The organism is Drancourtella massiliensis (genome assembly GCF_016900655.1).
Lineage (GTDB): Bacteria > Bacillota > Clostridia > Lachnospirales > Lachnospiraceae > Sellimonas > Sellimonas catena.
Window position 1 is genome coordinate 1 of record NZ_JACJKH010000019.1, and the last position, 56,211, is coordinate 56,211.

Annotated in this window: 63 protein-coding genes and 1 pseudogene (1 of these 64 only partly in view); 17 read left to right on the forward strand and 47 right to left on the reverse strand. The window is 45.8% G+C overall.

Annotation, left to right across the window (positions count from 1 at the left end; all coding sequences use genetic code 11):
- The first annotated feature begins 212 nt into the window (after positions 1-212).
- Genes dltA through dltD form a run of 4 tightly spaced genes read left to right on the forward strand, consistent with a single transcriptional unit; the run spans position 213 to position 4,326 of the window.
- Positions 213-1,742, forward strand: coding sequence for a D-alanine--poly(phosphoribitol) ligase subunit DltA (dltA, locus tag H6A32_RS10710; protein ID WP_243424904.1), 1,530 nt, complete (start codon positions 213-215; stop codon positions 1,740-1,742).
- On the forward strand, positions 1,739-2,899 hold the full coding sequence (gene dltB, locus H6A32_RS10715; RefSeq protein WP_204864331.1) for a D-alanyl-lipoteichoic acid biosynthesis protein DltB: 1,161 nt from the start codon (positions 1,739-1,741) through the stop codon (positions 2,897-2,899). Before dltA ends, dltB begins: the two co-directional genes overlap by 4 nt.
- An 18-nt stretch (positions 2,900-2,917) precedes the next feature.
- Positions 2,918-3,154 carry a D-alanine--poly(phosphoribitol) ligase subunit DltC gene (gene dltC, locus H6A32_RS10720; RefSeq protein WP_204864332.1) on the forward strand — a complete coding sequence of 79 codons (237 nt, stop codon included), beginning with the start codon at positions 2,918-2,920 and terminating at the stop codon, positions 3,152-3,154.
- Positions 3,151-4,326: a D-alanyl-lipoteichoic acid biosynthesis protein DltD gene (gene dltD / locus H6A32_RS10725; RefSeq protein ID WP_087166591.1), complete on the forward strand. Its 1,176-nt coding sequence runs from the start codon at positions 3,151-3,153 to the stop codon at positions 4,324-4,326. Before dltC ends, dltD begins: the two co-directional genes overlap by 4 nt.
- Positions 4,327-4,519: 193 nt before the next feature.
- Here dltD and pcp read toward each other — a convergent pair whose 3' ends face one another.
- From pcp to H6A32_RS10810, 17 genes are all read right to left on the reverse strand, one after another.
- The gene (gene pcp / locus H6A32_RS10730; protein WP_087166590.1) at positions 4,520-5,164 is read right to left on the reverse strand and encodes a pyroglutamyl-peptidase I; all 645 of its coding nucleotides are present in this window, start codon (positions 5,162-5,164) and stop codon (positions 4,520-4,522) included.
- 20 nt (positions 5,165-5,184) lie between these two features.
- The gene (locus tag H6A32_RS10735; protein WP_191433417.1) at positions 5,185-6,171 is read right to left on the reverse strand and encodes an aminopeptidase; all 987 of its coding nucleotides are present in this window, start codon (positions 6,169-6,171) and stop codon (positions 5,185-5,187) included.
- A gap of 24 nt (positions 6,172-6,195) precedes the next feature.
- On the reverse strand, positions 6,196-7,143 hold the full coding sequence (locus tag H6A32_RS10740; RefSeq protein ID WP_204864333.1) for a DUF979 domain-containing protein: 948 nt from the start codon (positions 7,141-7,143) through the stop codon (positions 6,196-6,198).
- Between the two features lie 18 nt (positions 7,144-7,161).
- A complete protein-coding gene (locus H6A32_RS10745) occupies positions 7,162-7,860 on the reverse strand; it encodes a DUF969 domain-containing protein (protein ID WP_118637143.1) in 699 nt (232 codons plus the stop codon).
- A 30-nt stretch (positions 7,861-7,890) separates the two neighbouring features.
- Positions 7,891-11,148: a M14 family metallopeptidase gene (locus H6A32_RS10750; protein ID WP_346342276.1), complete on the reverse strand. Its 3,258-nt coding sequence runs from the start codon at positions 11,146-11,148 to the stop codon at positions 7,891-7,893.
- A 222-nt stretch (positions 11,149-11,370) separates the two neighbouring features.
- Positions 11,371-12,666 carry an MATE family efflux transporter gene (locus tag H6A32_RS10755; protein WP_243424905.1) on the reverse strand — a complete coding sequence of 432 codons (1,296 nt, stop codon included), beginning with the start codon at positions 12,664-12,666 and terminating at the stop codon, positions 11,371-11,373.
- 47 nt (positions 12,667-12,713) lie between these two features.
- Positions 12,714-13,133 (reverse strand): ATP synthase F1 subunit epsilon, encoded by a 420-nt coding sequence (atpC, locus tag H6A32_RS10760; protein WP_087166585.1) that lies wholly within the window; start codon positions 13,131-13,133, stop codon positions 12,714-12,716.
- 12 nt (positions 13,134-13,145) lie between these two features.
- Positions 13,146-14,546, reverse strand: coding sequence for a F0F1 ATP synthase subunit beta (gene atpD, locus H6A32_RS10765; protein WP_087166584.1), 1,401 nt, complete (start codon positions 14,544-14,546; stop codon positions 13,146-13,148).
- A 5-nt stretch (positions 14,547-14,551) separates the two neighbouring features.
- Positions 14,552-15,436, reverse strand: coding sequence for an ATP synthase F1 subunit gamma (gene atpG / locus H6A32_RS10770; RefSeq protein WP_087166583.1), 885 nt, complete (start codon positions 15,434-15,436; stop codon positions 14,552-14,554).
- 1 nt (position 15,437) lies between these two features.
- Positions 15,438-16,949: a F0F1 ATP synthase subunit alpha gene (gene atpA, locus H6A32_RS10775; RefSeq protein ID WP_087166582.1), complete on the reverse strand. Its 1,512-nt coding sequence runs from the start codon at positions 16,947-16,949 to the stop codon at positions 15,438-15,440.
- A gap of 17 nt (positions 16,950-16,966) precedes the next feature.
- Entirely contained in the window at positions 16,967-17,467 is a 501-nt protein-coding gene (atpH, locus tag H6A32_RS10780; protein ID WP_118637147.1) for an ATP synthase F1 subunit delta, read from the reverse strand.
- On the reverse strand, positions 17,451-17,951 hold the full coding sequence (atpF, locus tag H6A32_RS10785) for a F0F1 ATP synthase subunit B (RefSeq protein ID WP_087166580.1): 501 nt from the start codon (positions 17,949-17,951) through the stop codon (positions 17,451-17,453). Before atpF ends, atpH begins: the two co-directional genes overlap by 17 nt.
- 21 nt (positions 17,952-17,972) lie before the next feature.
- Positions 17,973-18,197 carry an ATP synthase F0 subunit C gene (atpE, locus tag H6A32_RS10790; protein WP_087166579.1) on the reverse strand — a complete coding sequence of 75 codons (225 nt, stop codon included), beginning with the start codon at positions 18,195-18,197 and terminating at the stop codon, positions 17,973-17,975.
- A 44-nt stretch (positions 18,198-18,241) separates the two neighbouring features.
- On the reverse strand, positions 18,242-18,904 hold the full coding sequence (locus tag H6A32_RS10795) for a F0F1 ATP synthase subunit A (protein WP_087166578.1): 663 nt from the start codon (positions 18,902-18,904) through the stop codon (positions 18,242-18,244).
- Positions 18,905-19,341: 437 nt separating this feature from the next.
- Positions 19,342-20,688, reverse strand: a complete 1,347-nt coding sequence (locus tag H6A32_RS10800) for a glucose-6-phosphate isomerase (protein ID WP_191426634.1) — start codon at positions 20,686-20,688, stop codon at positions 19,342-19,344.
- A gap of 76 nt (positions 20,689-20,764) precedes the next feature.
- On the reverse strand, positions 20,765-21,604 hold the full coding sequence (locus H6A32_RS10805; RefSeq protein WP_087166576.1) for a hypothetical protein: 840 nt from the start codon (positions 21,602-21,604) through the stop codon (positions 20,765-20,767).
- A gap of 133 nt (positions 21,605-21,737) precedes the next feature.
- Positions 21,738-22,436: a 5'-methylthioadenosine/adenosylhomocysteine nucleosidase gene (locus H6A32_RS10810; protein WP_204864334.1), complete on the reverse strand. Its 699-nt coding sequence runs from the start codon at positions 22,434-22,436 to the stop codon at positions 21,738-21,740.
- A 116-nt stretch (positions 22,437-22,552) separates the two neighbouring features.
- Here H6A32_RS10810 and H6A32_RS10815 point away from each other — a divergent pair, with 116 nt between their 5' ends.
- Positions 22,553-22,801: a TIGR03905 family TSCPD domain-containing protein gene (locus H6A32_RS10815; protein WP_087166574.1), complete on the forward strand. Its 249-nt coding sequence runs from the start codon at positions 22,553-22,555 to the stop codon at positions 22,799-22,801.
- Between the two features lie 392 nt (positions 22,802-23,193).
- On the opposite strand, the gene H6A32_RS10820 is transcribed toward H6A32_RS10815, so the two are convergent.
- Both H6A32_RS10820 and H6A32_RS10825 read right to left on the reverse strand, forming a co-directional pair.
- Positions 23,194-23,634, reverse strand: coding sequence for a DUF6147 family protein (locus H6A32_RS10820; protein ID WP_204864335.1), 441 nt, complete (start codon positions 23,632-23,634; stop codon positions 23,194-23,196).
- Positions 23,635-23,689: 55 nt separating this feature from the next.
- Positions 23,690-24,664, reverse strand: a complete 975-nt coding sequence (locus tag H6A32_RS10825) for a DUF4367 domain-containing protein (RefSeq protein ID WP_204864336.1) — start codon at positions 24,662-24,664, stop codon at positions 23,690-23,692.
- A gap of 98 nt (positions 24,665-24,762) precedes the next feature.
- Here H6A32_RS10825 and H6A32_RS10830 point away from each other — a divergent pair, with 98 nt between their 5' ends.
- A complete protein-coding gene (locus tag H6A32_RS10830; RefSeq protein WP_087166572.1) occupies positions 24,763-25,830 on the forward strand; it encodes an undecaprenyldiphospho-muramoylpentapeptide beta-N-acetylglucosaminyltransferase in 1,068 nt (355 codons plus the stop codon).
- Positions 25,831-25,889: 59 nt separating this feature from the next.
- On the opposite strand, the gene H6A32_RS10835 is transcribed toward H6A32_RS10830, so the two are convergent.
- Both H6A32_RS10835 and H6A32_RS10840 read right to left on the reverse strand, forming a co-directional pair.
- Positions 25,890-26,426 carry an RNA polymerase sigma factor gene (locus H6A32_RS10835; RefSeq protein WP_087166571.1) on the reverse strand — a complete coding sequence of 179 codons (537 nt, stop codon included), beginning with the start codon at positions 26,424-26,426 and terminating at the stop codon, positions 25,890-25,892.
- A 39-nt stretch (positions 26,427-26,465) separates the two neighbouring features.
- A complete protein-coding gene (locus tag H6A32_RS10840) occupies positions 26,466-26,879 on the reverse strand; it encodes an HIT family protein (RefSeq protein WP_087251872.1) in 414 nt (137 codons plus the stop codon).
- A 92-nt stretch (positions 26,880-26,971) separates the two neighbouring features.
- On the opposite strand from H6A32_RS10840, the gene H6A32_RS10845 reads away from it, so the two are divergent.
- Positions 26,972-27,724: a sensor histidine kinase gene (locus tag H6A32_RS10845; protein ID WP_204864337.1), complete on the forward strand. Its 753-nt coding sequence runs from the start codon at positions 26,972-26,974 to the stop codon at positions 27,722-27,724.
- Positions 27,725-27,851: 127 nt separating this feature from the next.
- On the opposite strand, the gene H6A32_RS16400 is transcribed toward H6A32_RS10845, so the two are convergent.
- The 11 genes from H6A32_RS16400 to H6A32_RS10890 all read right to left on the reverse strand — a co-directional run bounded on the left by H6A32_RS16400 (position 27,852) and on the right by H6A32_RS10890 (position 36,677).
- Complete coding sequence (locus H6A32_RS16400; protein WP_242958855.1) at positions 27,852-28,754, reverse strand: DUF6382 domain-containing protein; 903 nt, start codon at positions 28,752-28,754, stop codon at positions 27,852-27,854.
- Positions 28,643-29,059: a TadE family protein gene (locus H6A32_RS10850; protein WP_087251874.1), complete on the reverse strand. Its 417-nt coding sequence runs from the start codon at positions 29,057-29,059 to the stop codon at positions 28,643-28,645. The genes H6A32_RS16400 and H6A32_RS10850 overlap by 112 nt, the downstream gene beginning before the upstream one ends.
- Positions 29,053-29,481, reverse strand: coding sequence for a prepilin peptidase (locus H6A32_RS10855; protein WP_204864338.1), 429 nt, complete (start codon positions 29,479-29,481; stop codon positions 29,053-29,055). The genes H6A32_RS10850 and H6A32_RS10855 overlap by 7 nt, the downstream gene beginning before the upstream one ends.
- On the reverse strand, positions 29,469-30,194 hold the full coding sequence (locus H6A32_RS10860; RefSeq protein WP_087166565.1) for a hypothetical protein: 726 nt from the start codon (positions 30,192-30,194) through the stop codon (positions 29,469-29,471). The genes H6A32_RS10855 and H6A32_RS10860 overlap by 13 nt, the downstream gene beginning before the upstream one ends.
- A 258-nt stretch (positions 30,195-30,452) precedes the next feature.
- Entirely contained in the window at positions 30,453-31,853 is a 1,401-nt protein-coding gene (locus H6A32_RS10865; RefSeq protein WP_204864339.1) for a DUF5702 domain-containing protein, read from the reverse strand.
- A gap of 4 nt (positions 31,854-31,857) precedes the next feature.
- On the reverse strand, positions 31,858-32,058 hold the full coding sequence (locus tag H6A32_RS10870; RefSeq protein ID WP_330616860.1) for a Flp1 family type IVb pilin: 201 nt from the start codon (positions 32,056-32,058) through the stop codon (positions 31,858-31,860).
- Between the two features lie 36 nt (positions 32,059-32,094).
- Entirely contained in the window at positions 32,095-33,420 is a 1,326-nt protein-coding gene (locus tag H6A32_RS10875; protein ID WP_204864340.1) for a type II secretion system F family protein, read from the reverse strand.
- 4 nt (positions 33,421-33,424) lie between these two features.
- Complete coding sequence (locus H6A32_RS10880; RefSeq protein WP_204864341.1) at positions 33,425-34,195, reverse strand: type II secretion system F family protein; 771 nt, start codon at positions 34,193-34,195, stop codon at positions 33,425-33,427.
- Entirely contained in the window at positions 34,140-35,282 is a 1,143-nt protein-coding gene (locus tag H6A32_RS10885; protein ID WP_242960062.1) for a CpaF family protein, read from the reverse strand. The genes H6A32_RS10880 and H6A32_RS10885 overlap by 56 nt, the downstream gene beginning before the upstream one ends.
- Positions 35,185-36,291, reverse strand: a complete 1,107-nt coding sequence (locus tag H6A32_RS16405; RefSeq protein WP_242958839.1) for a hypothetical protein — start codon at positions 36,289-36,291, stop codon at positions 35,185-35,187. Before H6A32_RS16405 ends, H6A32_RS10885 begins: the two co-directional genes overlap by 98 nt.
- 176 nt (positions 36,292-36,467) lie before the next feature.
- Positions 36,468-36,677: a pro-sigmaK processing inhibitor BofA family protein gene (locus H6A32_RS10890; RefSeq protein WP_087166560.1), complete on the reverse strand. Its 210-nt coding sequence runs from the start codon at positions 36,675-36,677 to the stop codon at positions 36,468-36,470.
- Between the two features lie 104 nt (positions 36,678-36,781).
- Between H6A32_RS10890 and H6A32_RS10895 the strand changes: the two genes are divergently transcribed.
- Complete coding sequence (locus H6A32_RS10895; protein ID WP_087166559.1) at positions 36,782-37,015, forward strand: YaaL family protein; 234 nt, start codon at positions 36,782-36,784, stop codon at positions 37,013-37,015.
- Between the two features lie 67 nt (positions 37,016-37,082).
- Here H6A32_RS10895 and H6A32_RS10900 read toward each other — a convergent pair whose 3' ends face one another.
- Positions 37,083-37,775, reverse strand: coding sequence for a DUF6198 family protein (locus tag H6A32_RS10900; RefSeq protein ID WP_138373676.1), 693 nt, complete (start codon positions 37,773-37,775; stop codon positions 37,083-37,085).
- Between the two features lie 230 nt (positions 37,776-38,005).
- Here H6A32_RS10900 and H6A32_RS16905 point away from each other — a divergent pair.
- Both H6A32_RS16905 and H6A32_RS10905 read left to right on the forward strand, forming a co-directional pair.
- A pseudogene (locus H6A32_RS16905) lies at positions 38,006-38,101 on the forward strand (LysR family transcriptional regulator); the annotation flags it as partial.
- A 60-nt stretch (positions 38,102-38,161) separates the two neighbouring features.
- Positions 38,162-38,827 carry a LysR substrate-binding domain-containing protein gene (locus H6A32_RS10905; protein WP_346342277.1) on the forward strand — a complete coding sequence of 222 codons (666 nt, stop codon included), beginning with the start codon at positions 38,162-38,164 and terminating at the stop codon, positions 38,825-38,827.
- 112 nt (positions 38,828-38,939) lie between these two features.
- Here H6A32_RS10905 and H6A32_RS10910 read toward each other — a convergent pair whose 3' ends face one another.
- The 6 genes from H6A32_RS10910 to H6A32_RS10935 form a co-directional block, all read right to left on the reverse strand.
- Positions 38,940-39,428 (reverse strand): deoxycytidylate deaminase, encoded by a 489-nt coding sequence (locus tag H6A32_RS10910; RefSeq protein WP_087166557.1) that lies wholly within the window; start codon positions 39,426-39,428, stop codon positions 38,940-38,942.
- 15 nt (positions 39,429-39,443) lie between these two features.
- Positions 39,444-40,073, reverse strand: a complete 630-nt coding sequence (gene upp, locus H6A32_RS10915) for a uracil phosphoribosyltransferase (protein ID WP_087166556.1) — start codon at positions 40,071-40,073, stop codon at positions 39,444-39,446.
- Entirely contained in the window at positions 40,055-41,614 is a 1,560-nt protein-coding gene (locus H6A32_RS10920; RefSeq protein WP_087166910.1) for an L-threonylcarbamoyladenylate synthase, read from the reverse strand. Before H6A32_RS10920 ends, upp begins: the two co-directional genes overlap by 19 nt.
- A gap of 40 nt (positions 41,615-41,654) precedes the next feature.
- Complete coding sequence (locus H6A32_RS10925) at positions 41,655-42,332, reverse strand: N-acetylmuramoyl-L-alanine amidase family protein (RefSeq protein WP_204864342.1); 678 nt, start codon at positions 42,330-42,332, stop codon at positions 41,655-41,657.
- Positions 42,333-42,633: 301 nt separating this feature from the next.
- On the reverse strand, positions 42,634-44,454 hold the full coding sequence (locus tag H6A32_RS10930; RefSeq protein WP_242960048.1) for a glycosyl hydrolase family 18 protein: 1,821 nt from the start codon (positions 44,452-44,454) through the stop codon (positions 42,634-42,636).
- Between the two features lie 119 nt (positions 44,455-44,573).
- Positions 44,574-44,804, reverse strand: a complete 231-nt coding sequence (locus tag H6A32_RS10935; protein WP_087166553.1) for a hypothetical protein — start codon at positions 44,802-44,804, stop codon at positions 44,574-44,576.
- Positions 44,805-45,338: 534 nt separating this feature from the next.
- On the opposite strand from H6A32_RS10935, the gene H6A32_RS10940 reads away from it, so the two are divergent.
- On the forward strand, positions 45,339-46,064 hold the full coding sequence (locus H6A32_RS10940; protein WP_118636222.1) for an adaptor protein MecA: 726 nt from the start codon (positions 45,339-45,341) through the stop codon (positions 46,062-46,064).
- A 63-nt stretch (positions 46,065-46,127) separates the two neighbouring features.
- Here the strand turns inward: H6A32_RS10940 and H6A32_RS10945 are convergent, their stop codons facing one another.
- Complete coding sequence (locus H6A32_RS10945; RefSeq protein ID WP_024733889.1) at positions 46,128-46,337, reverse strand: DUF1858 domain-containing protein; 210 nt, start codon at positions 46,335-46,337, stop codon at positions 46,128-46,130.
- A 424-nt stretch (positions 46,338-46,761) separates the two neighbouring features.
- Positions 46,762-47,688 carry a C40 family peptidase gene (locus H6A32_RS10950; RefSeq protein WP_204864343.1) on the reverse strand — a complete coding sequence of 309 codons (927 nt, stop codon included), beginning with the start codon at positions 47,686-47,688 and terminating at the stop codon, positions 46,762-46,764.
- Positions 47,689-47,911: 223 nt separating this feature from the next.
- On the opposite strand from H6A32_RS10950, the gene H6A32_RS10955 reads away from it, so the two are divergent.
- From H6A32_RS10955 to rbr, 3 genes are all read left to right on the forward strand, one after another.
- Entirely contained in the window at positions 47,912-48,319 is a 408-nt protein-coding gene (locus tag H6A32_RS10955; protein WP_118636220.1) for a Fur family transcriptional regulator, read from the forward strand.
- Positions 48,320-48,445: 126 nt separating this feature from the next.
- A complete protein-coding gene (locus tag H6A32_RS10960) occupies positions 48,446-48,988 on the forward strand; it encodes an NADH peroxidase (protein WP_087166548.1) in 543 nt (180 codons plus the stop codon).
- A 157-nt stretch (positions 48,989-49,145) separates the two neighbouring features.
- Positions 49,146-49,682: a rubrerythrin gene (gene rbr, locus H6A32_RS10965; RefSeq protein WP_087166547.1), complete on the forward strand. Its 537-nt coding sequence runs from the start codon at positions 49,146-49,148 to the stop codon at positions 49,680-49,682.
- A gap of 74 nt (positions 49,683-49,756) precedes the next feature.
- Here the strand turns inward: rbr and H6A32_RS10970 are convergent, their stop codons facing one another.
- Together H6A32_RS10970 and H6A32_RS10975 are read right to left on the reverse strand one after the other, a co-directional pair.
- Positions 49,757-50,314: an ECF transporter S component gene (locus tag H6A32_RS10970; protein ID WP_204864344.1), complete on the reverse strand. Its 558-nt coding sequence runs from the start codon at positions 50,312-50,314 to the stop codon at positions 49,757-49,759.
- 3 nt (positions 50,315-50,317) lie between these two features.
- Positions 50,318-50,929, reverse strand: a complete 612-nt coding sequence (locus H6A32_RS10975; RefSeq protein ID WP_191437275.1) for an ECF transporter S component — start codon at positions 50,927-50,929, stop codon at positions 50,318-50,320.
- Positions 50,930-51,178: 249 nt separating this feature from the next.
- Between H6A32_RS10975 and trhA the strand changes: the two genes are divergently transcribed.
- On the forward strand, positions 51,179-51,838 hold the full coding sequence (gene trhA / locus H6A32_RS10980) for a PAQR family membrane homeostasis protein TrhA (RefSeq protein ID WP_087166544.1): 660 nt from the start codon (positions 51,179-51,181) through the stop codon (positions 51,836-51,838).
- Positions 51,839-51,918: 80 nt separating this feature from the next.
- Here the strand turns inward: trhA and H6A32_RS10985 are convergent, their stop codons facing one another.
- The 3 genes from H6A32_RS10985 to H6A32_RS10995 all read right to left on the reverse strand — a co-directional run bounded on the left by H6A32_RS10985 (position 51,919) and on the right by H6A32_RS10995 (position 54,536).
- Positions 51,919-52,203 carry a GIY-YIG nuclease family protein gene (locus tag H6A32_RS10985; RefSeq protein ID WP_087166543.1) on the reverse strand — a complete coding sequence of 95 codons (285 nt, stop codon included), beginning with the start codon at positions 52,201-52,203 and terminating at the stop codon, positions 51,919-51,921.
- Between the two features lie 8 nt (positions 52,204-52,211).
- Complete coding sequence (locus tag H6A32_RS10990; RefSeq protein ID WP_087251892.1) at positions 52,212-53,561, reverse strand: MATE family efflux transporter; 1,350 nt, start codon at positions 53,559-53,561, stop codon at positions 52,212-52,214.
- A 195-nt stretch (positions 53,562-53,756) separates the two neighbouring features.
- Positions 53,757-54,536 carry a class I SAM-dependent methyltransferase gene (locus H6A32_RS10995; RefSeq protein WP_204864345.1) on the reverse strand — a complete coding sequence of 260 codons (780 nt, stop codon included), beginning with the start codon at positions 54,534-54,536 and terminating at the stop codon, positions 53,757-53,759.
- Positions 54,537-54,743: 207 nt separating this feature from the next.
- Here H6A32_RS10995 and H6A32_RS11000 point away from each other — a divergent pair, with 207 nt between their 5' ends.
- Together H6A32_RS11000 and H6A32_RS11005 are read left to right on the forward strand one after the other, a co-directional pair.
- On the forward strand, positions 54,744-54,986 hold the full coding sequence (locus tag H6A32_RS11000; protein WP_087166540.1) for a type II toxin-antitoxin system Phd/YefM family antitoxin: 243 nt from the start codon (positions 54,744-54,746) through the stop codon (positions 54,984-54,986).
- Positions 54,983-55,288, forward strand: coding sequence for a type II toxin-antitoxin system death-on-curing family toxin (locus H6A32_RS11005; RefSeq protein ID WP_346342278.1), 306 nt, complete (start codon positions 54,983-54,985; stop codon positions 55,286-55,288). The genes H6A32_RS11000 and H6A32_RS11005 overlap by 4 nt, the downstream gene beginning before the upstream one ends.
- 186 nt (positions 55,289-55,474) lie before the next feature.
- Here the strand turns inward: H6A32_RS11005 and H6A32_RS11010 are convergent, their stop codons facing one another.
- Positions 55,475-56,211, reverse strand: partial view of a murein hydrolase activator EnvC family protein gene (locus tag H6A32_RS11010; protein ID WP_243424906.1) — the 3' portion only. The gene runs 142 nt beyond the window's last position; 737 of the gene's 879 nt are visible here — the last part of the coding sequence; the start codon falls outside the window, past its right edge; its stop codon occupies positions 55,475-55,477.

A 56,211-nucleotide genomic window follows, 5' to 3' on the forward strand; every position in this document is an offset into this window, starting at 1 on the left:
TCTAATTCAATTCAATCGAAATGTCGGAAACCCGCGTTTTTTCTAGGAAAATCCAGATTATCCGCTTAATTCCGGCATTCCCGTCAGAAAGCGAAAAAATAAATGAGGATTATTAAGATTTGTTGAATGTTTTCTTACTGTTCGCGAAATCATATTGACTTTTCAGAGCGGTTCTTTATGATACTGGTAAAGCACTACAGGAGGGAAAAGTTATGAACATTTTATACGAAATCAATCAGACAGCCGTCCGTTTTCCGGACCGCACTGCAATGATATCCGGTGAAGAACGTTTAAGCTACGGAGATCTCTGGAAATATTCTGATCTTCTTGCCGCGGCTCTTCAAAGGCTCTGTAAAGATGACAGGACTCCAATTCCTGTCTACGGACATAAAAGCCCGCTGATGCTCATCTGCTTTCTTGCATGTGTAAAATCAGGAAGAGGATACTGTCCGGTCGATGTTTCTGTACCATGGTCCCGTACCATGCAGATCATCGAAAGCATTCAGCCGCCTTTTGTACTGGCCTGCGAAGATCCGGAGGACAGTTCCAGTACCGTTTCCTTTATCAGGAAAGAAGAAATTCAACATCTGATGCAGGAAGAATATCCGGAGGAGCAATTACAATTGTCCCCGGTTTCCGGCGAAGATCTTTTTTATATGATTTTCACTTCCGGAAGTACCGGAAGCCCGAAAGGCGTTCAGATCACTTCTGACTGTCTGAATCATTATCTGGAGTGGTCTGTCGGCCTTGGTACCTCAAAAAAAGATAAAGAAGGACACATCTTTTTAAACCAGGCACCGTTTTCTTTTGATCTTTCAGTCATGGATCTGTACACGTGCCTGGCCTGCGGCGGAACATTGTATCCTCTTACAAAATCGCAGCAGTCCGATTTTCGTCTCCTTCTTCCGGCACTGGCCGCATCCCGGGCCTCCGTGTGGGTTTCTACGCCGTCTTTCGCAGATATGTGCCTTCGGGATCCGAATTTTGACAGTTCACTGCTTCCGCAGATCAGCCTGTTTTTATTCTGCGGAGAAACGCTGACAAACCGGACCGCACAAAAGCTGGCCGGACGGTTTCCGGATGCTGTCATCATGAATACATATGGGCCGACAGAATCCACGGTAGCAGTGACGGAAGTTCAGGTCACACCGGAACTTACAGAAACGGAAATTCCGCTTCCTGTCGGGCGTCCAAAACCGGGAACATGGATTGAAATCCATTCCCCGGAAGGGGCGCGTCTGACCGATGGAGAAAGGGGCGAGATTGTTATTCTCGGAAACACGGTCAGTCCGGGATATTTCCGGCGGCCGGACCTCTCAGAACCTGTCTTTTTCACTGTCTCCAAAAGCGGAAATACAGTCCGCGGATACCGGACAGGAGATGAGGGTTATATAAAGGATGGCATGCTTTACTACTGCGGACGCATTGATCTTCAGATCAAACTGCATGGATACCGGATTGAACTCGGAGATATCGAAAGCAATCTTTTGAAGCTTCCCGGTATTAAAAACGCTGCCGCTGTCGCGAATATGCGGGATGGAAAAGCAAAAAGTATTACCGCTTTCCTTGTCAAGGAAGATGTCCCGGAAGATGAGTTTGCAGAATCACTGCGCATCAGGCAGGATTTGAAAGAATATCTTCCGGATTACATGATTCCCAAAAAAGTGGTCTTCCTTGACCAGCTCCCGATGACGGCCAACGGAAAAGCTGACCGGAAAGCTCTGGGAGGGATGCTTTCATGAGTTTTTTTGACAATTATCAGTTTTTCTGTGTCCTTATTCTCATTCTTCTTCCGTCATTACTGCTCGGTATTCTGGAGCAGCCGCTGAAATGGTACTCTACTGCCGCAACTATTTTATTTACCGCTCTGGCCTTTTTTTCAAAACCGGAGCAGGCAGCTTACCTGATTCTGTTTTTTATAATCGAACTGACTGTTGTAAAAGGGTACATGGCCTTGCGTGTTTCCAGAGACCGGAATGTCCGGGTGTACAGGCTGGCACTGTTTTTGAGTATTCTGCCGTTGATTCTCAGTAAACTGGCCGGACTGTGGGGAGAATCCATCTTTGCGTTCCTTGGAATTTCCTATCTGACATTCCGGTGTGCCCAGATCATTATCGAGACCTATGACGGATTGATTACCGAAATGTCTGTCTTTGATTTTACAGCCTTCGTGCTGTTCTTTCCGTCTCTTAGTTCAGGTCCTATCGACCGGAGCCGGCGGTTTCTGGAGGACCTGAACAGTATCCGGCCCCGCAGAGAGTACCTGGCGCTTGCCGGAGAAGGCATATTTAAAATTCTGCTTGGACTGATTTACAAGCTGATTCTTGCCTCTGTGTTCTTTAAAGGCATGGGAATGGTTGACGGTGCCCGCACATGGTACTATGTGATTTTCTATGCGTACTGCTATGGATTTTACCTGTTTTTCGACTTTGCCGGGTACAGTCTGATGGCAGTCGGCACCAGCTATCTTCTTGGCATCCGGACTCCGGACAATTTCCGGCGGCCGTTTCAAAGTATTGACATTCAGGAGTTCTGGGACCGCTGGCATATTACACTGTCCCACTGGTTCCGGGATTTTCTCTTCTCCCGGTTTATGATTCAGTCGATCCGGAAAAAGCGTTTTAAAAACAGGCTCAATGCAGCCTGTGCAGGTTTTCTTGTCAACATGCTTGTCATGGGTCTGTGGCACGGCGTGACGCCATCCTATATCCTGTACGGACTTTATCATGGCGTTCTACTGGCCGCTACGGAATGGTACAAGAAAAAATCAACCTTTTACAAAAATCACCGTCAGAAACGGTGGTACCGTTTCCTGTCGTGGCTGATCACACTTCAGCTCGTAATTTTTGGTTTTTATATCTTTTCGGGCAAGTTTGTATGGCTGCTCGGATTATCATAATTTTGGAGGGAATATACTATGAAAGAAACACTGTTTGAAATTTTGGAAAGAATCTGTGAAAATGATATTGTAAAAAGCAACCCGGACATTGATCTGTTTGAAACCGATCTGATGGATTCGCTTGGATTTGCAGAACTGCTTGCAGATATTGAGGACGAACTCGGTATCCTGATCGCCCCGTCCGAGGTAGACCGCAGTACCTTTAACACACCAAACCGGATCCTTACCTATCTGGAAACAAGGAGTGCATCATGAAACGGTTACTGGCATTTTTCCTTGCCGCTGCCCTTACACTGACTTCAGCAGCCGGGCTGCATTTTCTGGCAGAGCGCAGGGTATATGCCGACGGAAATGCATTCGCCTCCTGGTCCGGAGACGGAAAATTTCCGGCCAGGGAAGCTATTTTAAAAAACCTGGATGAAAATACAGTTCTGACATTCGGCTCTTCCGAGTTTCAGTACGGCGTGAAAACACCTTATCATCCGGGAAAGATTTTCAAAGACACAAAATTTCATATGATGCTGATCGGTGCCGGCTATTACCAGTCTCTCAGCCATGCCATCACACTGGCATCGCTGGGAGAACATGCAAAGACAAAGGAAGCGGTTCTTTTCCTTTCTCCGCAGTGGTTCCGGAAGGCAGGTGTACAGCCGGAGGCTTTCACCTCCCGTTTTTCAGAGTCCCATTACATCGCAATGCTCAAAAACAACCATCTGCGCAAAAATGTCAAGGACTATATGATCAAACGCTCCCATGAACTGCTTCGGGTCGATCCTGCTGCCCGGGAACGTGCAGACCTTTATAACCGTGTACTCTACACTCAGGACGCTTCCATGTCCGACCGTGTCAACTACCGGATCTACACGAGGTTCCTGAAAGAAAAAGAACTGCAGACCGCTGTCATGCAGATGGTAAAAGACAATGTTCCAAAAGCATCGTCCAAAGAAAAAACGGATCAGGATCCGGATTTTGCTTCCCTGTTAAAACAGTCCATTAAAGATGGAGAGGCACAGAATCAGGGAAATCCGTTTTATATGGACGACAGTTCCTACAAATGGAAAGTCCGTCCATTCATGAAAAAAAAGAAAAACCAGAGTCTGAATGGAAGTTACAGCACCTCGCCGGAATATGACGATCTCAGATGTTTTCTTGATGTCTGTCAGGATCTTGGAATCCGCCCTCTGCTCGTCATGATGCCAGTTAACGGATACTGGTACGATTATACCGGCTTCCCAAAAGAAGCAAGGGAAGACTACTACCAGAAAATCCGCTCCGTGGCCGCCGAGTACAATGCCTCCATAGCAGATTTCTCCGATCAGGAATACACAAAATACTTCTTCGAAGACGGAGTCCATATAGGTAAGAAAGGATGGGTGATGATCAATGAAAGCATTTACAGATTTTATCAGAAAACTGAAGAAAAATAAATTTGCCGCATTCGCAGGGTGGACGGCTGTATTTTATGCAATGCTCATGATACTCTACCTGTATCTCATGTACGCCAATCTGTCCACCGCACCAAAATTTGTCTACAATATGTTCTAATATTAATTTTTTACCAATTTATAAGGGACGTGTTCCTGTGCACCGGAACACGTCCCCAATGAAATCTTTTTTTATTTAGTGTGTTTCGCCCATTGCTTTCTGCACATCTTCTTTGTTTGTCACTGCGGCTTCGATGCCGTATTCCAGGGCTTTTGCTATCATTTCCAGGGACATAAACGGTGTGCCGTTTGCCTTGTCCACAACCTGTCCGCTTTCAAATGGTACATGTACAAATCCGGCGCGGATTCCAGGATATTTTTTCGCTGCAAGATAAAGCACATTGTACATAATGCAATTGCATACATAGGTTCCTGCTGTATAGGAAATGTGTGCCGGAATTCCATGGGCTCTCATATTTTCCACCATTGCTTTTACCGGAAGTGTGGAAAAGTATGCGGTCTCGCCGTCTTCGCGGATTGGTTCGTCAAATGGCTGTTCTCCGTCGTTATCCGGGATCCTTGCTTCTTTCAGGTTGATCGCAACCCTTTCTACTGTCATACAGGAGCGTCCGCCTGCCTGTCCGACATCCAGTACCATGTCCGGCTCGTATTTTTTAATTGCCTCTTCTACAACCTCTGCACTTCTTGTGAATACGGTCGGAATTTCAATTTTGATAATTTCAGCTCCTGCGATTGTATCCGGAAGCAGTTTCACTGCCTCATATGCCGGATTTACTTTTTCTCCCCCAAATGGATCGAATCCTGTCACTAATACTTTCATTGTACTGACCTCCTTATACCTTAATATACATTTGGTTCCGGCAAGATAATCTTGCCTTCCTGCATCAGCTGCCTGTTGTCCGCATAGATATCCGGTTCCAGGCATACAAGGTCAAAATGCCCTTTGGCATTCTGTACACCTCCAAGGGCAAGATTCCGGCCAAGTCCGATATGGAATGTTCCATAGGCTGACTCGTCCTCGATATAGCAGTCTCCCACACACCGGGAGTACGAATTCAGGCCGATGCCGAATTCACCGCCAATATAGATCCTGCTGTCCTTGTAAGCTTCCATATAGTTTTTCAGACGGATTCCGGTCGGTGTCTCTTCGATTTTTACAATGCGCCCTTCCCGGAATTCAATTCTTGTAACTTCCTCTGCCTTTCCGATGTACCCGAGCGAACCGTCCAGCATCATGATGCCTTCTGTCTTTGTCTCCTCAATGGGCACATAAACTTCGATGCTGGCCGAGGAATATCCTTTGCCGTCTTTGACCACACCGTTGAAAAACCCCGGATTTCTGCCCTTTTTCCCCATCTGCAGGTCGGTACCCGCAGGAGTGGTTACGTGAATCCGTGACGAATGACGGAGGTATTTCATAATAACCTCCGCCATCAGCCGGCTTTTCTTTGTATCCATCATGAGGAAATCAAATTCCAGCATGGATTTTCCATTGTTTGTCGAAAGGGGCAGGGACAAAAATTTCTTATGACGGCTGATTGCGCGCTTCGCAGCTTTGGTTGTCACAAGCGAATATTCCGTTGCCGCGATGATCGCAGTGTAAGGATCAAAGACTTCTTCATTTTCGTCAAAAAACACCCCTACATACCGTCCTTTATTCTCTACCAGAAGTGTATTCACCGATCTGGCCCTTTTGACTGCCTGCTTTCTGAGTTCCTGCGCTTCTGCCCTGTACTCTTTGCTTGTCACAATCAAAAGTTTGTCCCAGGGTTTTATTCTTACCCAGTTTTCAATAATAATACGGGCTCCCCGCTCAATGTCACGCATCCCCCTGTGCCGTCCTTATATTACCTATTTAAACATAATCATGTAGCAGATCTGTACTACAAGCATGATTGCTGCCACAACAACCTGATTCTTAATAACACCCCAGCGGTCTTTCATATTCAGAATAGCCACCGGAACGATGTTGAAGTTCGCAGCCATTGGTGTGCAGAGTGTACCACAGTAACCGCATGTCAGAGCAAGCATTCCGATGATAACCGGATCCGCACCGTACGCAAGTACGAATGGTCCGCCGATACCAACGGTAATAACCGTGATAGCCGCGAAAGCATTTCCCATGATCATGGTGAAGAGCACCATTCCGATTGCGAAAATGATGATACCAAGGTTGACATTTCCTTTTGGTACTACATTTTCTACAATACCGGCGATTACTTCGCCGACTCCTGCCGCTGTGAAGATACCGCCAAGAGCTCCAAGGAGCTGAGGAAGCATACACAGAGGTCCCATCATGGACAGGAAGCGTTCAGATCCTTCCAGGAATACTTTCGGTTTGTTGTCCGGAGAGTAAATTCTCAGGATAATCATGGAGATGATAACACCAACTGTAACACCTACCATGGAGCTGATATTTGTAAACAGCGCGAATAAGAGAGAACATACCGCTACTGTAAGGGCAGGGATGAAGATCTTCATACCGATCTTCTGGTACTGTCCTCTTGTGTATTCTTTTGTCGGAGCATTTGTCTTTCCGACTTTTACACGTTTGAAAATCGGCGGCATACACATTACGATAACAAGCGCTCCGGATACCTTCGCCGGAAGCCATGTTCCGAATGCACAAACAATACCAAATGAACACCAGAATACCGCAGTACCGATTCTGGACGGATTTTCTTTGTCGAGCAGATTTTTGATACCTGCAAAAATTGTAATCAGACCAATGATGATCCACACCGCTTCGCCAAGAACATTGGCAGGGCCGGCACCTATCTGTATAAATTTAAGATCCATATATCGTTCCCCCTTCTGTTACTTCTTCGTCTTCTTCACATCGGAAGATCCGTAATATTTCTTCATCAGCTTCTTATCTTTCATAATGTAGTAGATACTTGCCACAACAAGCGCGATGATCGCAACCGGAAGTTCCGCGATTGCCAGTTCTACAAGTTCCACTTCATATCCAAGAGATGCCAGCGTCGTCTGTACAAGGATACCGCCGGAACCTCCAACGAAGAGTACCTGGAAGAAGAACCATGTAATATTTTCCATACCGGATGCCATTCCTTTGATATCTTCCATATGTTCCTCATTCGGCTCATGTCCGTGGCTCTCGATGGCACCTTCTGTCATCGGAAGAAGTACCGGACGGATAAATCCGGCAACACCGCCGAATCCTACGTTAAACGCACCAAAGAATCCTCTGAGGATACCATACGCGCATACGAGCCTTCCGGCCGTAGCGCTTTTTACTTTTCTCATCAGATCCGCAGCCGCTTCACGCAGACCGTTCGCCTCCAGTACACCTGTTACAAGCAGGATCATAATAAAAATTGCCATGCTTCGGTTCGCTACAAAGTTTGTTCCAAGTGTTTCAAGAAGTCCGTCAATTCCAAGACCTCCTGCAAGAGCGGTCGTCACTGCCGCTAAAAAGATAATAAGGATGGAATCCAGTTTCAGCGCAAATCCGAGCACTACAATCAGGACACCAATCAGTTTAATATACTCCATAGATTTTCCTCCTTCTTTCTTTTGAGTCTTTTACTTGTATACGATCATCGGCCGACGTCTCCGATATCGTGCAGATATACTGCCGTCTTCACATCTCATGCTGCATTCATGAAGAAGTTCTGCTTCCATCAGCATCTGAATCGTCACCTCATCATGTGCCACATGAGCTCTTGCGCACAGATTCAGATATTCACCCTGCGCAGTCTCATCAGCTACTTCACTTGTATATGATACGGTTGTAATCCACGGGAAGCGGATCGACGGATATTTATGTGCCGGATCTGCCGCATATGGAATCCAGTAGTTAATCATATTTTTATAGTAGTTGGCCGGGAAAAGCTTCGGCATCCATGCATGCGCATATTTCTCAAACTGAGCGCTCCACTCTTTGTTGAGTGCCGTCATCTCCTCGTCCTCTGCGATCTTGTCCGCAATCACATCTTCCATTTTCTTGTTGACCGGATAGTTATCTTTGTACGCCTCATCCGTCACATACCAGAAATATCCGTAAAGAAGTGATCTTGGAAGCCAGAATCCTTTGTAGGAAGGGGATGTATATCCCGAGAACTGCTGCTCCCATTCATGGCTTGGCACTCCGTGATTGTCCACCATCATATCCGGCGCGTACCGTTCATACAGTCTGCTCAGTCCCATCGCTTCGGAATGTATCGTATCCTGATGGAAGTGTTCGTGGAAGAATTCCTTACCAAGGGCGTTGAATCTTGCCACATGGAACTTCCAGTACGGATGCTCTTTCTGAAGCTCATAATGAATTGCCGCTCCGTCTACATTTTCCATCGGGACAAGGATCAGATTCAGCTTCTCCGGAAGATCCCTGTATGTCTCATCGGTCAGCAGCTTCTTTAACAGAATGAACGATGCGTTCGTGCTGGATACCTCATTTGCATGGTGCCTTGCGTTGATAATTTCAGACGGACACTTTGTCAGACGTTTCGTCATGGAAAGATATCCTTCCCGCTCCGGTTTCAGCCAGATCGCATAGAGCTCTCTTCCTGTGTAGGACCTTGCGGTTCTGAATACCTCGATTCCAGGAACATGTTTCAGTTCTTCTATGATCGCCATACACTGTTCATATCCGATCAGCTCTTTCTCATGGAGATCGATGTCCATAATACATTTATCCTTGACCGGCGGCTCCTGTGCCGGAACTGCCGCCTCAATCACGCTGCCGCTTTCTGTAAGGAAACGGACAGCTGAAATATTATACCAGCCTTCGGTAATTTCCAGCACACCCTTCTCCATAAGATCTGCGTAGGCTTTCAGGAATTCATCCGAAACACCTGCCGTCCGGATGTCCACACAAAGTTTTCCGTCTTTTGCGGAAAGTCCGGTTACTTTGAAGGAAACTTCCTCACGCATCCTCTGGCTTACAACTGCCTTGCCGTCTTTTTCAATACACGGCTTTTCTTTCGCTTTTTCAAATACGGTTACCTTGAATACCGGTCTTCCTTCTTTCTGATGAATAGATGGAAGAATCAGTCCCGGCGCGTCCAGCATGACACCGATATTCTGAACTCCGTAGTTCTTAAAATAATCGCTTCCGGTAAAATACATATCCTCATGCAGAGCATCCAGCGACGAAATCAGGTCTTCTCTGCATCCTACACGGTAATCCGGTTCGCTGACTGTCACATCCAGAAGAAGCTCCTGGAAAAACGGCTGCTGCTCCGCTGTGACTGTTCCGCCGGTCTTTTCCTCAATATACTGCTTACACTCCGGAAGGACTTTTGCCTGGAACGTATCCCATACTTCCTCCAGATCAGTCCGGATCTTCCTGAAAAGCATCTCCTGCTCATTGATCCACACGCGGATATATCCGGTTGCCGGATGTACCTTGCCCATCTGCGGATATTCATCCAGATACGGGCGTTCCGAACACTGTGCTTTATATGTATTTTCATAGCAGAGCGTCTCATCCTGATATACTTTGCAAAGGTAGGTAAGATCTTCCGCGCCTTCATATGGAAGAAATACAACCGCATCTCTTTCCACTCCCAGTTCTCTTACAAGTACATCTTCAATCGGATACAGCTCCTGCAGATACCGGATCGGCAGATCATACCATTTGTCCGGGTTGTCCGCCTGAAGATTGTGGTAGGATGGTGTCGCCCCGTTTTCATCCAGCCATTCTGTTTCCCCTTCCGGCAGAAACGGCTTGAAATAAATCTCGATTTTGTCCGGTTTCTTTTCCTTTACTGCAGGAATTACGATCTCATCGATCCAGGAAAATCCCTGCTTGTATGCACAGATCAGCTCTGTCCGGACTTCCGCTGCTCCAAGGCTTTTTGCTTTTTCTTCCATCCGTGTTCTCATCCGGCTGCGGACAGTCTGATCTTCACTGACCGCACCCTCTATCCGGATACTGTCTCCGTTTTTAATCAACGGATAAACCTCTTTTTCCAGTATTTCCTCAAACGTCTCTACTTCCCACGGAAGCTCATAGACCTTTTCATATGCTTTCTTTCCTGCTTTATAATTTTCAAAAGTAACATCTGTAAACAGTGCCTTCTGATCTTCACGAAGTTCCGGCGAACCGTATACCGTGCAGCTGCCGCTCTCTTTCTGCTTCAGCATCTGAAGCGCCGCGATCTGTCCATCCCCATTCCGCAGAACCGCGTCATCGCACATATCCATCAGAACATCACGGAATGTTTTCCATCCGCCTGTTCCCGGAAAATTCTCACAAATCAACGAAGAAAGCTCCTCCAGCTCTTTCCCTCTTCCTCTGAGGTAAACCTTCATAACCCCATCGGACTCTTCCATCGTCATTTCCGCCTGGTCTGCTTCTTCCAGAATGATGGCATTTCCGCCGTAACCTTCTTCTGCCGTGATGCCGCCTTCATACCCCGTTGTCTCCATACCGAGACGGAAAGCAATGTTGCAGGCTGCAATCATCATGGATGCATCCGCGTCTTCAGGCAGCTTAATTTTCACATCGAGTCTGTCCGGAAGAAAATCATAATCTTCATCCTTCAGAAACGGTCCTTTTCCAAATATTGTTTCCAGTCCTTTTTCCTTTCGGAAATCCAGGTCAAACATTGGTTCCGGATGCCCTTCTGCCGTTTTATAGCCATCCGGGACTTCCGGCTCTGACAGCTGATACAATGCCTGCAGTTCCTCTTCCGTTTTCGGAGCCGGAATTTCTCCTTTCACTCCCGCAACCGGAAAAGCTGCCGCTTCTGTCTGAAATCCTAACAGAAGGGCCGCTTCCAAAGCAAGCTTTCTCTCTTCAGTTGTCATTTGATTTCGTATCTCTAGTTTCTCCACAGATGTCACCTCCCAAATCCTTTGAAATTCAAATTATAAAAATTATATTAAGAATTTATCACAGTAAAATGTGAAAGTCAATATTCACACAAATATTTTTAAAATTTCCAGCATTTTCTATGTAATTTTTCATAAAATTTGTTTATTTTTTTACAGAAAAAAAGTGAGTATTACCAAAAATACTCACTTTTCACTCTACTTTATATTACTGTTGTAATTCCATCAGATCACCCTGTGTTCCAGCCATTTTCGGCTTCTCAGACGTACGGTAAAGACGATGGCCCGCACCGTCCAGTCCGTAAACATTCCAATCCATACCGCAATCGGTCCCATTCCAAAGACTCTTGCCAGAACCATGACAAGGGATACCCTGAAAACCCACATGGAAAGAATGGAGACCACCATGGAAAAACGGACGTCTCCCGCCGCCCGGAACCCGTATGCAGGGATAAACGCCAGCGTCCATACCACCGGTTTGACAATCGTAATGCAGGTCACCATAAAAATACACATCGATGCACTGGCAGGCTCCATCCCGCCGAAATAAGTAATCGGATGCACAAGCGCAAATAAAAGCAGGCAGGAGATTACGACAACAACTTCTCCTATCACGGAAAGTTTTTTCACATAATAAACCGCCTCATCCTTGCGTCCGGCTCCCATGCACTCTCCTACCACAGTCATCAGTCCGATCCCGACTCCGATTGCCATAATCCCGTTCAGATTTTCAATCGTGTTGGTCATTCCCTGCGCCGCAATCGCGGCTGTTCCCATCATGGAGACGGTGGACTGGATGGCAAGCTTTCCGAACTGGAACATGCTGTTTTCAATCCCGGAGGGTATGCCGATCTTCAGAATTCTTTTAATCTGTCCCCAGTCCGGCCGAATCGAAAAGTACCGTTTCAGGTGAATCTCCCAGACCGGCTTCCGCAGCTCATAAAGAACGGCAATCATGGCAAACGCTCTTGCAAGCATCGTTGCGCAGGCGGAACCCCCTACTCCCAGGTGAAAGCCCCAGACGAACAGCAGATTTAAAACAACATTTAAAACATTGGCAAGGACAGATATCTGCATCGGAATCCGGCTGTTTTCCTGCGCCCTCAGAATGGACGCACCGTCATCATAAAGAGCAATAAACGGGAACGCCACCGCCGAAAACAGGAAATAGATTTTGGCGTTATCCATAACCTCTTTTTCGACTTCCCCGAAAATCAGCTGAAGAACCGGTTCATGAAAAATAATGCAGACTACAGCCATAATCAGCGAAAGGAAGAAGGTGACGAACACAAGCTGGCCTGCCGCCTCATTTGCCTTTTCCACGTCTTTGCTCCCAAGATACTGCGAACAGATCACGGTACCTCCGGCCGCAAGGGCAAAAAAGGCTTCCACAATCAGTATGTTGATCGCGTCCACAAGGGATACCGCTGATATGGCCGCGGATCCGATGTTGCTGACAATAAGCGTATCAACAGTTCCCATAAACGAATTCAGCAGCTGATCCAGCGCAAGCGGAATCAAAAGCGCCGCCAGCTGTCTGTTTGTAAATAAATGCTTTTTTTTCTTTCTTATATTTTCTTTCTGGATGTAACCCGAAGTCTGGACATGGCCCTTGCAAGCGCCATCTGGTTGGCGTTATATTCTTCCAGGCTTTTCTTCTGGCGGAGCTGCTCTTCTGCCCGTTCTTTCGCCTCTTCGGCACGGCGGATATCGATCTCCTCCGGGCGCTCTACGGTCAGGGCGAATACCTTGACACGGTTGTTGAACACTTCAATAAATCCGGCGCTCACTGCAACAGTTGTCTTATTGCCCTCCGGGTCTACAAATACCATCTCTCCCGGCACAATTGCCGCGATCATGTCCTCATGGTGCGGCAATACCTGCATTTCTCCGTCTTCCACCGGAAAGGTAATGCTCTGACCTCTTCCGACATAAAACTGACGGTTGCTTGCATAGATTTCCAGTCCGAATGTATTATGCTGGCCCATATGCCCACTCCTTTACTCTTCTGAGGATGCTTCCTTTTTTGCCTTCTCGATCACATCATCGATCGTACCTACATTGAAAAACGCGTTTTCCGGATAATCATCCATCTCGCCGTTGACAATCATCTTAAATCCGCGGATTGTCTCTTTTAACGGAACGTATTTACCCGGAATACCGGTAAAGTTTTCCGCTACATGGAATGGCTGAGAAAGGAATCTCTGGATCTTTCTTGCGCGGAAAACGGTCTTTTTATCTTCTTCTGAGAGTTCTTCCATACCGAGGATGGCAATAATGTCCTGAAGTTCTTTGTATTTCTGAAGGATCTCCTGAACTTTTCTTGCCACTTCGTAATGTTCCTCTCCGACTACATCTGCCTCCAGAATACGGGAGCTGGATTCCAGCGGATCTACCGCCGGATAAATTCCCTGCTCTACAATCTTTCTGGAAAGAACAGTCTGGGCATCCAGATGGGCGAATGTCGTCGCCGGAGCCGGGTCTGTCAGGTCGTCCGCCGGCACGTAAACCGCCTGTACGGATGTAACAGAACCGTTCTTTGTGGAAGCGATCCGCTCCTGAAGTGCACCCATTTCGTTTGCAAGGGTCGGCTGATATCCTACGGCTGACGGCATACGGCCAAGCAGCGCGGATACTTCAGAACCGGCCTGCACAAAACGGAAAATATTATCAATAAACAGAAGCACGTTCTGATGCTCTCTGTCACGGAAATACTCTGCCATTGTAAGACCTGTCTCCGCCACACGCATACGGGATCCAGGCGGCTCGTTCATCTGTCCGAACACAAGGGCTGTCTTATTTAAAACACCGGATTCTCTCATTTCTGTCCAGAGATCATTTCCCTCACGGGAACGTTCTCCGACACCGGTAAATATGGAATATCCGCCGTGCTCTGTAGCGATATTCTGAATCAGTTCCTGAATCAGCACGGTTTTTCCGACACCGGCTCCTCCGAACAGACCGATCTTTCCTCCCTTTGCATAAGGTGCAAGAAGATCAATGACTTTGATTCCGGTCTCAAGAATCTCGACAACCGGACTCTGTTCTTCAAATGTCGGAGGATTTCTGTGGATTTCCCAGTGTTCCTCGTCTTCCAGGGATTCACCTCCGTCAATCGTATCGCCAAGAACGTTGAAGAGACGTCCAAGTGTCTTGTCGCCGACCGGAACCTTGATCCCTGCACCGGTCGCGGTCACTTCCATGTCACGGCAGAGGCCTTCACTTGCGGAAAGCATGATACAGCGGACTGTATCATTTCCGATATGCTGTGATACCTCCATCACACTTTTCTTTCCATTGTTCTCTACGGCAAGTGCATCTTTGATAGCTGGAAGCTCACCATTTTCAAAAATAACATCTACAACAGGTCCCATGACCTGTACAATCTTTCCTTTATTCATCGTTATCACTTCCTTTTTTGTGCCCTCGCACCGCCGATTACCTCTGTGATTTCCTGAGTAATTGCGGCCTGCCTTGCACGGTTATACTGAATGGACAACTCCCGGAGCATCTCCTTTGCATTGTCCGTGGAAGACTGCATCGCAGTCATTCTGGCATTATTCTCACTGGCATAAGATTCAACCAGACAGCCGTATATATTTCCTGTAATGTAGTTCGGTACGACCTGATCCAGAACATCTTTGGTGGACGGCACCATGTGGATAATCTCCTGCTGTACATCGACCGGAAGTTTCGGCATGAATGCCGCCTTTTTCAGCGGGAGAAGCTGTACCCGCTTTGTCTCCATGCTGACTGCATTTTCCATCTCCGTATAAATAATATCGACTTCATCGAGCTCTCTCTCCAGAAACTTTTCCACGACTTCTCTGGCGATCACCCTTGCCCTGTGCATGGTCGGCTTCTGAACCGTGTAATGGAACTGCTCATCCATATCCACATTTTTCTTGCGGAAATACTGCTGTCCCACAATACCGAGCACATACAGCTTGTGATGACCTTCTTCCTGAACCATCTCTTCTGTCATCTTGATGACATTGTGGTTATAAGCGCCGGCAAGACCCTTATCTGCCGTCACGACAATGCAGCCGATCTTTCTCTCGTCAGCCGGTATCTCCGGTCTCGTATCAAAAAACACATGCTCCACATCCGGCATGTGGCGGAGAATTCTGGAAACCGCGTTCTGCAGATTATAAAAGTACGGCTCCGTATCCGCAAGCACCTGCTTTGCACGCTTCATCTTGGAAGAAGAAATCATATACATCGCATTCGTGATCTTCATCGTATCCTGGATACTTTTCATACGTGCCTGTATTTCTTTTGCATTTGCCATACTAACACCTGCTCTTGTCTCTGAATTCTTCTGCTGCTTTTACAATCTTTTCTTCAAGTTCCTCTGTCAGTACCTTCTTTTCGGCAAGCTCGCGGCCGATTTCCGGATAGACATTGTCAATATACTCAAGAAGCTCTTTCTGATAATTCTTCAAATCCTTCAGCGGAATTCCGATCAGCTTCTTATGCGTAGCCGCGCACAGTGTGATTACCTGATCCTGCATGGACAGCGGACTGCAAAGCGGCTGTTTTAAAAGTTCCATCAGACATGCCCCGTATTCAAGCTGTGCCTTTGTAGATTCATCCAGATCAGAAGAGAACTGGGTGAATACCTGCATCTCTCTGTACTGTGCCAGATCAATACGGACACTTCCGGCAGCCTTCTTCATTGCCTTCGTCTGTGCCGCACCACCAACACGGGATACAGAAAGACCGACATTGACAGCCGGACGCATACCGGAGAAGAACAGGTCGCTCTCCAGGAAAATCTGTCCATCCGTGATGGAAATGATATTGGTCGGAATATATGCCGATACATCTCCGGCCTGTGTCTCTACGATTGGAAGCGCTGTGATAGATCCGCCTCCAGCCTCATCGCTCAGACGACTGGAACGTTCCAGAAGTCTGGAATGTAAATAGAAGACATCACCCGGATATGCCTCACGTCCAGGCGGTCTCTCCAGAAGGAGTGACAGTGCACGGTAAGCTACCGCGTGCTTGGACAGATCATCGTATACGATCAGCACATCCTTCCCTTTATACATAAAATATTCTGCAAGAGCTGTGCCCGCATATGGCGCAATATACTGGAGCGGCGCACAGTCACTGGCTGTCGCTGCAACCACCATTGTATAGTCCATGGCTCCATATTTCTCAAAAGTGGAAACCAGCTTTGCGATCGTAGACGCTTTCTGTCCGATCGCGACATAGATACAGATCACATCTTTTCCCTTCTGGTTCAGAATCGTGTCTGTCGCAATCGATGTTTTTCCGGTCTGACGGTCTCCGATGATCAGCTCACGCTGTCCCCGGCCGATCGGGAACATGGAATCGATTGAAAGGATTCCTGTCTCAAGCGGTACGGTAACCGATTTCCTGTCAACAATTGACGGTGCCGGATATTCGATCGGTCTGTATTCACCGGCCTCAATGTCCCCTTTGCCGTCGATCGGCGCGCCCAGCGCGTTGACAACACGTCCGATATAGCCTTCTCCGGCCGGAACACCTGCATTTTTCCCGGTACGGAATACTTTCGTTCCTTCACCGATCTCACGGTCATCTCCGAAAAGAATACAGCCGATGCTGTTCTGGCGGATATCCTGTACCATCCCTTTCAGTCCGTTTTCAAATGTAACGATCTCACCGTAAGCCGCATGGTCAATCCCGTAAATCGTGGCAATCCCGTCTCCGACACTGACTACCTGTCCGACTTCCTTATCTTTGCTGATTTCATCATAATTCTGAATTTCTTCTTTCAATATGGAGATTATTTCGTCTGAATTGATTGTGCTCAATTACTTCACCTCCGCTTTTAATGTTGTAAAGCACGGGAAAGCGCCCGGAATCTTCCTCTGAAACTCCAGTCGAACTCCCGTCCGCCTGCCTGAAGGATGAATCCTCCGATCAGGCTTTTCTCTTCTTTTAAAGAAAGCGCAACTTCCTTTACATGAAATTTCCGGCGCAGGAATGTTTTCATCTTTTCCTGCTGCTCCACTGTCGGAGCCGTCACATAAAACAAGACGGCCTCAAGGCCCTCGTTTGCTTTTCTTTCAATTTCCCGGTACGCCTCGAACATTTCCAGAAGCAGTCCCGATTTCTGATTTCTGCATACGACCTTGATAAAATTTCTGATCCCTTCCGGGAAAATACGGTCAATGATTTTCTCTTTTACATGAAAAGCAATCGTCGGATTTGTAAGGCTTTCTCCCACCTCAGGGACTTCCTTTAAAATCGTCTCTGCCGTTTTTACAGATTCTGCATCCACATGAAGTTCGTATAATGCCTGTGCATAATTTTTAGCTGTCTGTGTCATCAGAATCACCTGCTTCTTCTAAAAACTGGTCATAAAGTGCCAAATCTCTTTCACTGCTGTTTTTCTCGCCCATAATTTTAGAAGCGGCTGTCAAAGCAATATCGGCTATCTGGGACTTCATCTCCCGCATAGCCTGCTCTCTTTCCACTTCCATTGTCTTTCTCGCCTTATCCACAATCTGGCCCGCTTCTTCATTTGCATTCTTCACGATTGCGTCAGCCTGAAGCGCCGCCTCTGTTTTGGCCCTTTCTACGATCTGCCCGGATTCCTCTTTCGCTGAAGCAAGCGCTTCTTCATACTGCGCTTTCAGCTTTCCGGCAGACTCCTTCTGATCCTGCGCATCCTTTAACTGTCCGCGGATCAGCTCGTCTCTTTGATCCATGATCTTCTGAATCGGCTTAAATAAGAAATGCTGCAGCAGGAAATACAGAACAAGCAGATTTATGATTGTACCGATGATTGTAACCGGACTTAATGTCAGCATCTGCCTCTACCTGCCTTTCTCTTATCCTAATAAGATGATGATTAACAGACCGATTACGAAACCGTAGATCGCTGTTGCCTCGGCAAGCGCACATCCTAAAAGAAGTGTACTTCTGATTTTGCTCTCTGCCTCCGGCTGTCTTGCGATAGACTCAGCTGCCTTTCCTGTTGCAAGGCCGATACCGATACCTGCACCAATACCTGTAAACACTGCTACTGCTGCTCCAATTGCAATTAAAGATGACATCGTTTTGTTTCCTCCTTGTTCTCTCTTCTCAGTTCCCTGTCTGCCTATTCAACTGCTTCGCTGATAAACAGGGATGTTAAAAATACAAATACATATGCCTGAATGAATCCGTCAAAAAAATCAAAATACAGATTAAATGGTACCGGAAGCAAAATCGGACAGATAATCTCGACCAGCTTCATGACCACATAAGATCCTAATACATTTCCGAAAAGCCGCATACAAAGCGAAAGCGGCCGGATACCAATCTCCAGTATATTGATTGGAAGCATAATGGGAATCGGCTCAGCAAAACTTTTCAGCCACCCCTTTGTCCCTTTCTGGTGAATCCCGGAATATTCGATCAGGATGATACTCATAAGCGCCAGCGCAATCGTCACGCCCATATCCTTTGTCGGCGGGACGAACCCGAATACCCCCATGATATTGGCAAGTCCGATATAAAGGACAATCGTAATCATGTAAGGAATATAGCGTGCTCCGTGCTCTCCCAGCAGATTATAAAAGAAATTGCGGAAAAATAAATATCCGGCCTCAAGAGCAAGCTGCTTTTTCCCCGGATTTTCCACTTTTAAGTTCCGCACTAAAATAATAGAAAGTAATACAAGAACCGCCATAACAATCCATGTCACAACGACGGATTCATAGATCGGAAGCCCATCTCCGACCGGTATCGTGAACATAATTTTACAGTTCAGTTCTTCCATTAATTTCTCTGATAAACTACCCGTTTTGCTCCCTCCTTTTCTTTTTCATATCGTGCTTACTTTACTCCTCCATATTTGAAAAGTCAATATCCGATCCAACAATAATCCATAATAAAAAGTTAGTTTTTTGTATATTTTTACTATGGTTTTTGTTAATTTTTACTGCTATTTAGCAGATATCTTTTCTCATATATCTCCAATATGCCGCAAAAGTCCAATCAAAGCGTAGATCATGCCAGAAAAACCAGTTCCGGTTCCAATTCCCCAGCCGGAATGACGTTGGCACCATATGCATAAGCATAAGGAGTGATATATTTTACAAATCGCCAGAGTCCCTGACATGAATATTCCAATGGTACAGCTGTTACGAAAAATCCAATAAGAAAAGCCAGAACGGAAGGCTTTTACTCCATCTCCGTTCTGGCTGTCTTTATTTCTTATAATCTTTTCATCAGTTCTTCGCGTTCTTTTTCGTATCCCGGTTTTCCGAGAAGGGCAAACATATTTTTCTTGTATGCCTCTACGCCCGGCTGATTAAATGGATTTACGCCAAGAATATATCCGCTGACGCCGCAGGCAAATTCAAAGAAGTAGAACAGCTCTCCAAGGTAGAATTCATTCTGCTCCGGAATATTTACCATCAGGTTCGGTACATTACCGTCTGTGTGAGCAAGTACTGTTCCGTTCATTGCGCTCTTGTTTACAAAGTCAACGGTCTTTCCTGCAAGGTAGTTCAGGCCGTCAAGATCAACCGGTTCTTCTCCGATGATCACTTCTTCTCTGGATTTCTCTACATTCAGTACAGTCTCGTACATGATGCGGCTTCCGTCCTGGATGAACTGTCCCATGGAGTGAAGATCTGTTGTCAGATCCACAGACGCCGGGAAGATACCTTTCTGGTCTTTTCCTTCGCTTTCTCCATAGAGCTGTTTCCACCACTCGGATACATAGTGGAGACTTGGCTCATAGTTTGCAAGTACTTCCACTGCTTTTCCTTTTGCGTGAAGAATATTTCTAACTGCTGCATACTGAAGTGCATCGTTTTCCTCAAATGGAAGCTCCAGTGCTGCCTTTCTTCCGGATGCAGCTCCTTCCATAAGCTTTGTAATGTCAGCTCCGCTTGCTGCGATCGGCAGAAGTCCTACCGCTGTCAGAACAGAGAAACGTCCTCCCACATCATCCGGAACTACAAAGGACTCATATCCTTCTTCTGTAGCAAGATTTTTCAGTGCTCCTCTTGCCTTGTCTGTCGTAGCGTAGATACGCTTTGCTGCTTCCTCTTTTCCGTATTTCTTTTCCAGCATCTCTTTGAAAATGCGGAACGCGATCGCCGGTTCAGTAGTCGTACCGGATTTAGAAATAATATTTACAGAAAAATCTCTGTCTCCGATCACTTCAATCAGATCATGAAGATAGGTGCTGCTGATGCTGTTTCCTACAAAGTAAATCTCAGGCGTCTTACGTGCCTCTTTGGAAATATTATTATAGAAACTATGTCTTAAAAATTCGATCGCAGCTCTTGCTCCCAGATAGGAACCGCCGATTCCGATTACAAGAAGCACATCGGAATCTCCTTTGATCTTCTCAGCCGCTTTCAAAATTCTGTCAAACTCTTCTTTATCATAATCTACCGGAAGGTCGATCCATCCAAGGAAGTCATTTCCTGCTCCTGTGCGCGCAAGCAGCTTGTCCTTCGCCGCCAGTGCAATGTCTTTCATAGACTCCATTTCATGTTCCTTGATAAACAGATCTGCTTTTGAATAGTCAAATGTTACCTTTGCCATCACTTTACCCATCCTTTCTATCATTATATATAGGTATAAATTACTAGGTATATTTTAGCAAAAGGCATTCTATTAATCAAGTTAAAAACTCGGCAAGGATCTGGCGTATCATTTCCTCATCCTGCCGCCGCTTTTCTTTCCGTTCCTCCTCCTCTTTCGCTTTCTCCTGCTCTTCCTTCATCAAAGTAACAAGCTCCGACTCTATTTCCTCGCCTTTGCCTTCCTCACCGACTTCCGTTTCCTCCGGAGCAAATTCCATCAGATTTTCCTCTAACGGCACTTTCTCTTCCTCTTCTTTTGCAGAAAACACAACAGCATTTTCTTCTGACTTTTCTTCCTCCATCACGCTTTCTTCCTCTTCCGTCCGGAAATTTTCCTCTGTTTCCTCCATCCGGGTTATCTTTTCATATTTACGTGCATATGTATTTTCCAGGAACTCTATCATATAGTTTTTTGCCGCTTCCAGCTGGTAGCTTTCATCTGTGACCATCCTGAGCGCAAACAAAAGCAGCGCTCCCGCAATACCGGCTGCCGCATACTGCCCCACATTTTCCAAAGGTGCATCCTGGGTGTATGCTGCCGCTGCCCCTGCCGCTCCAAATACCAGGCAGCCCCATGCCGCCGCTTTTTCCATCTGCCGCCAGCTGTGCAGTTTTATCCACAGTACTTTGTATTCATACATGTATTTATCCACAAACGCCCGGATATTCTGCACCTTATCACTCACCATACATGCATGTTCAAATTTGGCCCGGACAAGCTTCATCAGCGGGTGCAGGCTTTTTCCCATCCTTCCCGCCTCCCGCACCAGTCGCCTGAGTGTCAGACTTACAATGATCTTGCTGAAGATTCCCAGTATACACATCACTCCGACTGCGTAAAATAACACCCCATGTTTCCATACTGCTTCCAACATAAAAAGAGCCTCCTCCGTTTTTTTGTTTATCCCAAGTATAACTGAAAACTACGGAAAAAGGCTCTGTAACCGTTCTACATATTTTTTATGCCGCCCTGCAAAACCGGGCGGTTTTTGACGTTTTTTCGATCTATTATTTCTTGATTTCCGGCACCAGCGCCTTAATCAGCCTTACACTATGGCGGATTGCTGCCGCTTCAAAGGCCGGATAGTCTACCGATGCACTGTTGTCAGCTTTATCCGAAATTGCCCGAATGATGACGCACGAAATTTTGTTAAGGTAAGCCGTATGCGCGATCGCAGCCCCCTCCATCTCCGTGCATTTTGCGTCAAAAAGACTGATCAGCTGCTCTTTCTTCTCACTTGAAGAAACAAACTGGTCTCCGCTTACAATCCTTCCTATCCATGTACGGATATCCGGATTTGCCTTTTCATTGACCTCTTTTGCCAGTTTCACCAGCTTTTCATCTGCCGGAAACGAGAAAGTATCCATCTGCGGGATCTGACCCACCGGATCTCCAAATGTGCTTGCATCCATGTCATGCTCTACTGCGTCTGTTGAAATCACAATATCTCCGATATCAATCGCCGCATCCAGAGATCCCGCGATTCCTGTATTGATAATCACATCCACTCCAAACCGGTCCACAAGAATCTGCGCACACACTGCGGCATTGACCTTGCCAATCCCGCTCCTTACTACGACAACTTCTTTCCCCGAAAGTTTTCCTCTGCAAAAAGAAAGAGACGCCGCCGAAACAACCTCTTCTATTTCCATGCTTTTCTTTAATTCTGCAACTTCATCTTCCATTGCTCCGATAATTCCAATCATGCTTTCGACCTCCTTTTCCTCACAGTATAACAAATTTTTGTATGTATACCTAGCATATTTTTTCTTTCTTTGTTATAATTCTTTTTCGGAAGGGAAACAGAAACGGAGGAATCAATATGAAGTACAGGCCAACTGGCGTATGTTCAAAAGAAATTGAATTTGATCTTGACGATCAGCATCGTATTCACAACGTTGTTTTCACCGGCGGCTGCAACGGCAATCTGCAGGGAATCGCAAGCCTTGTTGAAGGCATGGAAGCGGACGAAGCGATCCGCCGCCTCTCGGGCATTAAATGCGGCTTTAAAAGCACCTCCTGCCCGGATCAGCTTGCTCACGCACTTCAGGCCGGACTAGCTAATAAATAATAAATAAGGGCAAAAAAAGATTCCGCTGTTCGGGATACACTCTCGTCATGCGGAATCTTTTCTTTTGCCTACATAGAAACATTACTGTTCATTTTCGAAAAGATCTATGATATAGGAAACGCATGGTTCCCTATATCATAAGCACTAACCGAAGAAAGCCGGTTAAGAAATGACACGGAAGAGCTATTGGGGCTACTGCTCCATTGGTGTTTCCTGCCCTTTCGGGCAGTAGTTTGGGTTTTCTCAATGTAAGGACTAAAAGATAGTAAAGCCGTAGGGCTTCCTTTTTTCATTTTTTTGTATGGAGCAGTAACCTCAATAACTCTCCCGTGGACCATTTAATCTTTTCTGCCTGTAAACAAATCATTCCATATTCAATTTTCTTCTTCCTGTTAGATGTAAAGCCCGCCCGTTGCTGAGCTGCTCACATCTGAGTTTGCGTAATGTGCACTTCTGACACGGTAATAATAACCTTTCGGCACTGTCAGCGTCTTATAGGATGTGACTGCAATAGCATTTTTTTTCGTAGTAGTCCAAGAAGTGTAATGGTACCACGATCCATTTACTTTCCGCTCTACAATCACATCAATACTAACTTCTGAGACAACCTTCTGTGCTGTAGTATTTCCACCTGCTGTGATTTTTCCATCACCAGGTTTACTGATCTTGGAAAATCCACTCTGAAGGTAGACACCTCTCGGCTGTACTGTGATGTACCCAATCTGCTCAGCGCTCTCCTCAGCTGCGCTGGCCATCTGTCCGGATACTCCAAATACCAACAGTACCGCTGTCATCACTGCCGCTGCCTTTGACAACAACTTTCTTCTTTTCATATTTTTGCTCCTCTACTATATAGACGCACGAACTTCCAAAATCTTTCGCTTTTTTTCAAAAAAAGTGGAGATTTTCCAAAATTTTTTCAAATTCGTCTTTTTCGATGATTCCGGTTAAGATATAAGTAATGTCATTGTATTCAAATTCTGCCGAAAATTCCTGCTGATTAGATGCTTCTATCAGATATTCTGTTACATGAATTTCTGTATCTCCTACCGTTTTAATATATTCATCGATAACCGTATCTTCAATGTCATAGCCAAATGAAAAATCCTGATAAGCAGGAGTCATTGTATAAGTAAATATATTTTCTCCATACTGATAATAAATTATTACTGTCATAAATTCTTGGTCTAACATATAATCTATCATTTTCATATCAGTTGGCCTATAAACTAGTCTTACCACATCAAATCCAAATTCATCTTTTATTCGCTGTAATACTTCTTCCTCTACAATTTCTTCCTGCTGTGTGACATCTGTATCGTCGCTTTCAGAGTTAATATTTGTTGTTTTTCTTCCTCCCAGTATTCTGTCCACTGTCTCGATCACGACCCCTCTGTCACCAAAACTCGTTATCCCTACCCCAAGCACTGCGATAAGTGCCACGGCCAGGGCAACGATCGTCTTTTTCCTTCGTTTTCTCACGCGAACTTTTTTGGTCTGGTTTCCTTGTGTGTTCTGGATTTCGGACTGACTTTCAGGCTGCCTTTCTTCTGCGCCTGCCGCCAGTTCCAGTGACTCCGGGGCGAGTTCTTCGGAGAATTCTTCCCGCGCCTTCTCTTCCCGGCGGAGCTGCAGTTCTTTTCCGAGGCGCAGGGCCTCCTTATCTGCTTCTGACAGATTTTCATATGCTTCTCTCTGCCGCCGGATTTCTTCTGCCTGTTTCCATATTTTATTTTTTAGTTCCGGATCCGGCCCTGATTCTGTCAGAGGTGGATCCTGCTCTACTTCTTCTTTTATCCGTGCTGACTCTTTCTCCAGCTCTTCCTGCAGGAACTCTTTCATGAGTTCATCTTCTTTTTTCATTTCGTCCCCCTTTTTTTGCGTTTTCTTTCCTCCGACTTGACCTTTATTTCAATTCTGTTTAATATAAATAATCATAAAAGCATTTTCGGAGGCATGCCATGAAACGTATCATTTTAACCGGCGGCGGTACTGCCGGGCATGTTACACCAAACATCGCCCTTCTTCCCCGCCTGAAAGAACTTCAATATGACATTCACTATATCGGGTCTTATAATGGAATTGAAAAAGATCTGATCGAACCTTTTCATATTCCATACCACGGGATTTCTTCCGGCAAGTTGCGCCGTTATTTCAGCATGAAAAATTTTACGGATCCGTTCCGTGTATTAAAAGGATTTTATGAGGCAAATAAGTTAATCAAGACATTGAAGCCGGATGTGATCTTTTCCAAGGGCGGTTTTGTCAGCGTACCGGTTGTCATGGCCGGCAAGCGGAATCATGTCCCGACTATCATTCATGAGTCAGACATCACGCCTGGTCTCGCCAACAAGCTTTCCATGCCGTCGGCGACAAAGATCTGCTGCAATTTCCCGGAGACATTAAAGAATCTTCCGGCAGACAAAGCGGTGCTCACAGGCTCACCGATCCGACAGGAACTGCTTACAGGCGATAAGGAGGCAGCAAGGAAATTCTGCCATTTCACTTCCCAAAAGCCTGTTATTCTCGTGATCGGCGGAAGTCTCGGCGCTGCTGCAGTTAATCAGGCTGTGCGGAACATTCTTCCAAAACTTCTGGAAAGCTTTCAGGTGATCCATCTCTGTGGAAAAGGAAAGCTGGATGAGTCTTTGACCCGGGTGGAAGGTTATGCACAGTTTGAATACATTCAAAAAGAACTGAAAGATCTTTTTGCGCTGGCCGACATTGTCATTTCCCGTGCCGGTGCCAATGCAATCTGTGAGCTTCTGGCTCTGCGTAAACCAAATATCCTGATCCCGCTTCCTGCAAACGCCAGCCGCGGAGATCAGATCCTCAATGCCCGTTCCTTTGAGCGTCAGGGATTCAGCATTGTCCTGGAAGAAGAATCACTTACAGACGAAATTCTTCTGGATACTGTCCACCGCCTGTATCAGGATCGTGATACATATACAAAGGCAATGAGCGATTCCGGCATGCAGAATTCGATCGAGACAATTATTGATCTCATTGTCCGGGCTTCGCAAAAATAGTGTTCCATAAAAGCTCTGAAATCAAAAAATAGGTGTCGAACCGGCACCTGTTTTTTATATTATTTCATTTCTCTGTAATCTGCCTCATATTTTGTTTTCATCCACTTCTTTGCTCTGAACAGCATTGACTGGAATGCCTCCAGACGGATACCCATCTCTTCTGCGATTTCTTTCTGTGGAATTTCCAGCACAAACGCACGGACAACTGCATCATACCATCTTGGATTGTGCTGATACAGCTCTTCCAGCATCGTACTCGTCAATTCTGTTTCTTTTCTGCGGCGTTCCCGCATGAAAATCAGCTCATCCGGACCTGGTACTTCCTCGCCCATCTGTGCCACCAATCCCTCATCATCCAACAGCATCTCCAGTTTCCGCCTTCTCATCTGGCTGCAGGCCAGACGATAAGCGGTTGTGCGAAGCCATGACTCAATCGCGTTCTTGTTTCTGATCTTTTCATAACTGATCAGTAAATTCACAAAAGTGAGTTGGGTAATCTCATCGGCATCCGTCTCATTTTCCGAGTAATACTTTGCTGTTCTCCAGACAATATTTACATATTTATCATAGATATCATTAAATAGTATTTCATCCATATGAGCTTCTTACGCCTTACCCTCTTGTTATTCCCTGTTTTACTCTTCGTTGATTCTGGAAAGTATCTCATTCTTCTGTTCCTCATCAAGCTGTCCCATTTTCCAGCCAAGACCTACTTTATCTCCTTTGTATCTTGGAATCAGGTGCATGTGGAAATGGAATACGGTCTGTCCTGCCGCCTCTTTATTGTTCTGTACGATATTATAACCATCGCATCCAAGAATCGGCGTAAGCTTTTTCACCATCTTTTTAGCAAGCACAAGTGCTTTTGCAGCAATCTCATCATCCAGCTCATAAAGGTCTGCATAGTGCTGTTTCGGAAGAATCAGGGCATGTCCTTTCGATGCCGGACTTGCATCTAAAATCACGCGGAAAGCTTCATCTTCATAAAGCGTCGCAGTCGGAATATCTCCGTTTGCAAGTTTACAGAAAATACAATTATCGTCTCTCATATCTCATACTCCTTTACATTGATATTTGAATATTGCCTCCACCAGTGCTAAACTAGAAAGCATCGAACTGTTTAGAAAGGTGGGAAATTCCTATGTCTTTTACATCCGATGAGATGCAGCGTCTTCAATCCTATGTAAATCAGGATGCTGAAGCGTCTGCTCTGTTTCAGAAACTGCTCCATTCTCAGGATATGGAACGTCACAAAATCTGCCACGAAATCCGCAATCCCCTGACTCTTCTTTCCGGCACGCTGCAGCTGATCGAATCCCAGCATCCCGAGGTCCGCTCCTTCGAGTACTGGGACTCCCTTTGCCAGGATCTGGAATACATGATGCATCTTCTGGAAGAATTTTCACTGTTTAACAACAGCAGCTCTCTTCATCCGGAAACTTTTTCGTTCCGGAGCTTTATGGAAAAACTGGTCCTCTCCTTCGCCGCGTCCTGCGCCAATACGGAGATTGAATTTACTTCCCTGCTGGAAGATCTTCCTGTCATCACCGGAGATCCTGTCAAACTCCGTCAGGCACTTTTAAATCTTTTAAAAAACGCCGTGGAATCAATCCACGGTTCCGGGTCCGTCAATCTGAAAGCCTGGTTCCATGACAGCCAGATCCATATCCGGATTCAGGATACCGGCTGCGGCATATCCGAAGAACAGCTGAAGGAAATCTTTACACCGTTTTTCACTTCCAAATCTTCCGGAACCGGTCTGGGGCTTCCTGTCGTTCAGAATATCATTCTCGCACATCATGGAACAGTATCCGTGGATTCCCGCCCCGGATTTGGAACGACTTTTGAGATCACTCTCCCGGTACATCCCGGGCTTTCCGGAGATCCAAAGTGATGGTGCCGATACGGGACATGGCATTGATCCATGTCCCGTATACCGACTCTCTTATTCCCGTAACACATACCTGTTGTCGGCAGTTTTTTGTTATATACATTAAGTCTAGCGCAACCTGCCGGCTCTTTCAATACTTTTTTCTACAGTCAACATTCCGTTGCTCTCTCAATATATCATCCTGAGGTGCTTCCATGCCACGTCCGAATAGACGTTTCACAAACCCCCAGCCTCCTATTTTCTCCTTTATTACATCCCCGACCGGTTTCTCCTCCAGTCCCCAGTCATCATATTGCTCCTCTTCTTCATCATCTTCATATTCATCTCCATATTCATAAAGATCTTCTTCATAATCTTCCTCTTCCGCTTCTTGATCCTCGTATTCTTCCTCCTGATTATTTAAAATTTCCTCAATCACCTGGCAGATCTGATAATTTTCCGCGAGCGTCATTTTATGGAGGGCATAGGAAATATAAATCCCGGAACGATCCTGATAATCGGTCTCTCTGACAAAAAATTCTGTCAGTTCATGAAAGCTTTCCGCGATTCCCTGTTCATTGGCCGGATAATAGCAAAAATAATACCGTCCTTTCTCACAGAAAATGCTTCTCGGGTCCAGCAGCAACTGATTCGGGCTTAACAGATAGTCTCTCATTTCTTCCATAACCGCCAGCAGATCTTCGATAATCGCTATAATCATTTCGTAGGTAACCGGTCCTTTCTGCGTCAGAAATTCCAGTGAATGTTTTCCCTGGATTTCATACTCATACCGGCTTCTTCCGTTTACTCCACGCCCTTTCACCTGCAGAAGTCCGCAGATTTCATTATTTGCCAGCATTTTCAGCTGATAGTCCGATTGATAAAATCTGTCTGATTCGACAATAAAATAGGATGTATTCAGGTCTCTCCGGTATCCGATTTTCAGGTTCCTGTTTCTGCTGCCTTTTTTAGTTTCCTCATATCCCGGATCTTTCTCTCCGGCTCGACAAGTGCTGCTTTTGCTTCGACTGTAATCTTCATTCTTTTCCTCGATGCTTGAGCTGAAATCCACACATACTCCTTCTGACATTCTACTTCTACCTCTGCTTTCCGAAAAAGAATCATCTTTCCGGAAATTCTTTCTTTCCATAATTGTTGTATTTCTTCTTTCTGAAAAGGCGGTTCTTTTTTCTGCTTTCTTCCCGCAATCACCGCGGTCTCATAAGCGGTTCCTGTTAGAATATTTTTATCATGGTAATAAAAAACCGCCATGATGACCCCATAAGTCAAAAGCAGGACCGCCGAGACAAGAACTGCTGCTTCCACAGTAAAACTGCCACTCCATTTTTCTTCTACCATCCGATCACTCCCAAATATCCGGCTGTCAAAAAGGGGAGAAACGGGAATGTATCTTTATATCCGCCATTTTGCAGTACTACTTTTCCCAGACTCCAAATCCCTGCCGCAAAAAAGGCAATGCTCAAAGCGGCTGCCAGTTTCCAGATTCCCATATACACACCCAGTACAAAAATCATCCAGCTGTCTGCAAACCCGAGCGCTTCATCTGTACATTTGCTGACGATCAGAAATGCGCTGCCGGTCAGGGCACCCCAGACATAAATCCAGGTTCCGCTTCCAATTCCTATAAGCCGTGTCAGCGCTGCCAGCGCGCTTCCGCAAAGCAGAAGCCATCTCGGAACCGCACGGATGCGGATATCATATGCCGAACAAACTGCCTGAAAAATTAAAAACAAGGCATTGCAGATTTTTATTTCCCACACTTTGAGCACGCTCCTTTCCCTGCTGTCTCCGAAACCGGAACCGCGTAAATCTTTCGCTTCAGACCGCTGCAGGACATGGACGTGTGATATTTACTGCCGTAGTCCGTGACATATACTCCCATTCCTGCCACATTTTGTCCGCATCTTTCACAAGGATAATACTTCCCGCCCGACGCATTTCGCAATTCCTCCAGTCCGGAGGACGGAACCATATGGATCGACAGATCCAGATAGGAGCAGTGGTAGTCCTGATGATACACTACCCCGTTTTCTGTCACATACACAATCTTCTGCTCCGCCTGGACAGGGATAGACGATTCATAGCCACACCACCCTTTTATCCGGATGCTCTCTTCTTTTTCTACATTGAAGATTCCAAATACCGGAACAGGGATCTCCACCGTATACGATGTGTTCAGATACAAAATCTGATTCATAAGATCCACGTAGGAACTGCTGCAGTCAATCCCGGAAGCACCTCCTTTTACCATGCTACGCTCCAGCCGTTCTGTGCTGACTTCCTCCCGGATATCCTCCTCCAGTTCTTCTGTACTGACAAATGGATTCAGATAAGCCTGTTCCGCATATTTTCTGCCCGCATACTGCATCCCCGCCCGGATATTTGTCTGTACTGCCATCACCTCAAACAAGTATAAAAAGGCCAGTACCGCAAACAGGAAAAGAGGAACCACAAAGGCTGCTTCCACAGTCATACTTCCTCCAGAAAAGGAGGTAAAGACAGGTGCCTTTAAGGTACACTTCTTATTTCGTGGGGAAAGCTGCTTCCATCTATGAAGCGAATCAGAATCTGTCTCCTTTCTATATATTTTAGGGTCTGAAAATTCGTTGACCATGGTTTGTATGTAGTTTAAATCACCTGAGTTGTCACAAAAAGGCACCTCGCTTTACCTCCTTTCTGTATATCAGACTGATCTGTCAGATATGAAATAAGAACTGTTTTCACAGATTTGTTATTGATATGCATAATATGTCGAAAATTGGTACGTAATTCCTCTTCTGAGTCTGCATGTACTTTGAATCCTGAGTTTTGTAATACAGGCATCGGCTTGAAAAAACGGACAGTCCAGCCGCATCTTCATATTCCATTCAATCAGATCCAGCATCCGGAGCCGCAGCGTTTCTTTGGATTCCAGAAGAAACAGCATCTTCATGTAGTCATCGTACCCGAATCCGCTTTCTCCGGCTTCACTAGCTCCGGAGTCTTCTTTTGTCCCAAGCTTTAGCAGGCCTGAGAGACTCAGCTTCCATGTCTCTTTACTCTTGGCCGCCGGCACCTTTCCCCCGGCAGTCAGTGTCCGAAGATCCATCACGCTCTCCCCGTATGCCCAGGCCATCAGGATGATCTGGCAGACTACATCCGTCAGTTCCGGATTTCCCATCAGGGTACTTACTACACCGGCCAGCACTTTTGCTTCCGTCTTCTTCGTCTCGTCTGTCTGAAGATAGAAATAATTCGGTGCCATTCGGAGATTTCGGATTTTATCCAGTACTTCCTGCAGATTTTCCATGTCATCTGTATTTCCGCCGATCAGGTATTCCTGTTCGTATTCCAGCGGACGATTTTCTCCCGGACTGATATAGCTTCCAAAATGCTCTGGAATATAGGCAATAAAATACAACTTTTCGTTTCCCGTTTCTTCTGTGGCAGGTACATCTCCCTTGCCTTCCCGTCTCTCCCGACCGGAAATTCCCGGAGTTCCTTCCACACTTTTCTGTGAAATGGTCCGGTCTTTCGGCAGAACAATCTCCGTCAGTACTTTCCTTTTCAGCTTCTGCAAAATCCCCAGCGGATTTTCCGTCTCCTCCCCGCTTCCTTCGGAAGAGCCTTCCGATGTCCCGTGAGATGCCAGAATCTCATCCATCTTCTTTTCTGTCTCCTCTTCCTGCTGCTGATACTTTTCGGCCTCTTCTTCCTGTTTTTTCGCCTCATCTTCTTTCCCGGTCAGATCCTTGATAATATCGATTCCGAACCTGTTCTCCATATATCTGCAGACCTGATCCGCGAACTCCCGGCCTTCTCCGTCACTCAAAAAGCGGACGGCTTCCACCTGACTCTCTCCTGCAACCGCTCCATATACGGTTATACGGTTCAATACTCTTTCTTCCGAATAATTTCCTGTCTCGTACGTACCGTCCAGTCCGAAAAGATCATACTCTTCCAGAAGTTCCTTCTGATACTCCGCAAACAATGATTCCACCGCCCGCTCCGTGTCCGCCCGCCTGATATTCTTTGATGTCTGAATGGACGCACTCTCTAAAATCCCGGCTGTAAACGTCAGCAGAATCAGGATCAAAAGGCTCATCATCACTGTCAGCTGTGCATCTTCTTTCTTTTTTCCGGCCGGAATCATGTTTCTAAATCTTTCCGCTTTCACTTGTAATTTTATTGAAAATCGTCTGAACGAGCTCTGTCAGCTGGGTCTTGAAGATAATGACAAGTCCGATCAGTACAACGAGAATCAATATGATTTCCACCACTCCAATTCCACTTTCATCTTTCAGACATTCTTCTATCCTGTTCCAAATTCGTCTTGCATTCATCTGTAACCACAACATTTTGCAACCTCCTTTGTTTCCTGTCTTTGGATTCCTTCAAATTCCCATGCTCCAGAAGGCCGGTACAATAACAATGACCAGTACCACTGCCAACATCATGATCATCGGCACGAGAAGTTTCGTTCCTGTCTCCTCGCCCTTTCTCTTTGCCCGCGCTTTCCGGTCCTCAAAGGCATGAACTGCTTCCAGACTGAGCAGTTCTGTAATGCCTCTCGTTCCTTTTCTCAGATTCTGGGAAAGAAGAAGTCCAAGTCGCATATATTCCTGTATCTGACACCGTTTTCCGAAATTCTCATATCCTTCTCCTTCCGGTACACCTCCCTGCATTTCAAAACATGTCCGCATCATCTCCTCATAAGCCGGCCGTTTTCCCCCGGTCTCCCGTCTTTCCTGATAGTTTTCCACAATCTTGTACCATGCTCCTTTCACAGTCATCCCTGCACCGATCAGCAGGGAAAACTGTTCCAAAATCTCCGGATAATCTCTGAGAAGCTGCTCTTTTCTGGCTCTTGCCGCATCATTTACCTTCTGCCTTCTCCATGCAGCGGCCGCCACAAAGACCAGCACTCCCATTCCCATCACCTGATACCCGTTGACGGTTGACCGGTATCCCCAGGAAACCTTTCTTCCCGCAATTTCATCCGGAAGATACAGCGCTTCGTCCTCCCTGCTGATTTCGTTCTCTGAATCCACCAACTGCTCCAGAGCTTCTACGATCTCATCCGGATTCCGAAGCTTCGGCGGATACAGCGTCACTGTTATATCCCTCGTCCGCTCTACTGCTTCATCCGCTCCCTGATCAAAGCTTAAAACAGCTGTCAGCTGAACCCCGATTCCTTCTTTCGGGATTGCCTCCTTAAGACTTCCGTCTATACTTATGTACTGATAATCGTCCAGCGTCCATTGAACGGATACCGGATAATCCGGAAGAGAAGTCAACAGATTCAAATCTGACGTAACATACTCCAGATCCTGATTCTCTCCCAGAATTCTCTTTTCCAGCTTCTCTGCCTCGTCCGTAAGGATCTTTTCTGCCTCCTCTTTCGTATATCCCTGCTCATCCACCCGGATCTGAATCGGGATATCTTCATCCACTCCCTCGACCGTCGCAAACACCGTTTCATTCCGGCTTCCGCCGCCTTTCTGATTTCTTCCAATCTTCCCGTCTTTCACCGGCCTGTCCTGTCCCGTCCATATAAAAACGGCCACGCTGATTGTGTTGACAAGAAAGAAAAACCAGATTCCCTTTCTGATCCGCTTTCTTTTTTCCCTGTTTCTTATCTTCCCTTTTCCTGTTTTCCAAAGCAGGACCAGCAAAATTAAATATGCTGCTCCGGTCACTGCTATTGCTTTTATGTCCATCCTCTCACACCTCAATCTGTATCATACGAAACCCGGTTCCAAACGCTGCCAGATATAAAACGAGACATCCTGTCATGACCGCCCTGCCCGGGACTCCCTGATAAAGAACTTCCATAAATTCCGGAAAGCTGAGCATCATATAGGCGATCATTCCAAATGGAATTACTGCCATGACAAGAAACTCCATCTTTTTGGCGGAGATTACAGTTTCGATTTCCTGATTCAGCTCCTCCTTCTCCTGAATCTGAGAAATTGTCTGCCGGATCACTCTTGCCATATTTCCCCCGCTCTTTTTTACAGTCGCAGTGACCGTAACAAAATTTCTGACATCCTCCTGATCTATCCGTTCGGAAAACTCCTCCAGGATCCGCTCTACTCCAATATTCATCTTCATCTGCCGGATCATATAATTCCATTCCTTTAAGATCCGGTCCTGCTCCAGGTACATGATCCGCATTTCCTTTCCTGCTTCCAGCAGAGAATTTTCCAGAGAATATCCCACATTTAAGGCGGCGGACACCGACTGAAGCGCATCCAGAAACTGTCTTGTAAATTCTCTTTCTTTTCTTCTTAATTTTTCCTTTTCCCAGACATACAGAAATGTTCCTCCCACCGGGAGCAGAAGTACCAGTGCCGCCACTGTGGACCGGTAGAATAAAAGCGCTGTCAGCCCGGCCGCTCCCACGGCTCCAAGGCATCCTGTCAGATATTCTCCCTTTCTAATATCCTGCCGCCAGCAGTTTTTCTTTTTTCTGTAATTCCTCTTTTTTAACAAGACTTCCCCTCACTTTCCCGTGGCTGCTTCCTTTCTCCTGAAACTCATACAGTGTATGCATCTGTATTCTGCCTTCCTCATATCCAGTAATTTCAAGAATCTCAAGGACCTTCCGGGTCTTGTCCCGCATCCTTCCAAGATGGATGATAATATCAATCCCGGATGCTATCTGTCTTTGTACCGCTTCGATCGGAATCTCCATCCCCATGAGCACCATGGTTTCCAGCCTTCCTATCATATCCTTCGGACTGTTTCCATGACCGGTACTTAAGGAACCGTCATGCCCCGTATTCATAGCCTGCAGCATATCGATCGTCTCTGCGCTTCGCACCTCACCTACAATCACGCGGTCCGGACGCATCCGAAGTGCCGTCCGGATCAACTCACGGATATCAATTTCTCCTTCTCCTTCCATGTTGGCATTCCGGGCTTCCAGCCTTACGAGATTGGGCAGAGACTGTAATTTCAGTTCCGCGTTGTCCTCGATAGTAATAATCCTCTCGTCCTCCGGTATAAACTGGGAAAGGGCATTGAGAAATGTCGTCTTTCCGGAACCGGTGCCGCCGCTGATAAACATGTTGTACTTTGCCTTTACAAGCTTTTCCAGAAATTCCGCAGCTTCTTTGGAGATACTTCCCCAGGCAATCAGCCGTTTCATCGTAATTCCTTCTTTCGGGAACTTCCGGATTGTAATAATCGGACCGTTGAGCGCCACCGGTGGAAGCACCAGGTTGACCCTGGAGCCGTCCGGAAGCCTTGCGTCCACGATCGGTTCCGCCTCATTGACTGTCCGGTTGCAGCCGGAGGCAATCTGCTGCGCAATATCTTCCAGCTTTTTCCGGGATACAAATCTTTTTTCATACTGATAAATCTCTCCTCCCTTTTCCACAAAAATATTTTCCAGTCCATTAATCATGATCTCAGTGATCGACTCGTCCTCCAGAAGTTCCTGGAGAATATCCAGCTTTCTGAATGCATTAAACAGATCTCTACCAAATTCCATCTTCATCCGGAGCGGAATGTACTTGTCTTTGGTATACTCTTCCAGCACCTGATAAATCAATTCGACCAGTTCGCCATCTTCGATTTCTCTCGACAGATCCAGCTTCGCCATGACCTGCTCCTGCAGCTTTTCCATATGCAGTGTTCTTATCATACTGTAATGCCTTCTTTACACATATTTCCGGCTCCCCCTTCATCTCTGTCATCCGCGCCTTCTGCCGCAGCTTCCTGCATCCCATCAGTTCCAGTGTGTCAAAAAACTGCTCCAGTTTCCGCTCTTCGTCCTCGTCTTCGATATAGGGAAGGTACCACTCATCACACATCTTCAGAATTTCAAACAGGCCCTGAACACTTTCACTGAGATCGAGGATCATATTTTGATACGGACCTTTCTTCAGGATCTGAAGAATCAGAGAATTCCAGTCCTCCCATGCCACCTCTTTCAAATCCCGGCTCACCGGTATCGGATCCAGAACAGCCAGTCCTTCCTGATCCTGCACCATAGATGTCAGACGCAGCCCCAGATGATTCTGCTCCTGGCGGGAATAATAGAGAAGATCCGCCAGAGATGCGCTCTTTTCTTCCCTGTGCATTCCCCATCCGGGATATTCCTGCATATTAATATAAAGTGTCTCTTCATCTCTGGACAGCTCATATCCGAGTGCCCTCGCAAAACGTGTTTTCCCGATTCTGTGAATAGGAGAATAAACGACAATCAGACGCTGATTATCTCTGCGCGGCACCTGAAACAGGCCTGCACGGTCGTGATCCAGGCATACTTCCATGATCCTGGCAAAAATCTTATGGACGGACTGGTATTTATAGACCGGGACCTCCTCTTCCCCCACCTCTGCTCCTTCCTGACTTGTCAGCACAAATCTTCTGGCAGCTCTGCTTGTCTGCCTCTTCTCGTAGGGAATCTCATCCCCGATCAGCAGAAGTTCTGCTTCCTGAAACTCCTCCAGTCTTTCTTCCTGCTCAAAAGAGGTGCAGACCTGTACCTGAAGATCCAGCTCTTCCCTGTCGGCAATCATATCTGCAAGCCGCAGTACATACAACTCCTCTTCTCCGCATATAATCATTTGTCTGTTCATGAATCATTACAGCCGATTCGGCTCTGATATAGATAAGCGCTTTCCCGACGCTTTTCAAATAAGACTCCGGGTGATCCGGATAAAACAAAAGAATTTTGTTTTGTGATATGCATTATAGACCGGTTTAGGAGTTTTGTCCACCGGTTTTTTTCATTTCCCTGATCTTTGTGAAACTCTCACAAAATTTCCCAGCATACAATGCCATAAAGGAGCGCAACCCCAGGAAGTCCAAGGATTCCGCCTGTCAAAACGGTAAACGGATTTAATCCTACGGCAACCGGTATTTTCTGAGAATCCAGAAACTGATTCACAAAAAAGATAACAGCCGCACCAAGAACAGCCCGGACAATAAAGTTGATGATGATCTCGATTCCCTTTTCTTTCATCTCATACTCCCCGCTTCTTTTAGTACATTCTATTCTTCCAAACTGGTATTTTATTCCTGTTTTTGTACATACTATAACTATAACTTTAGGAAGGGAGGGATATCATGCCAACAAACACGAATCACCATTATGAAGCCGATGTTTATCTCAGAAGTTCTTATTCTGATCTTATAACGGAGATTGCACTTGTCAGGAAGGAGATCGAAGCTGCCGACAATCTCTTTCAAAACGCCTCTGATCCGGATTTGATTGACAGCTATATTTTTCAGGGGAATGCCGCCCGTAAACGATACAGTTTTCTTATCAAGCAGGCCAAACGAACCCCTGCATTAACATAGGTCCACCGAAAAAGGGACGTCAAAAACAACGTCCCTTTTCGCATAATTATTTCTATTCATCCGGTTATCATCCTGCATACCGGCAGAGCTTTTCTCCTGACAAAAATGATGTAAATCGCACATGCCGGTCCATCCAGCTGCCCATCACCCCTACACTTTTCCCCATTGTAAATGCCGCCAGAATCGTTCCGGCTCCCAATCCGTCCAGATGTCCCAGAAAAATTCCTGTCATTCCGGCAGTCACAGCCAGACAGATAACATCAAAAGAAATTTTTATTTTCGAATACGTGATTCCTGTAATCTGCTCCATCTCCCGCGGGAAAAGGTCCGTCGGCACAATCGGAAGACGGCATCGGTTTGACAACGCGATTCCGAAGCTGATCAGAAGATAACTGACAACAAAATAGATGACACGCCAACCGGTTGTCTCCGGCAGAATATGAATCCATAATTCATAAACGTCCAGTAATTCTCCGAACACAAATCCCACCACAAAGCTGAAAAGATATTCCGGGACAAAGCGTTTCCTCAAAATCATAAGGCTCAGTATCAGAAGCCCTTGAAACAGATAGGTCCATGTCCCAAGTGAAAGATGCGGAAAGACCTCCGAAAAAGCAAACGGCACACTGGAGATGGCAGATATTCCGGATCCGGAATACAACATCAGTACTACTCCAAACGTATTCATAATAACAGCCGCCACAAGTGCCGCTTCTCCTCTCCACACCGGTTTCTCAGCTTCCATCTGTTTCTCCCTCATTTTTTCTTTCCTCCTCATAAGATATCCTTGCACTTTCCATCCATTCAGTTTAGTATGGAGATAAATGGTTCGCAAATGAATAATTTGCATAAAGTTATAAAATTTTTTTATGATTTAGATGATACCGTTATGGAAGGGAAGGACGTGCCTGTATGAACTTATTTTATCTACGTTACTTTGTCACCCTGGCGCATGTACAGCATTATACAAAAGCAGCAGCGTAGCTCTGTATTTCACAGCCAAATTTAAGCCATGCAATCGCACAGCTTGAACAGGAGCTTGGGGTTCCCCTCTTTGAAAAAGGCGGGCGAAATACAACACTCACCCGTTTTGGCGAAGAATTCCTTGACTGCGCAGAACACACATTATCTACTCTGGATGCCGGAATGGAATCTATCCGACGCAGTGCACGGGGCGAAGGGCTGATCCGCCTTGGACTTCTGCGGACGCTGGGAGTCGAGTTTGTCCCTCGTCTGGCATCTGCCTTTTTAAAAGCACACCCCGATCTGGATCTCCAGTTTACCTTTCATACCGGGGTGACACAAAGCCTTCTGGACGGCCTTTCAAAGCGGAAATATGACCTAGTCTTCTGTTCTCATCCGCCGGACAGACTGAACTTCACAGCGGTTCCGGTACAGAAGCAGGATCTTGTTCTGATTGTCCCAAAAGGACATCCGCTTGCCTCCCGCCATACTGTTGACCTGGCCGAGACAGCTCCCTACCCACAGATCTTTTTTGATAAAAGCTCAGGTATCCGTGCCGTGGTTGATCAGATGTTTTCCGACATAAACACAGAACCAAAGATCGCCTACGAGACAGAAGAGGATCAGGTCATTGCCGGGCTGACTGCACAAGGCTTTGGTATTGCAGTCGTACCTTATATGGATTTACTCTTAAAGCTGGATCTCAAGATTCTGCAGATCAATACCCCCGCATGTGAACGAAATCTTTTTATGGTACACGACAGTCGCATCTTTCTGCCGCCATGCGTGCAGCATTTTCGACAGTTTGTACTTGACAGTACTGTCCTCCCCGGGCAGGAACTCATCTAGTTTTTTTATAGTTTCATCAGTATTTCGCATAATGAATAAAGAGGGGCATTCGGATTCCCTGGAATCTCAGAATGTCCCTCTTTATAGATACTTCCTGATCAGGAAGCAGAATTTATAATTTAATCTTTACTTCCCGGCCTGTCCGGTGATACTGATAGTATCTTACTCCTGCTGAATCCATCATCCGTTTTGATGCAATCACAGAGGCGGTGTCCTCATACTTGTCACAGTCATAAATTACTTCTTTAATGCCTGCCTGGATAATGGCTTTTGCACATTCATTACACGGAAACAGGGAAACATAAATCTTGGCTCCCTTCAAGCTGCCTCCTCCATAATTCAGAATGGCATTCAACTCGCTGTGGACCGCATACACATATTTGGTCTCCAGCGGATCATCCCCCTCCCTGGCCCACGGGTACTCATCATCGGAGCAACCATTCGGCAGCCCGTTATAACCCATAGAAAGGATTTTATTATCCTGGCTCACAATGCAGCATCCTACCTGGGTATTCGGATCTTTGGAACGCATGCCGGACAGCATGGCAATTCCCATAAAATATTCGTCCCAGGACAGATAATCTTTTCTCTTGGCGTTCATTTTATCACCTTCCTGCTATTTGGTTCCGAAGATACGGTCTCCTGCATCTCCAAGCCCCGGTACAATATATCCATGTTCATTCAGCTTTTCATCAAGCGCCCCAACATAAATGTCCACATCCGGATGATCTTCCCGAAGCTTTTCCAGTCCTTCCGGTGCTGCAAGGATACAGAGGAATGTCATATTTTTTACCCCTTTTTCCTTCAGCATGGTGAGCGCCTCGGAACTGGATCCGCCTGTAGCAAGCATCGGATCTACCACGAAGACCTCTCTTTTATCGCAGTCTGACGGCAGCTTGCAGTAATATTCTACCGGCTGCAATGTCTCCGGATCTCTGTAAAGACCGATGTGGCCGATCTTTGCCGCCGGAATCATCTTCAGAATTCCTTCCACCATTCCAAGGCCGGCACGAAGTATCGGGACAACAGCAAGCTTTCTGCCCGCCAGCTCTTTTCCCGTCATCTTGCAAATCGGCGTTTCAATCTCCACATCCGCAAGTTTCAGCCCTCTTGTCGCTTCATAGCACATCAGCATGGAGATCTCCTCAATGATCTCACGGAATTCTTTTGTTCCAACCTCTTTGCGGCGGATATAATCAATTTTATGGTGAACCAGCGGATGGTCCATTATATGTACTCTTCCCATTTTTCCTTTGCCTCCATATTCAGCTTTCTAGCCAGTTTTCTCATATAATTTTCCAACTCCATATAGGATTCCTCATATTCCTCCAGAGACTTTCCGTACATGGACTCCACTTCCTTTTCTTCTCCGATATATTCACCCAAAGTGAAGATGTTGCTGTGGAATCCATACTCTGTAATAATTTTTCTCTTCTGCGCTTTCTCCATTGTCAGAATCAGGGTATCCGGAGTAATATCTTTCTCCTCAAAAGGCAGGGCCTCATGCTCTGTCGTGTCCACACCATTTCTCCGCATGATTTCCTCTGCTTTCGGATTTAACGGCTCCGGAAACAGTACGATCATGCCCCTGGACTGAATATCATATTCCTGCAGAAGAATCTGCCTCTGCAGAAGGCGCTCTGCCATCGGGCCTCGACAGTTATCATCCTTGCTCACAAAAATGATCTTCCGGTATTCCTGCAGCTTGATAATCTCGGAGGCAGGAATCCGCTTGTGACCTGCCGCTTTTAATAGACGATTCATAATGGCGGTGTCGATTGCTTCTCCGAAAAACCCTTCACTGTAGATAATATCCACGCCTTCTTCGTCAAATTCCCTGAGAATTCCATACAGATTTTTCGTGATTGTCCGACGGTTTTCCCTGCTTCCGATACTTTTCACGGTTCCGTATGTATACTGACTCATCGTCTCCGCAGTAGCAATAATACCGATCCGGTATCCTTCTCCATTTTCTTTTTTCCCAAACATCGCCTTATCATATGCGAGCTGTTTGATCGCAAGAACTGTATCTGAAGGCTTCCCCTCGATCAGAATCATCTGCGCTTTCGGTGCATAATGACGGTATTTCATACCAGGAGCCTTTGGAGCCTGGCTGCTGTTCTCCGAAATCAGGGTCTGATCCATCCTGACCTCACCAATCACCTCTTCCAGCATTTCTTTCGTGACTGCACCCGGTCTTAGAATCATCGGCGGCACACATGTCATATCCAGAATGGTGGATTCCACTCCAATATTGACACTGCCTCCATCCAGAATCATATCGATCTTTCCGTCCAGATCCTCCGCAACATGCTGTGCAGTCGTAGGACTCGGGCGCCCCGATGTATTTGCGCTCGGTGCAGAAACATAACCTCCGCCTTTCCGGATCAGCTGTAGCGCAATCTCGTCGTCCGGCATACGCACCGCAACCGTGTCAAGTCCTCCCGTCGTTCCGTACGGTACTCTTTCGTTTTTCTTCAAAATCAAGGTAAGCGGGCCCGGCCAGAACTTATCAACAAGCGTTCTTGTTCCTGCCGGAATTTCTTCCACAATTCCATCCAGTGCATCTTTCTCTGCAATATGTACAATCAGTGGATTATCAGAAGGTCTGCCTTTTGCCGCATATGTTTTTCTCGCCGCCTCCTCATCAAGCGCATTCGCCCCCAGGCCGTAAACGGTCTCCGTTGGAAATGCGACCAGGCCTCCCTGCTTTATGATTTCTCCCGCTGTTTCCATGATCGTTTCATCGATCTGCATTCTGTCAATTTTTTCTATTCTTGTTTCCATAAATTTTATTATAACACACTCATCCTCTTTTCGGAACCCTTCACTGCAGACATTCCTCGATACCATCGGCAATCACTCTGGCCAGGGAATTTTGATAATCCTCCTCCGTCAGTTTCTGAGCTTCGCTTTGATTACTCAGAAATCCGCATTCAATAATCAATGTCGGGACTTCTGTACGTTTCAGAAGATAGTAAGTCGTATTGCCCTTTACCGGTCGGTTTTTTGTCCCCTCCAAGTTTTCCATCTGCTTCTGCACGACCGAGGCCATCTCTTCCCCCTCTTTCGAATGCTCATAATAAAAAACCTGAACACCGCTCACATCCGGCGAAGGATAACTGTTCTGGTGAATACTGACCGCAAGCGCCGGGGCCGTCTCATTAATCAATTCTACCCGCCGCTTTAAATCCTGCACCTGCTTATTATCAGCATTTTCATCATACAGCCCCTGATCCTCTTCCCGTGTCATCAGAACCGAAATCCCCCTGGCCTCCAGTTCCTCCTTCAGCTTCCCTGCAATTTGAAGATTAATATCCTTTTCAAGCGCGTCATTAACACCGACCTTCCCCGGATCCTTCCCTCCGTGTCCGGCATCAATCACTACATCCGCCTTCTGCACCTGTACTTCTCCCTGCGTCACTATACTCTCCACCTTCTGTATCCCGTACAACACAAAAACAAGAATCAGAAGTGCCAGCACCCACTTCACTTTATCCGCCATATTATAATCCCTTTGCGTTCCAGTCTTTAAAACAAATATATGAATAAAGACTGTACGATAGACTTTTCACCGGGGACGTGTTCCGATGAAAAGGAACCTGTCCCCGATGAAAAAAATCTGAAAATTCGAGTTTTGCCTTATTTTATGCGGGTTCCGAGCGTTTTTTTACCGTTTACGTCGTGTACCTGTGCACCGGAACACGTCCCCTACAGCCTCCACAAAAATAACGGAGCCGCTTCGAGGCAAGCGGCTCCGTCTTTCTTTGTTCGTTATTCAGTTTTTATTTTCTTTTTGTATTCTGTTATCCGTTCACGTACCGGGAGATCAGTTCCCAGATACCTGATTTTTCGAATCCGAGTTTCCACGCGGCTGCTCCTGCAAGATCGTATTCCTGCATGACTTTGAGCTTGGCCTCCAGGGATTGTTCGTCTTCAAGCCATATTTTGTACGTGTTTCCGTCTGCAGTCCACTCTGCGTAGTTCTGCTGGGTCTCTTCATCCCAGGATGCTGTCACGCCTGCATTGGCCACGGCCGTTTCTGCCTCCTGCATGCCGATCGCCTGGCTTGTCAGGCCGCTGGATGATTCGATCCACAGCCTCGTGAAAAACGGAAGTCCGTTAATGACTTTCTCTTTTGGTACTTCTTTGAGTGTCTCTGTGATACCTTCTCTTACAAAGTCAATCGATGCAACAGAGCCGGCTTCTTCAGAGCCCGCGAAGTGTTCGTCATATCCCATGATGATCACGTAATCTGCTACAATGCCCTGTTCTTCTCTGTTGTAATGGCTTGTAAATCCAGGTACATAGTTATCCACGGAAAGAACGATCTGGTTCTTCCTGCACTCAACAGATAATTCCCGGATAAACTGAATATAGTGGTCGCTCATCTCCTCGGTGATCTGCTCGAAGTCCACGTTGATGCCGTCAAGTCCGCTGTTTTGTGCCTCGGTAATCAGCTGGCTGATCATATTGGCCCTGCTCTGTGTGTTGCTTAATACCGCAAGTGTATCGACCTGATTGGTAAAGTTGTCAACCAGCCCCCATACTTCCAGCCCTGCCTGATGTGCGGCATCCACATAGGCACTGCTTGCGAGAGACGTAATATTGCCGTTTGTATCCTGGATTGTGAACCAGGTTGGAGAAATTGTAGTCAGTCCTGTCGTTCCTGCAATGACGGAGGCCACATTTTCATTGGCCGCCTGGCTTGTAACCTGATGCCATGCCAGATTGATCTTGTAGTCTTTCTGAATATTGGTATATTCCGGCTCTTCATATTCAGATTTCCGTGTCTGTTTTTCGGCTTTTTCCAGGGTATTGGATTTCACATAGCCGATATACCCGTCCACGGTTCTCACTTTCATCCAGGATCCGGCTTCTTCGATGACAACCACGTCATCTGATTTACTGATTTCAGTCAGGATCGGGCTCTTTACACCTCCCAGGATCCGGACCTCGGTATCTTTGCTCACCCTGGCGTGGTTTTCTTCCTTGTTGGTTACAATCACTGCTCTGTCCGGATTTTCATAGACATCCAGTGACATGTCCGTATATTCTTTTACAAAATCCAGCGCGAGATAAACAGTATCATTTTCCACTTTTACAATTTCATAGTCTCTCGTCTGTGTTCCATCTTCGGATTCAAATTCTGTCGCGCCAGCCGGAATGCTGAGCGTCCTGTCCGGTAAAGTATAAAGCAGCCGGTTTTCATTAGAGTCCCAGTAAAATCTCTGATTTACGTAATCGTGTACAGAATCGAAATCCAGATAGACTTCGCTTCCTTCTTTCATGCTCTTTACATCTGGAATCTGATTGTCGATCGCAAGTCCCACCTGGCTGGTGTCTGTAATACCAAAATACTCATTTTTATCTGCTTCTTCCCTCGACGGGCCATATCTGATCCATAATACTATTCCTGCTGCGATCACTGCGATAAGTAAGAGCAGAAGAAGAATCAGGATGCGTTTTCTTCTCTTTTTCCGTCTTCGGATCTGGCGGCGCATCTCAAGCTCTTTCTGGCGTCTGCTTTCCTGATTCCGGCGTCTTGGATCCTGCTGCTGTACCGGCCTTTGTCTTTTTCTGGCCGGCCGTCCATCCGGTCTCCTTTTGCCTCGTCTTTCATCCATGTCCATACCTCCTGTATACGCTCACATTATATCAAGATTTCTTCTGCACGTCATTAATAATTTTGACATTTTCGGCTCTGTTCACTACCTGTTTCTGCGTAAAGGGGGATTATCGCTTTTTACTTTATGTTTGACAGTTTCACAAATCTGACTTCTTTAACTTTACCGTTCTCATCCGCCACATAGTCTCTCATATAGGAAAGTTCTTCCTTCACTGCATGTGCGGACGCAATCTGCAGCGGACTGGCCGGATGTCCGTTCATTTTCATCCGTACTCCCATCCGCTCATACTCCGAGAGTTCTACAAACAGATTCCTGTATTGCTCGTCCTCTATAATATCGCTCTCCATACTGTTTCCCTTTTCTTTCTGATAATCTGAAACAGAATTTTGAAAAACCTTTTTCTATGACTGCGGCCCGGAGTATCCCCTTGTGAAGTGCACAGGTTTCTTATCGTGATATATTATTTATGATACCCCGTATGCTGAAAAAGGTAGCACCGTTCCCGTTATTTTTCAAAATCATGAATCGTCTGAATTTATTAGTGGGTTCTTTTGTGATTAAATGAATATAAACTGAGAATAATTGTGATATGCTCTATTTTGATTCTATCGAACTGATTGCAGAAATGCTTTTAGTGAGATAAATCAAGGACTGCTTTGCATAAACTATATGCAGAAATGCTGACCGGAAAATAGATTCGTAAATATCCCCTCCTTTATTACTGTACACAGTCATCCGGGAATACTACCTCTGTCCAGATATTATACTCCTGTTTTCTGCGAATGCAAGTATTTTTTCTAAATTTTATTTACAGAATTTTATTTTTTGTTTATACTACTATTGAGTAAGTATAAGATTATTTACAGCTAGGAAGTGATTATATGAAAATTGAAAAGATCAATGAAAATCAAATCCGTTGTACCCTGACACGTGCCGATCTCGAGGACAGACACTTAAAGATCAGCGAGCTTGCCTACGGTACCGAAAAAGCGAAATCACTTTTCCATGACATGATGCAGCAGGCAGCCTTTGAATTCGGTTTTGAGGCTGACGATATTCCTCTCATGATCGAAGCGATTCCATCATCATCGGATTCCATCGTGCTCATCATTACAAAGGTAGAAGATCCGGAAGAGCTGGATACTCGTTTTTCCAAATTTGCTCCTTCTCCGTTCGATGATACAGATACATCCAAAAAGGCGGTCCCAGACAAGCTTGAGGGTGCGGAAGAGTTTCTGCAGCTTCTCAACAAAGTCAAAGAGGCGGTCGCAGAGATGCCCGGAAAGAATGGAAAGCCCGAAGCGTCCATCCGCCCGGCTGTCCGGCTGTTCTCGTTTGGCTCTCTTGACCGGGTGATTGAAGCGGCGCATCTTCTCTCTCCGATGTATCAGGGCGTCAATACGCTCTATAAGGATCCGTCCGACGGATTCTTTATTCTGGCCGTCACACAGTCAGGACATTCAAAAAGTGATTTCAGTAAAATCTGCAATATGCTGACCGAATACGGTATTCTTGAAAAGAGTACTCCGGCGTCTCTTGCATATCTGGAAGAGCACTGCGAGATGCTCATTTCCCGCGAAGCTGTTCAGCGTCTTGCAAGTCTGTAAAATAAAGCACCGTCTGCAGAATTTACTCACCTGCAGACGGTGCTTTTTTCTATACCTTACACCTTATTCATTTGCTTTTAAAAAAGCATTGATCTTCTCTACTAATAACTCGGCATCAATTCCATGAACCATCGCCGCTTCTTCCAGAGATTCCATCTGAGAAGCCGGGCATCCAAGACAGTGCATCCCGATTTCCATAAGAATCGGAGCTACTTCCGGATGTGTATTAACAACTTCGCCGATCGTCGTAGTTTTTTCTACCTGATAAGCCATTTTGAATTCCTCCTTATTTACTTGGATTTACGTATTCCTTATTATAATACCTTTTTTTCTAATACGCAACCAAAAAGCTTTCCTTTCCTTCGGAAATAATTGTCAGAATTTTCTATAATTTTTTGCCCTTTCAGAATCATAGTTTGATTATGAAAAAGTCAACCTTTTTTTCCGGTTTTTTCGACAAAAGCTCAATTTTATTATTTCTTTACAAAACATCCGTTCTTTTAAAAGCCAAAAGTTATCCCCACAATTCACAACTTTTTCTGTGGAAAGTGGGGATAACTTTTGAAAACAACGCTATTTTACCCTTTTTTCATAATTTAAGTGTGGAAAACGATTTTGGCCTTATTTTCCATTTTTTTACAATTTATTACAAATTTGTGCATTTTGCTGATTCGCGATTTTTTCTCTCCGCGCCTGCTTAGAAAATCCGGCGCACTGTCAAAATACTCGTGTATGTTGCGGATGAAATTCCAATCCCATGTGCAGGATCCTGTGCGTTGACAATCTGACCGTCTCCCACATAGATTCCGACGTGACCATTATAACAGATGATATCTCCCGGCTGTGCCTCAGAATAGGAGACCTCGTATCCTGCGCTTCTCTGAGCCGAGGATGTCCTCGGAAGGGAAACGCCAAAATGGGCATAGACTGACTGGACAAAACCGGAACAGTCCGCTCCGTTTGTCAGGCTTGTCCCTCCCCACACATAGGGATTCCCGATAAACTGGCAGGCATAATCCACAACAGCCTGCCTCTGCGCCTGTTTTCTTTCGGCTTCTTCTCTTGCCCTCTGCTCTGCTTCTGCCTGAAGCCTTGCCGCCTCCTCTTCTTTTGTCTCTCCGTAGGAAAATGTAACCTCTGTTCCGTTCTTCAGCGCCTCCGCTTCCATCTGACGCACTTTCTGCTGCGCCTGTCCTGCATCCATCAGATATTCCGACCGGATAAACCCGGTAATATTTCCGGACTGAACTGCCGTCCACTCTCCAACCGGTCCCTTCAATGTTACTGCATTTCCCGGATAAAGCTTTCCGGTCCAGTCACTGTCATCAGATGTGGCGCTTCTGACATAAATATAATCAGAAGAAATATTAACAAAGCCTGTATCTTCGTATTTCCCGTTCTGTTCCCTTACAACAAATTCTCCGTTTTTTTCTGTTTCTTCTATTATAATAGAAGATGCCTGATCCTCTGTCTTTTGTACCTGTCTGAGCAGTCCATCTGCATTGACTGCCGGATTTCCTGTCTGAACCGGAAGTTCAGCGGCCTTTGCATGGATCCCGGAGCCTGCTACGAAAATACCGACAAAGGCAGCCAGTATCAGTCCCTTTTTGAAATAACTATGCATGGCATAATCCTCCTTTTATGATAGTTATGTATATTTTCTTTCGTATTTATTACATTTTTGTTACAAATGTTACGTTTTGTATTCTAACATATTTCGTTTTTTTGTCAAGGCACTTTCCTTTCTATATTCACTTTCAGTTATATTTTTTCTTGACAAAATCCGTGAAATTTTTTATTATAAATATAATAATTATTATCATTATTAATCGAAGGGAGGGTTTTTGTTGACAGCATTGAAATACAGCAGGCAGCGAGAATCGATTAAGGACTACCTGATGCATACAAATGCGCACCCGACTGCGGATATGGTTTACCTCCATGTCAAAGAACAGTTTCCTAATATCAGTCTTGGAACGGTATACCGGAATCTGAATCTTCTTTCTGACATGGGAGAGATCATCAAGATATCGACTCCGGACGGAGCAGACCGGTTTGACGGACGCACTGTTCCTCACTATCACTTTTTCTGTACTGAATGCGGTTGTATGGAAGATATGAACATGGCATGCATGAAACAGATTAACCAGCTTGCCAACGAAGCATTTGACGGCATCGTGGAATCACACACCATTACATTTTATGGGAAATGCAGCCGGTGTCTTCAAAAGCATTCAGAAGCTGCTGCCATATAATTGTAAATAATTCATGAATTCCAAAATAGGAATTGACAAGCACACGGAAAAGTGCTATATTGATATCAGTAATTATTACTGATTTTTAACTAAGGAAACAAAAAAAACGAAAAGGAGATATGTGTTATGAAAAAATGGGTATGTACAGTATGTGGTTATGTTTATGAAGGAGAAAATCCGCCGGCAGAATGTCCTCAGTGCCATGTTCCTGCAGATAAATTCCAGGAAATGGCAGGAGAAAGAACATGGGCTGCTGAGCACGTAGTAGGTGTTGCTCAGGGTGTCAGCGAAGACATCATCGCTGATTTAAGAGCAAACTTCGAGGGAGAATGCTCCGAAGTAGGTATGTACCTTGCAATGGCAAGAGTTGCTCATAGAGAAGGATATCCGGAGATCGGATTATACTGGGAGAAAGCAGCATGGGAAGAAGCAGAACACGCTGCTAAATTCGCAGAATTATTAGGTGAAGTCGTTACAGACAGCACAAAGAAAAACCTTGAGATGAGAGTAGAAGCTGAAAACGGCGCTACAGCTGGTAAATTTGACCTTGCTAAACGTGCAAAAGCTGCTAACCTTGATGCAATCCATGACACAGTTCATGAGATGGCAAGAGACGAAGCTCGTCACGGAAAAGCATTCGAAGGACTTCTCAAGAGATACTTCAGCTAAGATACACCCAATATTCAGGAATTTAGGAGACGGTTCTTATGAATCGTCTCCTTTTTTCAAAGCCTTCCCCGCTTCACAGCGGAAAGATTGTTCTTTCAGATTAACTGTGCTATAGTAGGGATAACAAGTAATTTGTCATTAAAAGGAGGAAAAAAAGATGTCAAAATACGAAGGAACCAAAACAGAACAGAACCTGATGGCTGCATTTTCCGGTGAGTCTCAGGCAAGAAACAAATACACATTTTATTCTTCTCAGGCAAGAAAAGCCGGATACGTTCAGATTGCAAATATCTTTGAGGAGACAGCAAATCAGGAAAAAGAACACGCAAAAATGTGGTTCAAAGAGTTCCACGGCATCGGTGATGTAGCAGAAAACTTAAAAGACGCTGCTGCCGGCGAAAACTATGAGTGGACAGAAATGTACAAAACCATGGCTGAAGAAGCAAGAGCAGAAGGATTCGATGAGCTTGCTGCAAAATTCGAACTTGTTGCACAGGTAGAGGCCGCTCACGAGAAACGTTACAATAAGATTCTTGCTACATTCGAAGCAGGAAATACTTTCAAAGGAGACGCTCCTCTTGGATGGAAATGCAACAACTGCGGATATATCTACGAAGGCGAAGAGGCTCCGGAAGTCTGCCCGGTATGTGCTCATCCGAAGGCTTATTTTGAAAGAAAAGTAGAAAACTACTAAAATTTACTGATCGGAAAAAGGAAGGACGCTGCTCCACAGACCATACATCTGTAGAGCAGCGTCCCTCTTCTTTTTTACATCACTCTCTGATAAATCCGTTTCACCGGCAGATACAGGATGCTGACCGCCACAGCCATAAAGACTGCATTGAATACAGTTGCCGGAATCGAAGCGGTGGATGCTGCCACTGCCGCGCCGATACCGCTTCCTGTGAGAACCAGTCCAAGGATTCCCATTCCCCACTCAATGAAAATATTTAAAACTGCGTAGACAATACTGCAGATCACGGCGCCCCGGTACTCTTTTTTCTGATCGCCGTCTGCTTTTTTCCGGAACCATGCAAACAGTGCTCCCACCAGAATACATTTCACAATCGTCTCCACAAATACCTGCGGGATAGACTGTACATATCCATTGAGGAGGTCAAAAATGACAAGCCCTGCTGTTCCGGTGACAGCCCCTTTCCTGCCGCCCTGAAGAAGCATTCCCAGCACCACAAATACGTGTCCGAAGTGGATAAACGGCGTCCCGACCACAGCCGGAACCGGAATCCGGAACGCCTGAATCCCAAGGAATGTAATCGCCGTAAAAAAGGCCATACTTACTATCGTCTTGATTTTCCGGTCGTTCATTTCTTATACCGCCTTTGTCCTTCTTATCTCTTTCGTAATCAACCCGCTCTTTAAGAGAACCGGGCGGACCGCATTGTAAAGCAGTCCGGCAAGCACGATCGATACGACCGCATTGATCAGTGTCGCCGCCCCGCTGATCTTGGCCAGTGTCTCCGCCATCTGCTGCGGCTGTCCGAGAATGTACTGCTTATAAAAATATCCCACAACAGGATCTGCGATTACATTAAATCCAAGTCCCGCCACGCATGCCAGAACACTCCATTTCATCACATACTTTTTATCAGTGCTTTCATTGATCTTTGCGATTCTGTGCGCAACAAGCCCGACAATCAGACCAATCATGAATTTCAGCACGAATGTCTTCGGTGCTCCTACAATATAAATCGGATCCAGGAGGTCTCCGATTGTCATGCCGACTGCTCCGGCCAGCCCTCCGTAACCGCCCCCAAGGATCAGCGCCGCCAGCGCGCAAAATGCATTTCCTGCATGGATCGACGTCGCATCGCCGCCCGGAACCGGAATTTTTATCTGCAAAAACGCAAATGCTACATAACACAATGCCGCGAAAATCGCGGTCTGCGCAAGTTTAGTTGTTGTCTGATGTCTCTGATTCATAATTCTGCCCTCTTTCCTCTGTTTCTTGCCTCATATTATCACCAAACTGGATTCTTTAAAACATCCAGTTTTATTATTTTTAACCAGTCCAGTTGTGGATTTTAAATATTTTCTGTTCAAATCTTTATTTTTCTTTCGCAATTTTACTATTGATTTTTTGGAATATCGGATATAATATTAGCATATAGATTACGTAGTATCGAAAACTACATGTTGTTTTGCCAGCATGTTCAGACAGGAGGTAGTTTTATGAATAGACATAGCAGACATTTAAAAGATCCAGGAAGCGCCATTACACATTTTATCGGAATGCTGATGGCTATTTTTGCTGCAGTTCCGCTGTTGATCAAGGCCGCAAGGGAGCCGGATCATATTTATCTGATTTCCCTGAGTATTTACGCACTCAGCCTGATCTTATTGTATGCGGCGAGCACCACCTACCATACGTTTGATCTCTCTGAGAGGGCAAATACGATTCTCAAAAAAATTGACCACATGATGATATTCGTCCTGATTGCCGGGAGTTACACCCCGATCTGCCTGATTACGTTAAAAGGGCGGACAGGAACCATCCTTCTTGCTCTCGTGTGGGGCATCGCCATTGTCGGAATTATCCTGAAAGCCTTCTGGGTATTCTGTCCGAAATGGGTTTCTTCCGTTCTCTATATTGGAATGGGCTGGACCTGTGTCCTTGCTTTCACCCAGATTTTAAATGCCCTTTCCCCGGCAGCATTCGGATGGCTTCTTGCAGGCGGTATCATTTATACAATCGGCGGTGTCATCTATGCGCTGAAGCTTCCGATTTTCAACAATCGCCACAAAAATTTCGGTTCCCATGAGATTTTCCATCTCTTCGTGATGGGCGGAAGCATGTGCCACTTTATCGTGATGTACGCTTTCGTACTGTAAGAACCTTACTGTAATAACCTGATTACAAAATAAAAGACCATGCATGACGCACAGTCTTCTCACCCGGCTCTGATCTGACATCAGGCCGGGTTTTCTTTTTGATTTTCAATCAGCTTTTCCTTTTCTTTCCGTGTTAGATGTTTGATCTCATATTCCCGCCTCATCGCCTCTTCTTTTGAACAGAAGCTCTCATAGTAGGCAAGCGCAACCGGACGTCTCGTCTTCGTATATCTGGCGCCTCTGCCGTCGTTGTGGGCCTTCAGGCGCTTTGTCAGATCATTGGTCCATCCGGTATAAAGTGTCCCGTCACTGCACTTCAGAATATAAGTATAATTTTTCTGGATCGTTTCTTTCTTCTCCTCCATGTTTCCTCCTAAAAAGGTGAATATGCTCCCTCTTTAAACCGCTTCAAAAGAATAACCGCCGCCACTGCAGCGATGACTTCTCCGGCCGGAAAAGATATCCACACCCCTGCAGGTCCGAAAACGCGGGACAGCAAAAATGCACACGGAATCGTGATGACAAACTGCCGCAAGAGTGAAATTACAAGAGAATGCTTTCCCTCTCCTATCGACTCAAAAACTCCGGAATAAATCACACCGATAGTGGAAACCAGAAATCCAAGGCAGATAATCCGAAGCGCCGTAATTCCCGCCTGCAGAAGAGACTCTTCCGCATCAAACAGCGCGAAAATCTGTCCCGGAACAGTAAGCGACAGCACCGTACCGATCAGCATAATACATCCTGCGGATAACAGGCTGTACCGGATAATGCTTCTCACCCGCTCTTTTTCTCCCGCTCCATAATTATAGCCGATCAGCGGCCTCATTCCCTGCACAATTCCATTCGCCGGCATATAAATGAAAGTCTGAAGCTTATAGTAAACTCCCAGAACCGCCACATACACATCCGAAAATCCTCCCAGAATCCGGTTAAGCACACTGACCAGAACCGATGGCAGCGTCAGCATAATACTGGATGGAATTCCTACACTGTAAATCTGCCGGATCATTGCCTTATCCAGCTTCAGATACTTCGGATGGATCTGAACGGCAAACCGCCGTCTCTTATATACGACAATATAGAGCAGAAACGCCGTAATCTGGCCGATAACCGTAGCGTATGCCGCGCCTTTTACTCCCATGGCCGGACAGCCGAGAAGTCCGAAAATCATAATCGGATCCAGAATGATATTGATGACCGCCCCGGTCGCAAGAAGAATCATCGTAATCTTCATCTCACCGATTCCCTGAAAAATCTTCTCAAAGGCAATCTGCAAAAGGCACCCAAAGGACAGACATAGTACAATATAAGTATAATCGCACGCCAGATCCACAATCACTTTATTTTTTGTGAACATCGCAAGAAACGGTTTTGTGACAAGCAGTCCAAGAATCACAAATAAAATACAGTGAATCACCGTCAGCGCAATTCCAATAGTCGCAGCCCTATTCGCTTTCTCCTGCCTTCCGGCCCCAAGATGGATCGCAATGGCCGAACTGATTCCGACTCCGATTCCAACCGCTACCGATGTCACCACGTTCTGCAGCGGATACGCAAGAGAAACCGCCGTCAAAGCGTCCGTTCCAAGCCTTGATACATAAATACTGTCGACAATATTATACAGCGACTGAATCAGCATGGAAAGCATCATAGGGACCGACATGGACATCAGAAGCGGAAATACCTTTCCGGTCTTCATAAACTCATTCGTCTTTTCCATTTTCTCTCTCCTTCTTCCACAGAATAAAAAAGACCATATGCCTGTTTAATTCTGAAACAGGAAAACCATATGATCTTTGCTTTGCTTTTCAATTTTGACCTGTTTATGTTATCATACCACGGCGGGACTGTCAAATATATTTTCTCCTGCGAAATGTGACAAGTGATCAGCAGATTCTGTCGTTTGCAATCATTTCTACTCTGCCCGAAACATCCCGTATTCTTTCGGCACATTTAGTATGCCGTCGGAAGTATGTTGAAGTAAAATATTCTTAATATCCTGCTTAGGCACATTCCGCAGCGGCATCATACAGGACAAAGAATAAATATATTCAACCATATCGTCCACTTCCGTCACCCGCAGCGAATCCACATATTCTAACTTTTCAACCTTTGAGAAAAATTTTCCCAGTATTTCGTCTCCATTTTGAAGTGTGAAATTTTTATTTATGCTGTCTTCAATACCATATTTAGAAAACAACTTCGTAAGATACTCCGTAATCCCATGTTCTCCATAGGTAGCGCAGTAAAATTTTCCACCCTTTTTTAACACACGCCTTACCTCTGATATCGCTCTATCTAAATCCGGCACATGATACAGCATCATATTCGCAATTACGATGTCAAATGTTTCGTCCCCAAACGGTATATCCTGAATATCGATCACCTGATATTCAACATTATCATGGATACCGACAGTTTCTTTTGAAACCTTAACCATACCAGCAGAAAAATCAGAAAGTACCAATTTTGAGCAGGAAGCAATCATTGCTTCTTTGTCTTTCCACATATCTCCTGTTCCGCATCCCAATTCTAACACTTTCATCCCATCAGAAATTTCATAATTAGAAAAGATCCAGTTTCCAAACCCCATTTTATTCGTTGAATATTTTTCGTGAATAGCGATTCTTATATTCAAATTTGTTTCAGTTGCATATTGCTGCTTTACGACTTCTGCATCATTCCAATTACTCATTGCCGTCTCTCCGACTCCTTTCCCCTGGCATTATAAGTTGATTTTAGCATATTTATCTCTCTTAGTCACATACGTTTTCAGAGTTCCCACGGGAGAAGATTATAGAGATTCTGACCTCCCCTTAGCTACAAAAATTCACAGGGAATAGGTTGAATTTCTCCTATTTTTGGATATAATAAAAGTAACGAAAGCAAAGGAGGTTTCCCTATGAATATCAATACAAACAATCTGGTCTCCATTACAGAGGCAAACCAGAATTTCTCTAAAGTAGCCCGCCTTGTAGATGAGAGCGGCGCAGTAGTCATCCTGAAAAACAATGTTCCCCGTTATCTGGTTATGGAGTTTTCGTCAGCTGAACAGGAGCAGCTTGCTGCTGATGAGGATGTCATGTCCATTTCCCGGCGCTTGATTGAAAAGAATCGTCAGGCTTATGAGGTGCTTGCCAAATGATACGGCTATCCAAATCACAAATACTTCTTATCCATGACCAGCTGATTACCGAAACCGGCGGTTCGTCCGGGCTGCTGGATGAAGGGTTGCTGGACTCTGCGTTGAATGCTCCGTTCCAGACCTTCGGAGAAGAGGATGTGTATCCTTCTCTCCAGCAAAAGGCAGCCAGACTTTGCTTTGGCCTTGTTAAAAATCATCCTTTTGTGGATGGAAACAAGCGAATCGGCGCACACGCCATGCTAGTGTTTTTGGCGCTCAATGGCGTAGAATTACAGCATTCTCAGACAGGCTTTCCGATGTGATCCTCCGGCTTGCTGCTGGAGAGATAGAAGCACAGGAATTGCTTCACTGGATTCTTTCACATCAGATTTAAAAGTCACACCCCTGTGGCAGAAAAGATAGAAGTCCGTAAAAGATTATAAAACAGGGGGGGGGTACAACACTGAAAAATCCAGGGGCACTCTCTCCGTCAGAGCCGCCCCTGGATGTTATTCGCTTAAATATTGTAACGGATCAATCGGCTGTCCGTCTTTGCGGAATTCAAAGTACAGATTGCACCCTTCTACGCTGTAGTATCTGGTAGGTTCCGCCAGATAGCCGAGCACGGTTTTTGCTTCTACGCTGTCCCCGGTCTTGACCTGTACATTCTGCAGCTGTCCGTAGATGGCCTCATATCCGTTTCCCATGTCTACTGTAACGGTCGTTCCTTCCTGCGGCGTTTTGTCGATGGATTTGACAATTCCTTTTCCTGCGGAAATGACCTGATCGTTGACAGCTCCTCCGATAATCAGAGCCGGATTGTATTTATATTCCTCCAGTGTTGCAAAGTACACGGTCTTGTCCATGCTGTAATTCATCAGAACCGCGCCGCTGACCGGCCAGATCAGCTTGTCGCCCTCGCTGAAATTGATCTCGCTGCCGACCCCTGCCGTTTCCGCGGAATCAATCGTACTGCTGTCTGAATCTACTGCGTTTGCGGTACTGTCCGTGCCGGAAGTTCCGCTCTGGGATGTCGTCCCGCCGGAAGCTGTACCGTTATCTGCCGCATCTGTGCCGGAGGATGCAGGATCCTCTGCCTCTTCAGAAATACCGCTGCCGGAAAAATCAGAGACTCCTTCTTCTGTCACATCGTCTGTAGAATCATTGATTACATCCCCCGCATCTGCGCTCTGGTATTCTTCCAGCTCCTGACGGCTTTCCTCCTCAATCTTTGCCATCTCATTTT

Excerpts from the sequence above, each read along its gene's own strand:
- dltA (WP_243424904.1), top strand. The coding sequence starts at position 213 with ATGAACATTTTATACGAAATCAATCAGACAGCCGTCCGTTTTCCGGAC.
- dltB (WP_204864331.1), top strand. The coding sequence starts at position 1,739 with ATGAGTTTTTTTGACAATTATCAGTTTTTCTGTGTCCTTATTCTCATT.
- dltC (WP_204864332.1), top strand. The coding sequence starts at position 2,918 with ATGAAAGAAACACTGTTTGAAATTTTGGAAAGAATCTGTGAAAATGAT.
- dltD (WP_087166591.1), top strand. The coding sequence starts at position 3,151 with ATGAAACGGTTACTGGCATTTTTCCTTGCCGCTGCCCTTACACTGACT.
- pcp (WP_087166590.1), bottom strand. The coding sequence starts at position 5,164 with ATGAAAGTATTAGTGACAGGATTCGATCCATTTGGGGGAGAAAAAGTA.
- H6A32_RS10735 (WP_191433417.1), bottom strand. The coding sequence starts at position 6,171 with ATGCGTGACATTGAGCGGGGAGCCCGTATTATTATTGAAAACTGGGTA.
- H6A32_RS10740 (WP_204864333.1), bottom strand. The coding sequence starts at position 7,143 with ATGGATCTTAAATTTATACAGATAGGTGCCGGCCCTGCCAATGTTCTT.
- H6A32_RS10745 (WP_118637143.1), bottom strand. The coding sequence starts at position 7,860 with ATGGAGTATATTAAACTGATTGGTGTCCTGATTGTAGTGCTCGGATTT.
- atpC (WP_087166585.1), bottom strand. The coding sequence starts at position 13,133 with ATGGGCCAGCATAATACATTCGGACTGGAAATCTATGCAAGCAACCGT.
- atpD (WP_087166584.1), bottom strand. The coding sequence starts at position 14,546 with ATGAATAAAGGAAAGATTGTACAGGTCATGGGACCTGTTGTAGATGTT.
- atpG (WP_087166583.1), bottom strand. The coding sequence starts at position 15,436 with ATGGCAAATGCAAAAGAAATACAGGCACGTATGAAAAGTATCCAGGAT.
- atpH (WP_118637147.1), bottom strand. The coding sequence starts at position 17,467 with ATGACACAGACAGCTAAAAATTATGCACAGGCATTATACGAACTTCAT.
- atpF (WP_087166580.1), bottom strand. The coding sequence starts at position 17,951 with ATGCTGACATTAAGTCCGGTTACAATCATCGGTACAATCATAAATCTG.
- atpE (WP_087166579.1), bottom strand. The coding sequence starts at position 18,197 with ATGTCATCTTTAATTGCAATTGGAGCAGCAGTAGCAGTGTTTACAGGT.
- H6A32_RS10795 (WP_087166578.1), bottom strand. The coding sequence starts at position 18,904 with ATGGAAGAACTGAACTGTAAAATTATGTTCACGATACCGGTCGGAGAT.
- H6A32_RS10800 (WP_191426634.1), bottom strand. The coding sequence starts at position 20,688 with ATGGCAAAGGTAACATTTGACTATTCAAAAGCAGATCTGTTTATCAAG.
- H6A32_RS10805 (WP_087166576.1), bottom strand. The coding sequence starts at position 21,604 with ATGTTGGAAGCAGTATGGAAACATGGGGTGTTATTTTACGCAGTCGGA.
- H6A32_RS10810 (WP_204864334.1), bottom strand. The coding sequence starts at position 22,436 with ATGATTGGAATTATCGGAGCAATGGAAGATGAAGTTGCAGAATTAAAG.
- H6A32_RS10815 (WP_087166574.1), top strand. The coding sequence starts at position 22,553 with ATGAAGTACAGGCCAACTGGCGTATGTTCAAAAGAAATTGAATTTGAT.
- H6A32_RS10820 (WP_204864335.1), bottom strand. The coding sequence starts at position 23,634 with ATGAAAAGAAGAAAGTTGTTGTCAAAGGCAGCGGCAGTGATGACAGCG.
- H6A32_RS10825 (WP_204864336.1), bottom strand. The coding sequence starts at position 24,664 with ATGAAAAAAGAAGATGAACTCATGAAAGAGTTCCTGCAGGAAGAGCTG.
- H6A32_RS10830 (WP_087166572.1), top strand. The coding sequence starts at position 24,763 with ATGAAACGTATCATTTTAACCGGCGGCGGTACTGCCGGGCATGTTACA.
- H6A32_RS10835 (WP_087166571.1), bottom strand. The coding sequence starts at position 26,426 with ATGGATGAAATACTATTTAATGATATCTATGATAAATATGTAAATATT.
- H6A32_RS10840 (WP_087251872.1), bottom strand. The coding sequence starts at position 26,879 with ATGAGAGACGATAATTGTATTTTCTGTAAACTTGCAAACGGAGATATT.
- H6A32_RS10845 (WP_204864337.1), top strand. The coding sequence starts at position 26,972 with ATGTCTTTTACATCCGATGAGATGCAGCGTCTTCAATCCTATGTAAAT.
- H6A32_RS10850 (WP_087251874.1), bottom strand. The coding sequence starts at position 29,059 with ATGGTAGAAGAAAAATGGAGTGGCAGTTTTACTGTGGAAGCAGCAGTT.
- H6A32_RS10860 (WP_087166565.1), bottom strand. The coding sequence starts at position 30,194 with ATGACTGTGGAAGCAGCCTTTGTGGTTCCTCTTTTCCTGTTTGCGGTA.
- H6A32_RS10865 (WP_204864339.1), bottom strand. The coding sequence starts at position 31,853 with ATGATTCCGGCCGGAAAAAAGAAAGAAGATGCACAGCTGACAGTGATG.
- H6A32_RS10870 (WP_330616860.1), bottom strand. The coding sequence starts at position 32,058 with ATGTTGTGGTTACAGATGAATGCAAGACGAATTTGGAACAGGATAGAA.
- H6A32_RS10875 (WP_204864340.1), bottom strand. The coding sequence starts at position 33,420 with ATGGACATAAAAGCAATAGCAGTGACCGGAGCAGCATATTTAATTTTG.
- H6A32_RS16405 (WP_242958839.1), bottom strand. The coding sequence starts at position 36,291 with ATGAACAGACAAATGATTATATGCGGAGAAGAGGAGTTGTATGTACTG.
- H6A32_RS10890 (WP_087166560.1), bottom strand. The coding sequence starts at position 36,677 with ATGAAAGAAAAGGGAATCGAGATCATCATCAACTTTATTGTCCGGGCT.
- H6A32_RS10895 (WP_087166559.1), top strand. The coding sequence starts at position 36,782 with ATGCCAACAAACACGAATCACCATTATGAAGCCGATGTTTATCTCAGA.
- H6A32_RS10900 (WP_138373676.1), bottom strand. The coding sequence starts at position 37,775 with ATGAGGGAGAAACAGATGGAAGCTGAGAAACCGGTGTGGAGAGGAGAA.
- H6A32_RS10905 (WP_346342277.1), top strand. The coding sequence starts at position 38,162 with ATGGAATCTATCCGACGCAGTGCACGGGGCGAAGGGCTGATCCGCCTT.
- H6A32_RS10910 (WP_087166557.1), bottom strand. The coding sequence starts at position 39,428 with ATGAACGCCAAGAGAAAAGATTATCTGTCCTGGGACGAATATTTTATG.
- upp (WP_087166556.1), bottom strand. The coding sequence starts at position 40,073 with ATGGGAAGAGTACATATAATGGACCATCCGCTGGTTCACCATAAAATT.
- H6A32_RS10920 (WP_087166910.1), bottom strand. The coding sequence starts at position 41,614 with ATGGAAACAAGAATAGAAAAAATTGACAGAATGCAGATCGATGAAACG.
- H6A32_RS10925 (WP_204864342.1), bottom strand. The coding sequence starts at position 42,332 with ATGGCGGATAAAGTGAAGTGGGTGCTGGCACTTCTGATTCTTGTTTTT.
- H6A32_RS10930 (WP_242960048.1), bottom strand. The coding sequence starts at position 44,454 with ATGGATGAAAGACGAGGCAAAAGGAGACCGGATGGACGGCCGGCCAGA.
- H6A32_RS10935 (WP_087166553.1), bottom strand. The coding sequence starts at position 44,804 with ATGGAGAGCGATATTATAGAGGACGAGCAATACAGGAATCTGTTTGTA.
- H6A32_RS10940 (WP_118636222.1), top strand. The coding sequence starts at position 45,339 with ATGAAAATTGAAAAGATCAATGAAAATCAAATCCGTTGTACCCTGACA.
- H6A32_RS10945 (WP_024733889.1), bottom strand. The coding sequence starts at position 46,337 with ATGGCTTATCAGGTAGAAAAAACTACGACGATCGGCGAAGTTGTTAAT.
- H6A32_RS10950 (WP_204864343.1), bottom strand. The coding sequence starts at position 47,688 with ATGCATAGTTATTTCAAAAAGGGACTGATACTGGCTGCCTTTGTCGGT.
- H6A32_RS10960 (WP_087166548.1), top strand. The coding sequence starts at position 48,446 with ATGAAAAAATGGGTATGTACAGTATGTGGTTATGTTTATGAAGGAGAA.
- rbr (WP_087166547.1), top strand. The coding sequence starts at position 49,146 with ATGTCAAAATACGAAGGAACCAAAACAGAACAGAACCTGATGGCTGCA.
- H6A32_RS10970 (WP_204864344.1), bottom strand. The coding sequence starts at position 50,314 with ATGAACGACCGGAAAATCAAGACGATAGTAAGTATGGCCTTTTTTACG.
- H6A32_RS10975 (WP_191437275.1), bottom strand. The coding sequence starts at position 50,929 with ATGAATCAGAGACATCAGACAACAACTAAACTTGCGCAGACCGCGATT.
- trhA (WP_087166544.1), top strand. The coding sequence starts at position 51,179 with ATGAATAGACATAGCAGACATTTAAAAGATCCAGGAAGCGCCATTACA.
- H6A32_RS10985 (WP_087166543.1), bottom strand. The coding sequence starts at position 52,203 with ATGGAGGAGAAGAAAGAAACGATCCAGAAAAATTATACTTATATTCTG.
- H6A32_RS10990 (WP_087251892.1), bottom strand. The coding sequence starts at position 53,561 with ATGGAAAAGACGAATGAGTTTATGAAGACCGGAAAGGTATTTCCGCTT.
- H6A32_RS10995 (WP_204864345.1), bottom strand. The coding sequence starts at position 54,536 with ATGAGTAATTGGAATGATGCAGAAGTCGTAAAGCAGCAATATGCAACT.
- H6A32_RS11000 (WP_087166540.1), top strand. The coding sequence starts at position 54,744 with ATGAATATCAATACAAACAATCTGGTCTCCATTACAGAGGCAAACCAG.
- H6A32_RS11005 (WP_346342278.1), top strand. The coding sequence starts at position 54,983 with ATGATACGGCTATCCAAATCACAAATACTTCTTATCCATGACCAGCTG.